Consider the following 47566-nt stretch of genomic DNA (forward strand, 5'->3'; position numbering starts at 1 on the left):
TCGAAAATGTTCCTCTGAATTGGTCAATTTAGAACCAGTTGATGAGCTCTCTTTGGAAAAAGCCGCCTAGCGCATAAACCGTGCCAGTGCTTTAAATTGTCAAAGAAATTTTTTTAGAAAACCCGAGCATATAAATTAGTCAAAAGCCAACAAGGTATAGCAGTGGATCAGTGGGTGCCATTTTTGCCACGTATGTTATCAGATGATCAGTTCATCTAACGATCAAAGTTCAGTTTCGCCCTACTTCCCACTGACTGTTGGCGAAACATATTATTGAAATCAGTCGAATGCCCTTTCCTCATCGTGATCCATTTGACCGCATGATTATTGCTAAAACAAGGTGGATGCTCCTCCTACTTTAACAGACGATCCCTATTTTGCTTCCTACGATATAGATCTTCTGTGGCAACCCAAATCACCGAAAGATAATTATTTCCATTCACTGTCGCATTGCTTTTTCTACCGGATTTGTCAAAGAGAAGAAAGTTGCGATTTGATTAAACGGTAGGAGGGAACCCAGCATGTCTAATTTTGCGTTTTTAGCCAAAGAATGGTCAGAACTGTTAGAAACAGCCCAGGAAGCGGAGAAGAACGTCTATTTGGCTCCAAGAACATGTTGTTTTTATTCACGGTTCACGTTGGAGAGGGCGGTCAAATGGCTCTACAAGCATGATCCCGACCTTCATCAACCTTATGATGATAACCTGTCTGCGCTCATCCATGAGCAAACCTTTAAAGACAACCTCAGACCTGACCTTTTCCCAAAAATCAAAACCATCCACAAGATTGGAAACCTTGCGGTTCATAGCTCACGACCTATTGGGCATAACGAGTCCGTCCATGTGTTAAGGGAGTTGCATCATTTCCTCTATTGGCTGTATCGTGACTATACAGGTGAGACCTCTCCAACCAATGTTATCTTTGATCAAGCGCTCCTGCCCCAAGCACAACCTGCTTCTGATCTCACCTTAAAACAACTCAAGGAACTGGACGAAAAGCGAAAGCAGCAAGAAGCGGAGATTGAGGCAAAAAAAGTGGAATTGTTGCTACAGGAAGCTCACAGAAAGGCGGAACTCCAGGAAAAAGAAGCTCTATTACAAAAAACAGAGGAAGAGAAAAAGTCTCTCCTGAAAAAATTGCTAGAATATGAGGAAAAGGAACGAAAACAACAAGTTGAGGAAAACAAGGCTCGTAATCAAACCCTTCCTGATCCACATGATTATAATGAAGCGGAAACCCGTAAGTATATTATTGATCTTTTGTTACAAGAGGCGGGTTGGAATCCAGGCCAGAAAGAGGTGCAGGAATACGAAGTCGAAGGGATGCCTTATGGAACCGGAAAAGGTTATGTCGATTATGTATTGTGGGGCGATAATGGACTGCCTTTAGCCGTTGTGGAAGCCAAAAAAACCACCAAAGACGCAACCGCCGGGAAACACCAGGCTAAACTCTATGCGGACTGTCTTGAAAAAATGAAGGGACAACGTCCTGTTATCTTTTATACAAATGGCTATGAAACCTACTTGTGGGACGACTTGAATTACCCTCCTCGTCTGGTGCAAGGGTTTTATAAAAAGGATGAATTAGGACGCTTGATCGAAGCCCGTCAAAATCGAAAAAGTCTATCCAAGGCTCCCATCAATAAAAATATATCCGGTCGTTATTACCAGGAAGCAGCTATCCGCTACATTACGGAGAGTTTTGAACATAAAAACCGGAAAGCCTTGCTGGTGATGGCAACAGGCACAGGCAAAACACGCACCGTCATTTCACTCATTGAGTTGTTACAAAAACAGGGATGGGTCAAAAACGTGCTCTTTTTAGCGGATCGCAACGCACTCCTCCATCAAGCCAAACAAGCTTTTGCGGAACACCTGCCTCATTCAACGGCAACCATCATTTCCTCTTCGGATACCCAGATCCCCAATCGGATTTGCCTATCGACCTATCAGACGATGATCCACCGAATTGATGAAGCCAAAATGGAAGGGAGCAAATTGTTCAGCCCCGGTCATTTTGAGCTTCTGGTGATTGACGAAGCTCATCGTTCTATTTATCGAAAATATAAAGCCATCTTTGATTATTTTGATTCCTTATTGGTGGGACTGACCGCAACCCCTAAAGACGAAGTGGACAGGAACACGTACTCGCTATTTGACCTGGAATCTGGAGTTCCGACTTATGCTTATGAGTCTGAACAAGCCTGGCAAGATGGCTTTCTGGTTCCCCCCAAAGCCTTCAGTGTTCCCTTGAAGTTTCATCGGGAGGGCATCAAATATGCTGAACTTTCGGAGGAAGAAAAAGAAGACTATGAAATGACCTTTGAGAATGAGGAAACGGGAGAACTCCCCGAATCCATTGATTCCTCCGCCCTGAATCAATGGTTGTTTAATGAAGATACCGTGGATAAGGTACTCAAACACCTGATGGAAAACGGTATCAAAGTGGAAGGCGGAGATCGCTTGGGAAAGACTGTGATTTTTGCAAAAAACCATAAACATGCGGAATTTATTCAGAAACGGTTTGACGCAAACTATCCTCACTTGATGGGACATTTCACCGCCGTAATTGACAACTACAACAGTTACGCTCAATCCTTGATTGATTCCTTCAAGGTTGAAAAAAGTCCAACGATTGCTGTCAGCGTGGACATGATGGATACGGGGATTGATGTGCCTGAAATTGTCAACCTGGTGTTTTTCAAGATGGTACGATCCAAAAGCAAGTTTACGCAGATGATTGGGCGAGGGACTCGTCTGTGTCATGATTTGTTTGGGTTGGGTGTCGATAAAACCCATTTTCTGATCTTTGATTATTGTGAGAACTTTGAATTCTTTCAACAAACCCCTGAAGGCGTCAAACCGTCCAAACAAGTCAGTTTATCCGATTCCATTTTTATCAAACGTTTAAAAATTGCCCACAAACTCAGCCAAGCGGAAGATCCTCAACAAAAGGAATTGCGAACCCAAATCCTGAATATTCTGCACCATGAAATCGCCCACATGAACAAACAAAACTGCATTGTGCGGCCAAAACTCAAGTTTGTGGAAAAATACGATAAACGGGAGACCTGGAATGAACTTACGGCTGAAGGAATTGCGGAAATTGAAGAGCATTTGATGGGGCTACCTTCTGAAATTCCAAATGAGGATTACTTCGCCAAACGATTTGATTCGCTGATTCTATCGTTGCAAATGAGCTTGCTCACAGGAGCAGGCAACTACTCTAAAAATCAAAGCAAGGTGGTGGAGATTGCGTCTCAACTGGAGGAAAAACGAAGCATTCCGATGGTCAATGTGCAGATGGAACTGATCCTTGAACTTCAAACGGACGACTTCTGGCAGGACATGACCCTTCCCATTTTGGAAGATGTTCGAACACGAATACGAAATCTGGCTCATTTCATCGACAAACAACATCAGAATCTTGTCTACACTGATTTTGAAGACACGATAGGGGACGTCAAAGAGATTGACACCGTTTATATAACAGCCAGTGAGCTTAAACAATATCGACTGAAAGTAGAATCATTCATACGAAAACAGGAGAATCATTTGGTGATTCAAAAGCTAAAGCGAAATCTCCCAATAACCTCCGTTGATCTTCAAATGCTCGAAACGCTCTTATTTTCGTCGGAAGTCGTCGGCAATAAAGAAACTTTTGACAAGGCTTTTGAATTGAACACTCCGTTAAGTGTGTTTATCCGCAGACTGATCGGTTTGGATCGGGAAGCGGCAAAACAGGAGTTTGCACGCTATTTGGATGAGCACTTTTTCAATGCCAGACAGATTGAGTTTATCAACAAGATCATCAATTATCTCACACAAAACGGAGTGATGGAAATTGACCTACTCTATCAATCTCCTTTCACCGACATGCATCATGAAAGTGTGGATGGTCTGTTTCCTGAAAAAGATGCCGACACCATCGTTAATATCATCAAACACATCAATGATAATGCTCGACTAGTGGCTTGAGTCAAAAGAGTCATTCAAACAAATAACTTGATTGGGAATGCAGCATCTCCAGTTTCACAACGTCAATTTGGTAAGCAGAACGGGGATAATTGGGGGATTTCTCGGTAAATCTTTGAATATCCCTCAGGAAGCACAGCAGAAATATGCTGATAAAAAAGCAACAGGATATTCATGAGACGAAGGACGAGTATGAGAAACTTTGATAATACCCACAAAATCTTGTCACAAATTAGTAACAGATTAGTAACATACTTCCGTATCCATACGTACTGGAACGGACGTAAAGCGGTTTGGAACCTGACACCCTGTCTGGGTTAATAATGGGTATAACTCACAGAAAACACTGAGATTCCTAGTGTTTTTCAACTTTAATGAATTGCTGTTTCGTCTCTTTGCCAAGGTTGAGGTCGCGGGTTCGAACCCCGTTTCTCGCTCCAAAAAATCAATGACTTACAAGATTTTTCCCTCCAAAATCAAAATCCGTTCCACTTTGAGAACCATTCAAACGATATTTGAACCATAAGAGAGAAATTCAGATCCATCAAAATTTTTTGGCAAAAATTTGTTTTTACTCGATATTTTCTCGCATCACCGGAACAATTCGACCGACTTGCTTTCTTTTTTTAACAATCCCTTCCAATACCCGTTCATCATGCAATGGATCATAATGAAGCCGATTCACCCGTTCGGAGTTGCCGATCAAGGTTCCCGATTCTTCATGCGAAAATCCATGTTCCCGTAATTTGGTGTTATGATAACGTCTCAAATCATGAAGCGTGATGTGTTGCGTACCTGATTCTTCCCGCAAATTCGTCCAGGCAGTTTTCACGCTGACAATACGAGAATATTCTTTCAGACGAAACTCGCACTGTTCACTATCCCGATTCAAGGGGCATTTACAGCACTTGACAACATGAGAGTCATTCGTGTTTTTTAACAGACATTTGTCGGATATACGAATGCGTAATTTGGGAAAAATGAAAGAAGAAACATGCGGTTGGAAGAAGAATGGGTGATTGACGAATGGTCTCCGATCCATTTGAGAAAAATCCTGGAAAGTTGGTATTTCAAGGACGGCGTTACGGAAGTTTCCGCCTTAAAAGTGTGGCAGGATAGTTGCCATTACCTGTATTTGCCAAGACTGATCAACGATCAGGAATAACGTGCCCCACGGGACGTAGGGCACGAGCAAACTTTTACAACTTATTCTTTTGCCGTTCCAATGCGGTCACGCGCACCTTTCAAGTGAGTAAAAACAGCGTTTACCGTTGGCAGGAAAACCTGAGCAAACTCTAGGATGTTTTGTTTCGGTACTCCCTTTGTCACAGTATTTTACAGCAAATAATCGAAGGGGATGAACTGTATACTAACAACGGCAGCAGAATCTCATTCCCGTGAAGGACTAAAACACAGTGTGACAGACGTTCTCAAAAGGGAACGCATCAATAATCATAAATCACATTCACATACCCTGTGTCTTCGCTGGTTTCAGCACCATCGTTGATATAGGCGATGGCTTTGACTGTGATTTTATACACCCCTTTTTCCGATAAACTGTAATAACAGCCAGTGGTGTTGGCGCACATTTGGTGGCCTTCAATCCGGATGATCACCTTGTCCGCACCAGTAGTGCCAGAAGCGTCTACCAGAAATTCCTGATTCACCGCCACTTTGGATGGTTCAATTTTCAATTTGGCATTCAACGCTGTTCGCTTGGGCGCATTGATACAAGTCAGATCAAGATCACCGCAGGTGTCACTTTCTGAACAGGCATTGATGGTTGCAATAAAAAAAATTCCAAACACTATGATCCATTTAGTTTTAGTCCCCGAAACTTTCATAATCTTCCTCCAATCAAAAAAATGATTCTTCCAAACTACTTGGATACATCCCCGGATAATTACGTTCTAACAATTTTTTTAATCTCTTGGAAATTTTAGCTCTGTTTGCTAAAGACGCTCTCAAAGCCCTCAACAATATTTTTTACTGCAAGGTCTTATGTCTGCTTCAGAAAAACATATTCTGGTTGTTGATGATGCAATCTCCATGAGAAAATTTATCATTAAAACCTTGATGCAGCAAGGGTACCGTGAATTCACGGAAGCCGAAGATGGGGTGCAGGCTCTTGATATTCTGACACAATCCGTTGGCGGTAAAAAAATTGATCTGGTTATTCTTGACTGGAGCATGCCAAGAATGAACGGGTTTGAATTGCTTGAGAAAATGAAAAACAATTCTCTTCTGCAAACCATTCCGGTTTTGATGGTCACCGCTGAATCGCTGTATGATCATGTCATTCAGGCACTCAGGGTCGGAGCGAAAAACTACATCATCAAACCGTTCACACCTGATCTGTTAATCGAAAAAGTCGAAAAAATACTCCGTTAATTCAATACTTCAAAACCGACCATCGTGATGTCATCATTGAAATAAATATCAGTCGCCTTGTCATCCACAATTGCCTGCATTGGTGAATAACCTGAATAATCATGGGCAAACTTAACAATCTTTTTTACAAGTTCTTCACAAGGCAATTGGCAGTTCTTTTTCAAAAAGTCAAAAAAACGCTCCTTCCCCATCTGATTTCCATTGCTGTCAGCTAATTCGATGATTCCATCCGTATAAAGCAGGACCTTGTCGCCTTGTTCAAGAGTGATGCTGTTTTCCACATAGGTGATCATGCTGTTGGGAAACAGTCCAACCATGGTTCCGCGTGTGGTGATGGGGAGCACTTCTTTCGTATGTTTTCGAATCACTACCGCTGGTGGATGACCAGCATTACAATAGGTCAGAATGCGGGTTCTTGTGTCATAAATTACATAGAACATGGTGGCAAATTTTCCCGATTCCAGTTTGTTTTCCAGGTAGCCATTGGTCATGGTTATCACGAGTGAGGGGGATAACCCGGATTTGATACTTTCATGAAAAATCGCTGAAACCATGAACGCGATCAAGGCGGCCGAAACACCATGACCTGTTACATCGGCGACCACCATCCCATAAACATCTTTTTCAAGTTCCATGATATTATAAAAATCTCCACCAATCTGGAGCATCGGGATGTATTTGGAAAAAAATTTGATGTCAGGATGGACAGGCAATGTGCCTGGCAGCAATATCCTCTGGGTATCTCTTGCCTGTTCCAGTTCTTCCACCATCTGTAATTGCTGGGATTTCAAGCTTTGAAAGGCTTCCTGAAAGGTTTGTTCCACAAACTGTCTTAATTCCATTTCCTTGAGCAACTCCTCATTCAGTTGCCTGGTGGTTGAAAGTGCCTCCTGAACTTCTTTGACCATCTGCAGATTTTTAATCACGGTCACGGTCATACGAGCCAACGTTTGGGCAAAATCCCAGTCTTCATCATGGAATTTAACCTTTCCAGGCATGCCTGAGAGATTCAGGACACCTACGACGGTTTGATGATCCATGAGGGGAACACAAATCAGTGTTTTGGGGAAATCATTCCCGTGCAGAATATATTCAGGATATTCCAGCGTGTTGGGCACAAAGATGATTTGTTTAGTCACAGCCGATTTGCCAATGACGCCTTCCCCCATCTTGAAACTTCGGGCATAAAACTGCTTTTGCGCATCATCCACGGAGTGTGCTTCATCGAACAGAAGCACACTGTCATCTTCTTTCTCTGAATAAAAGGTCACAAATTTTAAACAATCCTGCGAGAGGAGATACGCCGATCCCCAGTCGATATTGGTGCGTATCTGCAATATCCTCATGACATGTTTCAGAGCCTCTTCCTCATTCAAAATACCACTTAGAACTTCACCCGCGACATTGATTGTGGTCAGATCATCAATTTTGTGCCGTAACCCATTCTGAATGGCCTTCAAATGTTCAACAATCTCATTCATTTCGGAGGTCTGTGGACGCTGAATGGCTACCTGGATATTTCCAGCGGCGATCTGATCCATGTCATGGAGAATCCCTTGCAGGGCATTGTTGAGAACCGTTGACAGTTTCATCACGCCAAGCAGCAGGATTGTCCCTGTCAAAAGCAACAGACCTCCCATTTTCAACCAGATCATTGGTTCGTATTTCAACTGAGCAGGGACAACCCCGATCACGATCCCGATCACGCCCAGAATGGTGATAACGTAGAGGACAAATGCCCCGGCAATCAATAGGCTCTTCACGCTTTTATTCATGTGCTCCTTCAAGAAAATATTTGGCTATCAGGATTGATCTAACAAAAATCGTGCAAAGAGAAAATGCTTTGCCGCAAATATCATAAAAAAACTTGCATTTAAGTGGCTGGAACATACAAAACAGCATCCATAAAAATTGAACCATCAATGCTATTGCCGCAAGAATGACAAAATGACGTTAATACAAAAATGGATTTACGCTTTGAAACCAGCCAGTTGGCCCAAACTGCTGGTACCATGTCTGCTCGGTCAATCAATTGGCATCATGCATCTGGGACAACTCCATATTGCCCCCATGCTCCTCGGCCTGATTTATACAGTGTTCCTTACTGCTTTTATTGTGTTTATGAATGACTGGGCCGATCAGGATACCGATGCCATCAAGCGTTCACTGTTTCCAGACGGTTGCTCTCCCAAAACAATTCCAGACAAAATTCTTCCAGCATCCTCAGTGCTCAAGGCGGGAATCGCTATGGGGGTTCTGGCGGGAATTGTTTCCATCCTCGGAGGATTTCTGCTGGATAAACCGGAAACAGGCTGGTGGGGAATCCTGGGGATTTTAATTTTTTATTCCTATTCCTTCGGTCCGTTGAAACTAAATTATCGGGGAGGAGGCGAACTTCTTGAAATGCTGGGAACCGGTTTTGTGTTGCCGGCATTCAATACGTTTTTGTTATGTGGAGAAGCGTTTCCCCGTGAAAGTTTTTATATTCTGCCCGTTTTTGGATTGCTGTGTATGGGAAGCGCGATTGCCAGTGGTTTCAGTGATGAAGAAAGTGACAGAATGGGTGGAAAACGGACCATTGTGACTATGTGGGGTAACAGGTTGGCCAAAATCGTCATCCGACGGCTCGTCCAGCTCGCGATGGTTTGCGGTTTGTTGTTGGCGATGTGTCCCCAAGCTCCGGTTTCAGGGGTCCTGGAATTGATTTTTGTGCTGATCATGTTGCATTATGCCACAAAAATGCGGATGTGTGAGTTTGCCGTTGTCACCAATGCGTTTGCTGTTCAGGGACTCTATAAGACGCATCTGCACAAGCTGATCTGGTACAGCCATATATTTTTATCGCTCGTTTTTATGATGCACCCCAAGGCGTAAGGGGGGGCCGGTCGCTCGTGCAGCGTTAATCACCACATGATGGCCATGAAAATGTTAGACAATATCATTCAGTCTTTTCAAATTATTGAAACGTTTCTCAATTCCAGAATTCAGAATCCGCGGTCCCTGTCTCCTGAGCATGAACATGTCATGTCGTTCACTCAATTGGGACAACAGATGATTCATTTGTTTGGAAACTCCAGAGACTGTCTTGATTTGTTGAGCGAGGTGGGTCGTTCATTTTTGCATATTGTCGAAGCTCAATACACTCATTTTCCAGAAAATATTTTCTGGGACTTTGATTATTTTCTGGTGTGCCTGATTCGGGATGCGCTTGCTGAAAAAGAAAATAGCCTGCGTTATGTCAGGGAAATTGAAAAAAAAATGATCATGCTTCAGGAACTCTTTGGCATCCAGTCCCCCCTGAAATTTCGCTATGTACATGATTTCATGTATGGCTATGACTGGATCAAGTGGGTTCAGAAAGATGCTGAAAACAGGAAGGACCGAGGACCTTTTTCCTCAGAATTTCTGGATTATTTGATCATGCGAGGCCTGGAACTGCATCAAAACATTCATCAGAAAACGGATATGGATTACCAACCCCTGTCCCATGAAAGCGAATTCAGAAATGTGTTTTCTTTTTCCAGAGAACCTGATGTGGAAATCCGGTTGTTTTCACATCTTGCCAGACAGCATTTAATTCCTGTGGAAACCTGGAATGCGGAGGCCCGTCCCGATTGGAACAAGCCGTATTACGATCTCAGGGAGAAAAAAGCTGTGGAACTGGAATCAACTTAAAACGTAAGCGTTCAGCCGTCAGCTATCAGTTTTCAGAAATTCTCAAAGACTGGAAGCTTAACGATATCTGGTAATTCCAGTTGAAAGCCAACAATGGTGACATCATCCTTCCAGTCACCGTGTGGCAGAAAATTGTCTAAAGCGGCTTCCACAACCGACAGCAGTTCATTTATAGCCAAATGACTGTGAGCTCTCAACACGGAGAACAGTCGATCCATTCCGAACAAGCCTTCATTGGAATGACATTCTGTCACCCCATCGGTATAAATCAAAAATTTATCGCCGTTTCGGAGCTGATACACCTGTTCAGTGTAGGCTTCCACTTCTTCCTCCAGCACCCCTAACGGCATACTGATTTTCTGTGCGGGTAAAAACGGAGTTCCTGTATCCGCGGGAATGATGATCAATTCCGGATGCCCCGCATTGCAGAAGGTGAGTTCCCCTTCGGGTGTCATGCATAAATAAATTCCGGTAATAAACGTATGCGGCGGAATGCATGAGGCCAGACAGATGTTCAATTCATGCATGATTTGCGCGGGGCTTTTGAGAGATGAAAGATTGTTCAGGCCCATTTTGGTCATCATGGTGATCAGTGCCGCAGACATGCCGTGTCCCGTGGCATCGCCCAGAAACATTCGCAAATGTCCTTCCCGATTCAAATATCCGTCATAATAATCGCCTGAAACGGTATTGCAGGGAGAAAAAACAACGGCACCCTTGATCCTGCTGGAGTCTGGTGGAAAGCGCATGGTAAAATTTTGTATTTCAGACGCCAGATTCAGGTCCTGTAGCATATTCTGATTCAGATGTTCCAGTTCCAGGGAGGTGTTTTTTAAATTTTCATAGAGTCGTGCGTTGTTGATGGCCGTTTCGAGTTGATGGACATAACGTTCCACTGTCACCAGAATCGTTTCCTGCAGATCAAAGGGGTCTTGGGTGTTGTTGAAAAAGATGACGCCAATGGATTGGTTCTGAACCAGAAGGGGATAGAGCAGACTGGCTTTGATAGGATTGAAACTGTAAATTTTTTGATCGAGTGCAGAAAAATTCCTGGCGGATGTCGCTGTCACCGGTGAAAGACAGAAAGGCTTTTGCTGGAGGAACACATCGCTGATATAACTGACACCCTGCTGAAGTGGCACGGGAACGCGTTTGAGTGTTTTAGCTTTTTCCAGATCCATCAGCCCTTCATAAAACCGATAAAGGCTCAATTCTGTTTTTTCGGGGTTCACCAGGAATATTCCCACCTGATCAAACTGGAAAATTTCCGAAAGCACCTGTTTGACCATGGACATGACCTGATCCAGATCAAGGGTGGCATTTACGGTCTGTGCCACATGATTGAGATGGACCAGTTCACGGGTACGTTCCCGGATTGTTTTTTCCTGATTTTCAAGGGTCTGATGCAGTTGCAGGTTTTTTTCTTTCAGTGACAGGCCCAGTTCTTCCACTCTGACAAACGCCCGCGAAAACCGGATTGAAAGCACCACTGACTGTGAAAACAGAAACAGCAACAATCCCCAGGACGCAATGTATCCGCTATGGACCAGATAATTGTTATACAGAAGATCATTGAGGATGGTGAGACAAAACAGGAAAAATCCCCCCAGAAAAACCAGGGCGCCTTCACGTTTATGAGCTCCGGCAAGAATCAGAACATAAACCAGATACATCAGACTGACCAGCAGCAAAGGCTCCCACACGGTGTTTGCATAGGAATAAATTCGTGGTGGTGTCAGCAAGACCAGCAGGAAAAACGCACCGGAAATCCAGTTGATGGTTCGAAGAAAGACGCGGTTCCACTCTTCAGGATAAAGATGGTACACAAACAGGAAGATTGCCGGCAATGCCAGATACGCACTCAGAAACTCAACCTTGAGAATCCACGACCACCAGTTTTGAGGCATGACTGAATAGAAAAACTGTTCTCCCACCGTCAGGGTTCGTATCGCCAGCGACAAACAGAACAGACCGAAATACAGTGTGGTCCGATCCTTCTTTCTGAGAAAGAATAAACCGAAATGATAACAGGCCATGATCAGAATACTGCCAAACAAAAACCAATCCCAACGAACCATTTGTTTGTCGAGTTCCATGACTTGCGCTTGTTCTCCAAAAAAGATTTGGTGCCAGATTCCCCCCCGGCGATGATGGAAATTGGACACACGCATGGTGAGATGAATGGTGGAACCTGAGCGCGGAATACTCACCAGGTGGGGAACATAGGCCGGGATCGACTGTTCTGCGGAGGTTCCTACCAAACCATTTTTCGCGACCACGGTGCCATTGACTTCGAGTTGGTAGGCTGTTCCCACGCAACTGATTCGTAACGCAGGTTGACGCAGATTCTCAGGAAGCAGAATGTTGAGATGAAACGTCGCATAACCATCGCCCCCCGGTTTTTCTCCGGCAACCTCATAGCCATTCCAAATACCGGGTACCTGAATAACACCGGTCTTTGTTGACTCAACACCTGATTTCACTTCGTGTTCTGAAAGCAGTTTTTTCCAGTAAAAATCCCACTCGCCATTGAGGGAAAGCACTCCGGTTTTTGAGAAATCCCATGTGCTCAAATCCAGCACACCGTTGACCGCGCCCGGAGCTTCGACGCTCTCAGAACGACAAGCGAGTAACCCGAGGCAGAGCGGAAGGATTATCAAACTCAGAAAGATTTTTTTCATGGGCCGGGCAAAACGATCGAGTGTTGAATAATGATATTGTTAGGAACGGCAAAAAAATAAGTTGTAAAAGTTTGCTCGTGCCCCTACGTCCCGTGGGGCACGTTATCCACCAGGCGAAGCTCGGCTTCGCACCCACAGGAGGTGGGTCATGGAAGACTCAACTGAATCCATAGAGTTTGAAATCAGAAAAGACAATCAGATTCCCCGCAACGACAACATCATGAATGAAAATATTGATTCAACCAGACTTTTCCGGAGCCTTAAGGAAGGGAGGCCTTAGTCATCGTTTAGCCAGTGAGTGGCGAACCGGGAAGGACGATACCGGGAACGGTAGCCCCGGGTTACGTCCCAATGTCATCAACTTAAGCATTCTGAATGGTGCTGTGTTTCAATTCCCCCTTGATTCAAGTGGGTTGGGGGATGTAATTCTGAGCGTTAAATCCCCCATACCCCCTTTGAAAAGGAGGATTCCTCGGCGAAGAACGCCTTAAGTTGACGACATTGGCCTTTACCCGACAGAGTGCGGTACGAGCGCCGAGGGATCTTAATGCACTGAGTGAACATCAGACTAGAATGTTTTGAACATAAGACTTACCATGCTTCAAAATGACACCATTTAGAATTGAAAATTAAATAAGATCCGATCGGGATGACACAAAAAATGAATGACCCGACAGCCACCACCAGTCCTGCGTCACAGGACGAAAAGGATATTATGGGCAAACTCAATTACCTGGTTTTATTTCTGATGGGACTTATCCCCTTATGGCTGACTTCTGTGGCTTCAGCCTTTGGCAACCAGCCTCAACACCTTGTGGTGGGAAGCGAACTGGATTTTCCGCCCTATGCGTTGGTCAACGAAAAGGGGGAGGCCGATGGTTTTTCGGTAGATCTGATGAAAGCTGTGGCAAAGGTCATGAACCTGGAAGTGGAATTCAGGGTAGGCCCCTGGAATGTTATTCGTCAAGAGCTGGAAGATAACAAAATTGATGCTCTGCCCCTGGTTTCTGATACCCTCAAGCCCTACGTATCCTTTGAATTGTCTGCAACACATACCATAGCGTATGATGCTTTTTTTGCGCGCAAGGGTCACCCCGGTTGCACGTCGTTGGCCGATTTGCCCGGTAAGCGGATTCTGGTCAAGCAAGCGAATGTCGCCCATGAAGAATTGATCGCACGTGGTTTTGCCGCCCAGATTCTGGAGACAGCCACAATTGACGAGGCCCTGCAACGACTCTCACAAGGCGAGGGGGATTGTGCCTTGATGCCTCACCTGACAGGGTTGTTGACGCTTAAAAAATTAAAACTCAACAACCTGCAAACCTCCAGTCCACCCCTTTCTGAGTATCATCGTAATTTTTGCTTTGCGGTATCCCGTGGCAACAGCAGATTGCTCGAATTATTCAATCAGGGAATCGCAATCCTTCATGCCACGGGTCAATATGATGAAATTTATGAAAAATGGTTTGGTGCGCTGCTGTCTGAAGGTATTGACTGGAAGCGTTGGCTCGAATACGGGGCCAGTGTCATTTTTATCTTTACGCTATTGCTGACAGGCCTTCTGGTGTGGAACAGGGCCCTTCAACGCCAGGTGGCGGAAGAAATTAAAAAATACCGGTCATCTCAGGAAAACCTGAGGCAAAGTGAGCAACGGATCCATCATTTTTTTGAACAACCCCTGATGGGAATGGCAATCCTCACCCCTGACGCACGATGGTTGGCTGTCAATGACAGACTGTGTGAACTCCTGGGTTATTCGCGGGAGGAACTGCTGACGATGAAATGGTCCGCGCTGACTCATCCCGATGATCTGGTTGATGATCTGGAGCAATACAACCGGATTTTTTCAGGAGAAACAGAGGGCTTTTCCCTGGAAAAACGTTATCTGCGCAAAGACGGGCAGGTGATGTATGCGCTGATCTCGGTACAAGGTTCCAGAAACCCGGAGGGAACGGTCGAGTATTTCTATGCCATGGTTCAGGATATCACCATCCGCAAACAATACCTGAAAGCATTGCTGACCAATAATGAATTGCTGGAACGAGTGTTTGCGACAACCCATTTCTGTGTGGTCTATCTCGATACAAAATTCAACTTCATCCGTGTCAACAAGGCCTATGCTCAAGTCTGTGGATACCCCACAGAGTTTTTCTCCGGAAAAAACCTGTTTCAATTATATCCTGACGCGAAAAATGAAGCCATTTTTCAGGAGGTGATCACCACCGGGAACACTTTCACTATCCAGGCCAGATCATTCAGGTTTTCCGATCATCCTGAACGGGGAGCCACCTTTTGGGACTGGACCTTACATCCGCTTCTGGATGCCAAGGGTGACGTTGAAGCACTCCTGTTTGTGTTGCTGGATGTGACTGAGAGCACCCGCTTGAAAGAAAATCTGCTGGAAACCCGTGAACTGTTGAATGAAGTTCAAAAAATTTCAAAACTTGGTGGCTGGAAATATGACGTCAATACGCGTCGTCTGCTATGGACCGATGAGGTGTATGCCATTTATGGTGTCTCCCATGATTATGATCCCAACAATATTGCCAGGGATATCGGTTTTTTCCATCATGAAGATATGTTGACGATTGGACAGGCTTTTGAAAACGCTGTTCATGAAGGAATACCCTATGACCTGGAACTCCGCTTCATTCGGATGAATGGAGAGCACATCTGGGTGCGAACCATGGGCACCCCCATCCTGGAAAATAACCGTGTAGTCCGGGTGCTCGGCAATATCATGGATATTACAGATCGCAAAGAGACAGAATTACACCTGCTACGACAGGAAACAGAACTGAAAGAAGCACAACGCATTGCCCATGTAGGGAACTGGACTCTGGACACAAAAACCAATCATGTCTTCTGGTCGGAAGAATTGTATCACATGTTCGGTCTGGATCCGGCAGAGCCACCTCCTGATTACAACTATCACTCCCGGTTGTTTACCCCTGAAAGTTGGGAATGCCTGAACACACATTTGTCATTTACCCGGGAACGCGGGATTCCCTATGAGCTTGAACTTGAGATGGTCAGGAAGGATGGGTCCAAAGGCTGGATGCTTGCACGAGGGGAAGCCATCAACAACGAAAAAAGGGAAGTCATAGGCCTTCGTGGAATGGCACAGGACATCACTGAAAGAAAACGTATCGAGGCAAAACTGAAGGAAAGTGAAACACGATTCCGAACCATCGCTGAGTGGGCCAATGTGGGCTTTTCCCTGATCGTTGACCGACAACAGCGGTGGGTCAATCAAAAATGTGCGGAAATATTCCAGTATCCCAAAGAAGACTTGGAGAATCAGACCACGCGTAAACTGTATCCCTCTCAGGAAGCCTATGAACAGTTAGGAAAAGAGGCTTATCCAATCCTCGCTGGTGGTCAGGTCTATGAAACGGATCAACAGTTGCTCCGACGGGATGGAACAACCATCTGGGTACACTATAATGGCAAAGCGATTGACCCTGACGATATTTCGCAAGGCACGATCTGGGCGTTGGAAGACATCACGGAACGCAAACGCAATGAGGAGGCCCTGAAACAGGCTAAGCAAGTCGCCGAACAGGCCTTGCGTTCCAAAGCGGAGTTTCTGGCAAACATGAGTCATGAAATCCGCACGCCATTGAATGGTGTGATCGGCATGACCAGTTTGCTCATGACCACACCATTGGATGAGACACAACAGGACTATGCCAGAACAATTCAGTTGAGCAGTGATCATCTGCTGACCCTCATCAATAACATTCTGGATTTTTCCAAAATTGAATCCGGCAAAATGGCCCTGGAAAGCGAACCGTTTGAAATTCATGAACTGATTGAACAGACCATGAGGCTGATGGAAGGGAAAGCCCTTGAGAAAAATATTGAGTTGCGGAGCCATATTTCACAGGATGTTCCGCTGGTATTGAGAGGGGATGTCACACGAATCCGGCAGATCCTGATTAATCTTCTGGGCAATGCGTTGAAATTTACGCAAACAGGGAGCGTTGTTGTGTTTGTAGGCCTGAAGCGGTTATCGCTGCTGAAGGAACCCGGACTTGCCGGGGTTGAACTCCTGTTTAGTGTTCGCGACACCGGGATTGGAATTCCGGCTGATAAAATAGATAGATTGTTTCAGGAATTTTCACAAATTGACGCGTCCACAACTCGCAAATATGGTGGCTCTGGTCTGGGCCTCACCATTTCTAAAAGGCTGGTGGAACTGATGCAGGGGAAAATCACTGTGGAGAGTATTCCGGGCCATGGCTCGACATTTTCTTTTACGCTCTCCCTGATGGCATTGATCGATCAGTCACCCCTCAAAACGAACGAAGCCGGGTCTCCTCTGAACCAAAGTGTCATTGATTCCGAAATGGCTCAAAAACGTTCTTTACGGATTTTGCTGGCAGAAGATAATCCGGTGAACCAGAAAATGACCTTGCTGATGCTGGAAAAATTGGGCTATTCGTCGGATGTCGCGCTCAATGGCCTGGAAGTTCTGGAGTTGCTGAAGCAGAAAACCTATGATGTGATTTTCATGGATATTCAGATGCCGGACATGGATGGTCTGGAAGCAACCCGTCAGATTGTTGCGCAGTATTCCCCTCCAAACAGACCCTGGATTATTGCCATGACCGCCAATGCCCTGCCCGGAGACAGGGAAGTCTATTTGCAAGCCGGAATGGATGATTACCTCAGCAAGCCCATGACCCTTCAAAGCCTGATGAAAGCCTTGAATCAATATTCTGATCACAGAACTATTGAGCCGGAAGCTCCAACCGGGAAAGACAGTCCGGTTTCATCCGACACAGGCAACATTGAACCAGAAGAGTTGCTGGATTTTAACCTGTTGAATGAGCTACAAAGTGCAGTCGGACTCCACGTGTTTCAGCAAATGCGAACGTTGTTTGAACAGCAAATGACCGAGGCTCTCCCTGAATTTCAGCATTTCATCAACATCCAGGAACGTGCGCCACTCCGACGGATAGCTCACAAACTCAAGGGTTCGGCAATCTGTATTGGAGTCATTCAACTGAAAAATCTGCTGAATCAATTGCAATACCTTTCTGATTCTATAGATCCAGACCCTCTGCCTGAACTGTTGCGGCAACTTCAGCAAAGTTATGACCATACCATGCAGTTGTTGAAGGACTGGGAAAAAACGCTTTAGGAACGTTCAAAAAATAACTGTGATTTAAAACCATTTCCGCTAATTTTTAATAAAAAGCCCTTATGCCAGCCTCCTTACTCGTCAGTGCGCAATCCATTTCAAAATCTTTTGGTGTCCATTCATTGTTCTCCGACATTTCCCTCAGTTTTTTTGAGGAAGAACGCCTTGGTTTGATAGGTCCGAATGGCGCGGGAAAATCTACTTTGCTTAAAATCATGGCTGGTCTGGAAACTCCGGATTCAGGGTCGGTTTCATTGAAACGGGGAACACATCTGGTTTATCTGGCCCAGAAAGATCAGCTTGATGCTGAAAAAACCGTCGAACAAACGTTGCTGGATTCCATGCCGGCTGAACTTGGCGATGCCGAGCATTTCAGCCGTATCCGTGAAGTGACCCGGTTGATGGCGTTTGAGAAACTGGACCAAAAAGTGGGAACTCTGTCTGGAGGGTGGCGCAAGCGCCTTTCGATTGTCCAGGCCCTGATTCAAAAGCCGGATATTCTACTGATGGATGAACCCACCAACCATCTGGATCTACAGGGGATTCTGCAACTGGAAAGCCTGTTGAAGCAGGCACCTTTCGCCTTTGTGCTGGTCAGTCATGACCGTTATTTCCTGGAAAACACCACCAACCGTACCGTGGAACTCAATCGACAATTCCCTGGAGGATTTCTCAAAATTGATGGAAATTACAGCGAGTTTTTGCAAAATAAAGAGGACTTCCTCGCCGGACAACTGCAACAGGAATCGGTGCTGGCCAACAAGGTTCGACGTGAAATTGAATGGCTCCGCAGAGGCCCCAAAGCACGATCCACCAAAGCCCAATACCGGATTGACAGCGCGTATCAGTTACAAAATGAACTGGGCGAGGTCAAGGCCCGCAATGCCCAGAATAAATCCGCGCAGATTGATTTTGAAGCGACTCACCGCAAAACCAGACTATTGGTGGAAGCCACTGATCTTAAAATCGCACGGAGTGAAACAACATTGTGCGAACATCTGAATCTGCAACTCTCTCCAGGTAAATGTCTTGGAATTCTGGGACAGAATGGTAGCGGGAAAAGTTCACTGATTCATGCTCTGACCGGAGATTTAAAACCTGAACATGGAACCATCACCCGAGCCGAGGGCATCAGGATGGTGATTTTTGATCAGAAACGGGAACAACTCAATTATAACCAGACCCTGCGGCAAGCCCTTTCTCCAGCCGGAGACAGTGTCGTATTTCGGGATCGGTCCATCCATGTCGCATCCTGGGCAAAGCGTTTCCTGTTTTCCAGTGACCAGTTGGGCATGCCGGTAGCGGATCTTTCAGGAGGTGAGCAGGCACGGATCCTGATCGCCAATCTGATGCTGAAACCCGCTGATGTGCTGTTGCTGGACGAACCCACCAATGATCTGGATATTCCAACGCTGGAAGTTCTCGAAGAAAGTCTTGGCGAATTTCCCGGGGCCCTCGTGCTGATCACCCATGACAGGTTTCTCATCGACCGCCTCAGCGATCAACTGCTCTATCTGGATGGAAACGGACATGCGGAATATTTTGCGGATTATGACCAGTGGCTCCAGTCCTGGAACCGGCAACAGTCGCTTCAGAAAAACGCGGGGAAAGATCCACAAAAGAAACAGACCAAAAAACTGACGTTTGAAGAACAGAAGGAATTGGGAAGGATTGATAAAAAAATTGAAAAAGCCGAAGAAGCCGTGGCCGTGCTCCAACAGAAAATGCACGAATCTGAAATCACCAGCAATGTCCAGAAACTTTCCGAACTCTACGCCCAGCTTCAGGAGGCGGAAGACAAGGTTGCCCAACTTTATCAACGATGGGAAGAACTGGAAGCACTCAGCCAATGAACATCTGGCTATGAAGTACACGAAGAACACAAAGTAAAAAAGGGAATATGCACCAGTAAACTTGAAAATCATGGTTTTACTGAGGACTTCATTTATATAAAAACCTTTTTATTCGTGTTCTTAGCGTTCTTAGCGGCTCATTTTCAAAAGCCGTGAAGTTCCCTTTCACTCTGCTCAGGAGGCCTCATGCTCAAACCCGGAGTCCGCAACATCGCTTACGGTGCGTCTGACTTTGAACGCATCCGTACAGAAAACCGCTATTATGTGGATAAAACCCGTTTCATTCCGATGCTGGAAGAAAATTACTACCAGTTTTTGATCCGCCCGCGGCGGTTCGGGAAGTCGCTGTGGGTGTCCATTCTGGAGACGTATTACGACATCACCAAAAAAGACCGGTTCGAGAATTTTTTCAAGGGACTCTGGATCGGGGATCATCCCACGGAGGAACGGAATTCCTATCTGGTGCTGGCGCTCAATTTTTCAGGTGTGAGTTCGGATATCCGGGAAGTTCGTACCAGTTTTGAAGCGTATTGCCACATCAGGATTAGGGGCTTTTTGTATCGGTACCGTCAGTTTTTTACAGAACAGGAAATCCAGAAATGGAACAATCCCGCTTTGCCGGTGGCGACCTTGCTGTCCGACCTGTTTGAGACCTGCCTGCAACGTGAGTTGCCGTTGTATCTCCTCATTGATGAGTATGACAATTTCGCCAACACCATTCTTTCGACCGCGGGAACCGAAGCCTATCATGACCTGACGCACGGCGAGGGTTTTTTCCGGAATTTCTTCACGGTGCTCAAGGAAGGCACGAGTCACAGTGGTTCGGGGCTGAAGCGGCTGTTCATCACCGGGGTCTCGCCCGTGACAATGGATGATGTGACCAGCGGTTTCAACATCGGCAGTAACCTCAGTCTGTCGCCGTCCCTCAACGCAATGGTGGGATTCACCCGTGAAGAAGTTCTGGAGATGCTGGACTATTACCAGCGCGAAGGCGCATTTGTTCAGGACAGGGACGAAACCATGGACATTTTTGATGAATGGTATGACGGCTACCAGTTCGCGCCGGGACAGCGTGACAGTCTGTATAACACGGACATGGTCGTGTATTATATGCGGGATTGTATCCAGACCGGTCAACCGCCGTATGAACTGCTGGATCAGAACATCCGTATCGACTATGGCAAACTGCGGCATCTACTGCTGGTGAGCCGTCAGCTCAACGGCAATTTCGATCTGCTCAAAAATATCATGGATACCGGACAGGCGCTGAGTCCGATCCACACGAGTTTTCCGTTGGAGCACCTGACGATCCCTGACAACTTCATGTCCCTGCTGTATTTTTTCGGCCTGCTGACCATTGAGGCCGAGGAGATGGGAGATTTCCACCTGAAAATTCCCAACCGGACCATCGGGCTACTGATGTATGAATATCTGCGGGAAGCGTGGCGGGATGTGGGAACGTTTCGGGTGGAACTGTGGAAACTGCGGAGCCTGGTTCGGGACATGGCCTGGAAAGGCGACTGGGAACCGTTCTTTGATTTTCTGGCCGGGGCGGTGGCGGCGCAAACCAGTATTCGGGACTACATGAAAGGCGAAAAAGTGATTCAGGGTTTTTTGCTGGCCTATCTGCATCTGAATGATTTTCTGCTGAGTCACAGCGAACGGGAACTGGGCAAAGGCTACGCGGATCTGTTTCTGGAACCGTTTCTGCTCAAATACCCCGAAATGTCGTGGGGCTATCTCATCGAATTGAAATATATCAAACGCGACGAACTCACCGACACCCGGCTTGAGCAGGAAATCACGAAAGCCCAAACCCAGTTGCGGCAATATCTGGCGGATGACCGACTCAAACAATACCCCGCTCATGTGACCTTCACCGGCATCATCCTGGTCTATCACGGCTGGGAACTGGTGTATCGGGGAGCGGTCCAGTCAATGTCATCAACTTAAGCTCCCTCGCCCTGGAAGGGAGAGGGTTGGGGCAATGTCATCAACTTAAGCTCCCTCACCCTGGAAGGGAGAGGGTTGGGGCAATGTCATCAACTTAAGCTCCCTCGCCCTGGAAGGGAGAGGGTTGGGGTGAGGGTGAAACCTGGCAGAATCGCTCCCTTTTCCCCCTCACCTAACCTCTCCCCAAAGGGGCGAGGGACTGGTTTTTTCTTAAGTTGACGACATTGGCGGTCCAGTCGGTCCGGAGAATGGTTCGGGTTTCCACCCCCGGAACGTTCCTCCAACACCTCGGCAAAAAATTGCCAGTACAGACCTTCCATCACATAGTTGGGAATTTTGAATCGCAGACGGTTGCCCATGTCCTGATCGATGCTGATGAGTCCGAGATAAAACAGCAGGCTGATGAAATCCTGGGTGGTGAAGCGTTTGTCAAAACTGAACTGGGAAGTCAAAGAGGAATACAGACAGCCTTCCCGCATGAGCTGATCCAGCACCTCATGATTCCGCTGTCGGTCGCGTAAATCAAACAGTCTCCGGATCTTGCCGTAGTCACTGGCGATGTTGACGTCCAGCATCTCACGGGGATATTTGAGTTCGTGGGAATATTCATTGGCGAAATACAGCACCATGTCCGGATTGTAGAACCGGGGGCAGTCGGGTTCAAAGCGATAACCGTTATACCACTTGCGGGCATCGGCCATAACCGCCTCAATCCGGTCTTCCGTACAACCAACTCCCTGGAAAATCTCACGGGTTTCCTCTTCGGTAAAACCCATCATCGGATGGAAAATTTTGCTCAGACTCAGATGTTTGGCAATGTTGAATCCACTGGTCAGGCTGTCGAGAGTGACAGGGGAAACACCGGTGATGAACATCCGGTCGATAATTCCCCGGCCCGTGGCTTCCTTGATCGCCTCGTAAAATTTGCGCACAAATCCGTTTCCGCTCACCATGTCGGAAAAATGATCGAACTGGAAGCCCAGGATCTCATTGGCGAAATGGTCATATTCGTCAATCAGCAGATAGATCTTTTTGTCCTTATGCTGATCCAGAAACTGCTTCAGCAGTTGGGACGCCTCCAGATTGTCCGCGAAATCAAGCGGAGTCAGGCCATAGTCCTGCTCAAAATTCCGGAGTCCGCTCAGAACATTGAAGGCAAAACCCTGACGTGTGCTTTCCGGTGTGTCGGTGTGAATCCCGCTGAACTCAAACCTCAGGACATGGTAAGTTCCGGCTAGGGGTGTGGGCTGTTGCCCGATCCGGTATTTGCCGAACAATTCCCCGAACCGATGTTTGTGTTCCAGGCCGTAATAGTGATGCAGAATCGAAATCCACAGGCTCTTGCCAAAGCGTCGGGGACGCAGAAACACCAGATAGGCTTCCGGGAGATTTTCCAGTTTTTCCAGAAACGGAGTGCGGTCGATGAAATGATAATTTTCGTTCACCAGTTTGGGAAAATGGCTGATACCATAGGGAAGTCGGAGCATTCTGCCTTTCAGAAGAAAATCAGGAGCAAGCCAATGTCATCAACTTAATCATTCTGAATGATGCTGAGTATTAATTCCCCCTTGGTTTAAGGGGGATAGGGGGATGTGATTCTGCGTGTTAAATCCCCCATGCCCCCTTTGTAAAGGGGGATTATCCAGCGAAGAATTTCTTAAGTTGACGACATTGGGAGCAAACCCACCACGAGGTGGAAATAACGTGAGCGGGAATTTTGAAGCAACAGGACCTCCCACCCTGATTTATTCTGACAAGGACGCGCTACTTGAGCAAGCGATTTTTATGCTCGCGTTTTATTCAAAAAGGGACTTTCCGAATCCTTTCATAAAGAGAAGTGAATATGGATTCCCATGGAATTTCCGTCTGTCCGACCCTCACCGGATTCAAATCCACATACGCCATGCAGGTTATAACTCACCTTCATTTTATTCCTTGACAGGCCTCAATCCGTTTGTCACAAACCAGACATGGCGGGAATGATGTCAATTTCCGGTCATCTCATTAGTCCATATTTAGTGGGGCAGATAAGTCCGGAACCAATTATTGCCACAGAGCCACAAAGACACAGAGAATTTTTTAAAACATACTCTGTGACACTGTGACACTGTGGCTAAATTCTTTTGCCATTTTGCGCAGAATTTAACTTCCAAGATTCTAACCAGAATGGAAAACAATGGGGGAATCCATGAAAAAAGCGATCCGTTTACAAATGGTCATGATGGGGTGTATCGTTTCACTGTTGAGTGGCTGTGCCGAAGAAGAAAAAGCGACGGCCAGCATAAAAGTGGACCAGACACAGGTAGTTTCAGGAGAATCTCTGATCTTTGACGCACAAGACGCGATTTTTGATGAGATCGAATGGTATCAGGATGACCAGAAGATTCCAGATTGTCAGAACAGCGATCAATGCCAGATCACGTTCTACTACGACCAACTCACCGCCACAGAGGAAACCTCCTCCAACGGTCTGCAAAAACAGTCCAGTGTGAAAATCAAGGTCAAGAAGGCCAAAGCATCCGGGGATATTCCGCTATTAGGCGATTTGATGAATCCTTCACAAGATTCCTCGGATGAGGGCACCTTGACCCTCCTCGTCTCACCGGCAGAGGAATTATCCACGACCGTGGCAACGGACGAGACCACCAACAGTTCCGACAGTTCAAGTTCCAGCACGACAACCACCACGACAGCGGACACCACTACTTCTTCGTCAACCACGACAGCGGACACCACCGTTCCATCCAGTCAATCTGTTTCGATCAACAATGGAGCCTCATCAACGACGAACACCGCCGTTACCTTGACGTTGTCAGCGAAAGATAATGTGGGAGTGACAGGCTATTATGCTTCGGAAAGTTCAACTCCCACCCCATCCCAGTCTGTGGCAGGGTGGACTGCGGTGACCGCGACCGCCAATTATTCGGCTACAGTGAATTTTACGCTGAGCAGTGCCAGTGGCGTGGGAAGTTATACCCGCACAGTGTATGTGTGGTTCAAGGATGCGGCGGGAAATGTATCAACCTCAGCCAGTGCCACCATTCAACTGGTCATCGCGGAGACCACCGTTCCTGCCAGTCCCGCTATTGTCCTCAACAAGGTCGGTACAGGTTCCGGAGCCTATGGCACATCGTTCAGCACAATAGCTCTTTCTTTGTCTGCTACGGACAATGTGGGTGTCACCGCCTGGTACGCTTCAGAAACAGCGACAACCCCGGCGGCGACAGACGGGGCGTGGACCAGTGTGACGGCGGCAACCAGTTATTCCGGAACCGGCGGTTTTGTGCTGAGTGCAGGCAATGCCACCAAAACCGTTTATGCCTAGTTCAAGGACGCGGCGGGAAATATTTCTGCGTCAGCGAATGACACCATCGTGTATCAGACGGTCTCAGCGTTGACACTACCTGATACCGGACAAACGACTTCATACACCAGCACTTTCGGTGAAGACCATGATTACACACTCCGTGCACCGTCTTACACCAACAATGGCAGTACGATCACGGACAATATCACCGGACTGGTGTGGCAGAAGGAAGATGACAACAATATCTACCCCTGGGGCGGCGCGGTAACGTATTGTGATAATCTGACGCTGGGCAGTCAATCGGACTGGCGCTTGCCCACCCGCCGGGAACTGATGAGCATCGTGGATTATGGAGTGTTCAATCCAGGCATCAACAGTACGTATTTCCCGAACACGAATTCCTCGTCGTATTGGTCTTCGTCGTCGAACGCCAACAATTCGAGCGAAGCATGGCGCGTATACTTCGACTTCGGCAACGTGAGCTCCACCCTTAAGTTCTTTAGCTACAATGTCCGGTGCGTTCGTGGAGGGTGAGACGGTGATTTGGTAATTTGGTGATTTGTTCCACAGGCAGTGGAGTGGCGGGAACAAGGTTTGAGGAGTAGTCTCGTTGTTATGAGACAGGGGAATCCCGCCGTCAGGCTGGCTTTATTTTTTTGTCAGCGGAACGCCGGTAGCGTCGGGTTACGTCCCGACGTTTTGTGGAATGATCCCATGCCAGAGCGAACGCCGGTAGCGTCGGGTTACGTCCCGACGTTTTGTGGAATGATCTCCTGCCAGAGCGAACGCCGGTAGCGTCGGGTTACGTCCCGACGTTTTGTGGAATGGCAGTGGGACGTAACCCACTGCTACCGTTTTCGTTCTGACTGATTCATGTTACGTGTACAATACCAACTATGTGCGGTGCGTTGGTGGAGGAAAGTGATCCGGCTGGAACTCTATAAACAGAAAGCCCACCAGCAAGGGCTGAATTATATCGTCGTAGCGAAAGACGGTTATTATCTGAAGAATCTGAAAAAACGAACGGTCACGGAAATAGTCACCTTTATCACAACGGAGAAGCTATGAAAGCAATCATTCAAGGACTCATGTTATGCGGATGGATCTTCATTCAGGGCTGGAATGTTCACGCCGCCATCCCCTACACGGACAACGGGAACGGCACGGTGACTGACAGTTGGACTCAACTGGTGTGGCAAAAGGAAGATGATGACACCACCCGCACGTGGGAACAGGCGTTGACCTATTGTGAAGCACTGGTGCTGGGCGGACAGAACGACTGGCGCCTGCCCAACATCCGTGAACTGGAATCCCTTGTGGATGCCGCCACCTATTCCCCGGCAATCAACAGCACGTATTTCCCGAATACGAATTCCTCGAACTATTGGTCTTCGTCGTCGAATGCCAACTATTCGAGTGACGCGTGGATGGTGCTCTTCATCGGCGGCTCCGTGGGCTACGGCAATAAGTCCGGTACCTACTATGTCCGGTGCGTTCGTGGAGGATCGTGAGTCGGTGCTTTGGTGCTTGGGTGATTTGTTCCACAGGTCGAGGATGTGGGTTGTCGTGAGTGCGGGAGAGGGTCGGAATTCAGAGACAGGGAACCGCCCGTCAGGGCGGTCGAAATCTGACTGAACATGAAACATGTCGCTAAACTTTCGAGACAGGAAAAAATCCAGGGGCTTGATCTGATTTACGGCTACACCAAACCATTATTTTTGATTACTCCCTATGAAGTGAGTGAGTTATGAAACCGAATGAAATGCCAACGGCCTTAAAGGAGGTTTGCCCAGGCTTCCTTCAGACATTCCCTCACGGGTTTGCCCTTGCCATCGGCTAGAAGTTTATGACATACATCCTGTTAGGAAGAGGTTTGTTTTCTCGGTTTGCCGCCTGGTTTTCCGGCGGTTCCACACTATTTCTTCCATGAGAAATGGTGCCAGTGGCTACTCTTCAGGGGACTTTCACCCCATCGTACACAAGTAAATTGAAAGTATTTTTTGACCACCGCAATTTTTTCAAAAGATCTTGCAAAGTTGTTTGTTCATTACTTTTTCAAGGTTCAACAGAGTGGTCAAAAAAACTCTCATTCATGGCGTTGGACTTGTGGCCTTTGTAACCTTAAGAAGCCGTATAATAGTCTGAATTTTTAAATTTTGTTGAGACGATGAAACAAAAAGAGTTAATTCAACACGTGAAACAAGCTATTTTTGAAGTAGAACCTAATGCCGAAGTGATTCTGTATGGTTCACGTTCGCGTGGTGATTTTAACAATGATTCGGATTGGGATTTTCTAATTTTAGTAGACCGAGTGGTCTCTGATAAGCAGGTTGATTGTATCAGACATCGTCTATATGAAATCGAGTGGCAAGCGGGAGAAGTTATTTCCTCCATTATACGAAGTCGCCAAGAGTGGAATAGCCCCCTGTACCAAGTGATGCCCTTACATCAGCGTATTGAACAGGAAGGAATCAAAGTGTGACAGAATCCATTAAAGACTTGGTAAATTATCGTTTGACACGTTCTGAGGAGACTTTGGAAGAAGCTAGAATTTTAGCCAATGTCGGACACTGGAACGCCTGTGTTAATCGTCTCTACTATGCTTGTTTCTATGCGGTATCCGCTCTATTAATTCTGGATAATCTTTCTTGTTGTGGTCTAATAACTTTGGAGTATGCATATTCCCGATCCTCTGCTAAAGTGAAGAAAAAGGAGGTGGATTTTCTGGATTCCAGGGTTTTCGCCCGGAATGATACTGTGGAGTGATTGTCATGCCGGACTTGATCCGGCATCCAGGGGAGCCAAAACTAACGTTTTCTGTCTGGGATTGGTTTAATCACATAACTTACTGTAATTAGATCACTTGTTAAGTACAGACCCAAATTCACTCACGGGTATTGTGCTACGCCCGGAATGACAAAATTCCAGATTTCACCCATCCCGGGTATAAACCAACGAAATCCTGAAACCGGTCATTCAAAACCGACATCATCCTACAGAAAGGAACGACATGATAGAATCCATAGAATATCCTTTTCCCCTCGGCAAGGAATCAGAGTATCCTCTCGGCAGGGAAGTCTGGTACAGCCACATGGAGTATCATAACGAACATACAGGAATTCGGGGATATCCGTATTATCTGGTCACCCAACAGGAAGACTATTCCGCAACCAGGCAACCCATCATGTATTATTTGTGGAAACTGGAAATGCGGGAGCATGAGAAACGTATGTATCGAATCATAGAAACCAGTACCGATTCCAGTTGGATTTGTGACAAGGGAGTGGAACTGGAGCGAATTGTTAAAGAGGAATATCGCAAGGCGCATCCGCACTGGTACAGTGGATGGAGGTGAAGCAATTCCCGGCTGAATCTGAGAGGGACTTTCCAAAGCAGGTCATAAAGGGCAGTGAAGGCCGAATCAGATCAAGCCGGTCAGTGACAACACTTTGAAGGAAATGGCAGAAAGCGGGAGCACGAAGTCCACAGCGCCTTTCTGGATCGCGATTTTGGGCATACCAAACACCACGCAACTTTTTTCATCCTGCGCAATCGTCTGTGCGCCTGCCTGCTTCATTTCGAGCAATCCCTGAGCGCCATCATTTCCCATTCCGGTCATGATAATTCCCAACGCCTGTTTTCCAACGACAGAGGCCACTGAATGAAACAACACATCCACCGAGGGGCGATGTCTGTTGACAGGTTCGCCTTCATGCAACTCAACCATGAACAGTCCATTGCCCACGGTCTTGAGCACCATGTGTTGATCACCCGGAGCGAGAAGCACATGCCCGGATCGCAGTATGTCGCCAGTGACAGCTTCCTTGACAGACAGTGCTGTCTGATCATTGAGCATGGCGGCGAAGGATCGGGTAAATCCCGGTGGCATGTGCTGAACAATCACTATTGGCGGAATCCCGGGAGGAAGCGCTTTCAAAACTTCCATCAAGGCTTCAGTTCCGCCGGTGGAGGCACCGAAGGCGATTACCTGGTATGGAGTGGACGACCGGGAAACGGACATTTCCGTTTGTTTCCTGCTCACTGCTGACGCAGGTGTTTCCGGACGGGTTCGAACTGTTTTGACGGGAGGCGCGGTTTTGACAGCCTGTATGATTTCAGCAGACAATTCCTGAAGCTGGTGCCTCAAATCCGCTTTGGGTTTGGCAATGACAGACACCGCTCCCAGTTTGAGTGCCGCAACGGAGGCTGGCGCGTCTTTCTGGCCCAAGGTGCTCACCACCACCACCGGCAAGGGTTGGGTTTTCATCAATCGTTCCAGAAAAACCAGCCCATCCATTTCCTGCATTTTCAGTTCGAGGATCAATACCTGCGGATTCAACGTGCGGATCTTGTTCAACGCGATATGCGCGTCCGAGGCGGTTCCAACCACTTCAATGTCAGGATCTGATGCCAGGATCTGGCTCAAAACCTGCCTTGCCAGTGCTGAATCGTCAATGATCAGAACCTTGATGGTCACGAAAACTCCTGTGAGATCTTATGATTAAAAAAAATCGGATTTCTGAAAAATATTGTATTTCAACCGGATGAAGCCCTGAAGGCCTTGCAACGATTCTGAATGACCAAGGCATAAATAACCTCCGGGAGCCAGCATGTTCTGAAAACGTTGTGTCAGCATTCCCTGGGTTTCCTTGTTAAAATAAATCAGCACATTACGGCAGAAAATCAGATCAAACAGTGTTTTGACCGGATATTCAGGTGCCAGGAAATTAATGATGCGAAACTGAATCAGTGCCCTGAGACTGTCATCGACACGATAGACAATTTCGCCATGTCTTCGGCCTTTCTGAAAATATTTTTCCACATACAAGTTCGGGAGTTTCGACACATCGTCTTCAGTATAAAACCCTTCTTCGGCTTTTTGTAACGCAGAGGTGCTGACATCAGATGCCAGAATGCGAGTGTCCCATTCTTTCATTCGGCGAGATCCCAAATTTTCCAGGGTCAGCATCGCCAGTGTGTAAGCCTCTTCCCCAGTGGAACATCCCGCGCTCCAGATTCTTAATTTCCGTCCTGCTGGCGGATTCTCGATTATCGCGGGAAAAAAATCCTGTATCAAAAAATCAAATTGGTGATTTTCTCTGAAAAATTCAGTGGTATTGGTTGTCACCGCATTGATCATTTGCTGATATTCAGCAACGTTTTGCTTCAGATAGTCGATGTACTGGCTGAAACTCTGGAGACCGAGTGTCAATAATCTGCGCCGCAAGCGGGTATATGCCAGATCGACTTTTGTCGTATCCCACTGAATTCCAATCTGTTTAAAAACCAGGATGCGGAGTTGCTCAAATTCTTCGGCTGTCGGGCGTTTGATATCTTCAGGAAACAGAGCAGAATGGTGAGTCATCCCTTGCCTTGTAATGCGGGTTAGTCAGTGAAATCTTTAGTCAAAATCAGGCAGATCGTCTTCCGGCTTTTGTTTGCCCGCTTCCAAAGCTGTCAGCAACGGTCTTGAAACCTGGGCTGTTAACTGATTTTGTGTCAGGTCAGGATGTTCTTCGCTCACTCTGAAACCGCTGATAATGGCCATGAGTTCCCGTGCCTGATCGGCCATCACCTGACTGCTGGTGGTCGACTGTTCCACCAGTGACGCATTTTGCTGGGTGATCGAATCCATATCGACGACCGCACTGCGGATCTGCCTGATTCCTTCGGCCTGTTCTGTGGATGAAATGCTGATATTTTCCACCAGATCGGAAACCTCAGTCACGACATCAATGATCTGTCTCAGACTGGTTTCCATCTGTGCGGCAAGGTCTCTGAGCATGGTGTGGGACTGTGTCTGAAAATCATTGAGGGTATTTTCTGCGTTCTGACTCATTTCCTGAACAGACTGGTTAGCGTATTCCATGAGTTTGTTGCCATTGGCAATGAATTCCATGCTGTTTTCAATCAGTAATCCGATTTCTGACGCCGCTTTGGCGGAACGGTGCGCCAGTTTTCTCACTTCAGCCGCGACTACCGCAAAACCGCGTCCGTGTTCACCCGCACGGGCGGCTTCTACGGAGGCGTTCAACGCCAGTAAATTGGTTTGAAAGGCGATATCATTGATGACCGTCGTGATGGTGGAGATTTTTTTTGAACTGTTGGCAATATCCTTCATGGCCGCGACGGACTCGCCATTGATCATTTCCACGGTCTGAAAAAATTGTTGATTGCTCTGTTTCACCATTTCAAGAGTCTGGTTGCTTTGTTCAATGGTATTTCCGACTTGCCGGGTCAGTTGCTCTGATCCTGTCTGTGCGATCCGTTTGGCGTTTTTACTGATATCGTTCACATGAATCGCGTTATCCGCATTGCTTTGAATGGTGGAGGTCATTTCTTCGATCGCCGCGGCGGTTTCAGCCAGTGATGCGGCCTGTTTGTGTGTTCGCTGGGCAAAGTCCTCATTTCCTGCGGCAAGTTCCTGGGAAGAAAGAGAAATCTGGGTGGCGCTTTCCTTGACCTGGACAATCATTTTTGAAAAATTACTGATCATTTTTTTCATGGCTTTCAACAACCAGCCTGTTTCATCCGCGATTTGCCGTTCCAGTTTCTGCTGGTCACCCTCTGTAAGCACCAGATTGCCCTGGGCGATTTCATCCACAACATGCACCGCGATAGTGATGTTTCCTACAAGTTGCCGGGTCAACACATAAATCACACAGAAACTGATCAGGAACGCCAGCAGGGCAAACAGGACCAGGCCTTGAATAATATCCTTCACATGCTGATTCAGGAATTGGGATTTTTCTGATTTCTGATCCTGGATGGCCTGTGTCGAAAACGAAGTACCAAGGGCCCAGCCCCAAGGTTCAAAATGCCGGATATATCCCAGACGTTTCTGGTAGACATCCTTATTGTCGGGATCACTCCATTCAAAGGGCATGAATGTTTCCTTATAGCGTCCCAGAAGCAGGTTGATGGAGGGAAACAACGGTTTTTCCAAGGTTTCCTGATTGCCGGAAACCAGGATCTCACCTTTCCGGGAGCCTGAAGCAAAGCGGAGTTCGGCAAGATCCCCGGTTTTCCACTGAGCCATGTCGGGATGCACCAGCATGGTGGTTTTTTCAGGATGTTCGCCATCATACGTGTGAACCCAGAGGTAGCCGTCATGGTTTTTACCATATCTGAAATTAAGGAGCATGTGCAGTAGTTCCTGCTGAACCTGTGACTCTTCGGCTTCCACATAGGCACCTGTTCCCAAAACCCAGCCCCAGGGCTTAAACAACCGGACATAAGCGATTTTTGGCTGTTGTTCCATCAATCCTTCCGTGGTGGGGCGATACCAGTCATAGCCCACAAAGCCTTCGCCATTTCTTGCCACCTCACGGTTCATCTGAACCACAAACGGCACCTTATCTTCCTGCCCTGTGGCGAAAATCGTCTGCCCTTTACGTTCTCCGGAGGAATAGCGCAGGATCGAAATATCTGAGCCTTCCAGTTGTGTGGATACGGGGTGCATGAGCATCATGGGCACATCGATGTTTGCCTGATCAAAAGAATGGATCCAGATGTAATCGTCGCCTGTATTTCCAGTCCGGAAATTCCGGATTAATTCCACCATTTCCTGTTTGAGTTGTTTGACCGATTGCTCAGGTGTTTTGCTGTTTAAGGCCTGACGATAGCTCGACTCCAGCAAATTGAAAACCAGGTCCATTTTGAGTCTGAGACGTTTTTGAACGACCAGTACCAGATGTTCCTGATCATGCACATCATTATAAGTGTTCTGCACCGTAGCATACGCCAGTCCAACCACATCTTTCATCTGTTGCTGTTGAAGCACCAGGGCTTCATCAACCGCCAGGCGCGTTTGCTGTTCCGCACTGATTTTAGTCAGATGCACCACATAAATCCCGATAAACATCGTGGTGAATACAACGGCCATTACTCCGAGCATCATGATTTTGAAATGAAGACTGTTTCTCAGATTCAATATTTTATGGGTCCGGTGTTGTGACACGTTGCCTCCTGAAAAGATAAAATGCTGTGATGGATGAGATCATCCTGTTCTGCCTAAATTCTCTATTTTGAGAATGATAAAAATGGAAAAATTAAAGGGAAATCAATCCCAGTTCTTCTTCTGACATGATGCCTTCAATGTCGATGAGGATCATCAGGTTGTCCTTGATCTGTGCCATTCCCTGAAGAAACCGGACATCAATCGTTTCTGAAAAGGCTGGTGGCGGTTGAATGTTCGCTGACGACAGGAATGTCACATCTGAAACAGCATCAACGATAACGCCCATTAGTTTTTGCCCCACCTGGACCACAATAATGATGGTGTATTTGGTATAGGGCCGCTCGGGAAATCCAAATTTTTTTCCAAGATCAACCACAGGCACAATAACGCCTCTCAGATTGATCACACCACAGATGAAGGCCGGCACATTGGGAATTTGCGTGATTCGGGTGAAGTTGATGATTTCCATGACTTTGAGAATATCAATCCCATACGTTTCATTCATCAGGGAAAACACCAGCACCTGGGTGCCATCTTCACCATAATGCAGGTCCAGATCAATATCCTCGTAATTGTCCAGCAGATTCCACTGCGCCAGTTCTTCGTTGATGTCTGATGTCATAATTGAAATTATCCTGCTAAAGAAACAGATGATGCCGTAACAGATGGAGTCGATGACGGATTCCATGCCATTCGTATGACTCCCGGAACATCAATGATCAGGGAAACCTGCCCATCGCCCAAAATCGTTGCGCCGGCAATTCCCGGGACGCGCGCAAAATTCTCTTCAAGGTTTTTGATGACAATCTGCTGTTGATCAATCAGTTGATCCACCATCATGCAGATTTTCTGTCCATGATCCTGTACCACGACCAGCATTGCTGCTTCGGGGTTGTTGTATTTTGAGGGCAAATGGAACAGTTCACTCATCCGTACCAGTGGAATGTATTCACCTCGCACCTCAATGAGCAGATGTTTCTGCTGTACCGTTTTTATTTGTGACGGCAAGGGACGCAACGATTCAACAATGGCTATCAACGGGATGGCAAACAACATTTCACCAATGGAAACCAGCATGCCATCAGTAATGGCCAGAGTCAGTGGCAGTTTAATCCTGAAACAGGTTCCACGACCGGGCCAACTCTGAATTTCAAGACGCCCCCTGAGCCGTTCAATATCTTTTTGAACAGCGTCCATGCCGACACCTCTTCCTGAAACATCTGTCACATTTGTTGCAGTGCTGAAACCCGGCTTACAAATAATCGCGTAAATTTCTTCGTCCTGAAGTTTATCATTGGGGTTGATGATCCCCAGATCAAGAGCCTTTTTCAGGATTTTTTCCTGATTCAATCCCTGTCCATCGTCGCTCACCTCAATCCAGATATAGCCATCCCGGTGGCTTGCCTTCAGTGAGATGGTTCCTTCCGGCGGTTTACCACGAGACTGCCGAACTGCCGGGGCTTCGATGCCATGATCCATGGAATTCCGGACCAGATGTTTCAGGGAACCGCTGATTTGTTCGGTGATGGTCTTGTCAATTTCCGTGTGTTCTCCGTCCATCTTGAGGACAATGCGTTTGCCTGATTTGGCTGAAAAATCACGAATCAATCGCTGAAGCGGCTGAAAGACGTGAACGATGGGAACCATTCTCAGTAGCAGTACATGATCCTGCATTTCTCTGACATTCCGGTCATTATCGTCCAGAACCTGTAACAATTGATCCGCCATTTCCTGGTGCAACGGCTCAACCTGTTCATGAAATTGAAACAAGCGGGATTGATTGATCACAGATTCGCCCACCAGATTGATGAGTTTATCCAGTTTGGTGATGTCCACCCTTAAAAAGCGGGAGCTGTTTTTTTCGTCGTGCGTTGAATTTTTTTCTGGCAAAACTTTATGCTCTTTTGATTCTTTGGGGGGGATCTCCCCGGAGGCCTCAATATTTCGAGTTTTTCCGCTGGTGAGACTGCCAGTGGAACGTTCAATGACTTTCTGGTTGTCCGGTTCCACAGGAGTCCGGGATGCGGTCAAGACCACCGACTGTCCCTCCAGAATGAGTTTGATGGCGTCATCCATGGCTTCAGGCGCAATGGTGGTTTCAAGTTTCACATGCCACCAGAGATATAATAATTCAGGATTCAACTGCTCCAGCGAGGGAACTGCTGAAATATGAGGAATCACTGTCAACTCTCCCAAATCCGCCAGATCCCGAAAAACGACCAGAGGCTCCAATCCGTTGCGCAAACTATCCTGATTCAGTTTCAACTCAATCAACCATGAGTGTCCTGTGCCTCCAACCGCAGGGGTTTCGGGTGTCGGTTGTTTCTCAGCAAAAACCGGGCTTGAGGACGCTGTTTCCCTGTCGTTCAGCAAACAGGCCTGAACCTGACTTTGAAGCTCTTGAATTCTTGCGGGAACTGTTGGCGTTATACCCGTTTTTCTAAGGATATTGAAACCATCCAGCGCCTCCAGAAGCAAACCGATCAAGGTGGCGTCAACCGGAATTACAGCGGCCCGGACCTGTACCAGCAGATTTTCCAGCGCATGAGCGAATTCGGCCAGTCCGGTCCATCGGCACATACCCGCCCCACCCTTGATGGTATGCACACCCCGAAATATTTTATGAATCAAGGCCATGGGATCCTCTGTGGATTCCATGGCAAGAATATCCGCTTCAATCTGTTCCAGCAGATCGTCAAGCTCTTCATAAAATATTTGCAGAATTTCCTGGTCGTTCATGTATTGCTTTCCGGTTGGGTGATGAAAATTTCCGACATGCTCCATTCTCTTCAAAACAGAGAATTATTTGAATGTCAACTGAATGGCTCCATTCCAATCAGAATCGGGGGGATTCGTTTGATATTCGTCACAGCGTCTCCGCATCAAACCGGAGGGTACGTCCTCTGGCAGGAGGTTCATGCAGTTTTCAAATTTCATAGCCGCAGTCGACCAGTCACGCTGTTGAAACAACTCAATTCCTTCATGATAAATTGGCGCCATCCGCTGTTTTTTATCACGTAGAGGTTCCGGATCACTTTCAAAAATTTCATACATGGCAATTGCTTCCGTCTTTCCCTTGACGGTCACCAGATCCAGTTTCCGGTATGCCGGATGATAATCTGGAGGAAGTTTACTGATCACTGAATCAGACGTGATGATGGGGCAGCCATAATGTTTGGTCAGATTTTCCAGACGGGCGGCCACATTCACCGCATCACCAATGGCGGTGGAATCCATGCGTGTATCATTACCCAGTGTCCCGATCATGACCTGACCGACATGCAGGCCGATGCCGATGCGGATAGGCGGATAACTGTGGCGTTGGCGGTGAAGGTTATATTCCCGTAAGGATTCCTGCATGGCGATGGCAGACAGCAAGCTGTTGCGTACCTGTTCCTGCTGGTTTTTCTGGTCAAACAGGGCCATGATCGCGTCTCCCATAAATTTATCGACAAACCCGCCATTCCGTTCAATGCAGGGAAGCATGCGTGAAATATAGGAATTGAGAAAACGGAACACCTCCATGGGCTTCATGGCTTCAGACAGATTGGTGAAAGAACGGATATCGCTGAATAAAATAGTCAGGGTTTCGTGAACCACATCACTGAAGTCAAGCGAACCCACACCATTCTGGGCAATCCGCTGAAGAAACTGGCGGGGAACAAATTTTTCAAAAACCCGGCTCATCGCGGCAAAGGCTTCTGTTTCGGCAAGTTTGATTTTTGTGGTTTTGAGCTGTTGAAAAGCTTCCTGCTGGGCGGCAATTGCCTGATTGAGTTCAGCATTTTTTGACCTCAGCAATTCTTCTGTTTTTTTGATCCGTGCCAGTATCTTGATCCGTGCCAGCAATTCCTTTGGATCAAAAGGTTTCGGCAGATAGTCATCCGCTTGAAGTTCTTCCAGGCCTTTGACCAGTTCCTTCTGGTCGCTTTGTGCTGTCAAAAACAGCACTGGAATGTGCCGCCACAGTTCATCTGCTTTGAGAATACGTATGCTTTCATCCCCTGAAAGATGAGGCATGTTCCGGTCGAGCAGGATCACATCCGGAATATCCTCTCGTGAAATGGCACACAGCCACTTGAGTGCCTTAAATCCATTTTCCGCCTCATTGATTTTAAATGGAGTGCCGGAGTGTTCCAGGATTGTTTTCACAGTGGTTCTGACGGTTATGGAATCATCCACAATCAGGATTTTGACGCAATCATCCATGAAGCCCCTGTTCACCCAAAAAAGTATCCAGGCCCAACGCCTCCATAGCCAGGCGAAAGGCGTCGCTCATGGGCAGGACCAGGAGTTCTTTTCCCCTATTCCGTGCGGTGATTCTGGCAGACACCATGACTTGCAGAATTGCGGTGTCCACTTCATTGAGCATTGCGGTGTCCACAACGATACAATCGAGTTTGGACCCCAGCGCATGCCGCAATTCGGAGGCCAGCAGTGGGGCATCAGACAGTGTGGCTGTTCCTTCCATCACAAAACCGTCCGGGGTGGCATTCAATCGCATGATTTATTCTCAATAAGTTTTCTGAAGTTGTTTTCATGGCCTAACTTAACTTGTCAGTGACAAATCCCGTTCAGTTTGGCAAGCAGGAATTGAGAATGGCGACCCTCGACATTATTTCAGGAAATTCCTGCCGGACAAAAACAATCTCCCTCACCGCATCAATCCATTTTTTAAGCTTGATTATCGATATTGTCTTTTACAAGGAATAGACAGTAGCATTCATTTTTTATTATAATTTACACATCATGACAGGAGAGAGGCATGGTATCGTTGATCATTAAAATGGTGGTTTTTATCGGGATCGTGATTGGACTGGGGATCTGGATCGAGCCGCATGTGGCTGTTTCAGGATGGATCCGATATCTGGGATCGTTCGGTGCAACGATCCTGCTGTTTTATCTGTATGGAAAAATCAGTAGCATCTTTATCAAGCAGAAACCGGCATTTCATTCCAGTGAGGCTTCAGCAATCCCTGAGATTGAAGCCCCTTCACAGGCCGAAACCGAAACCACCATGGTTGAGTCTGTTGAAGCTGGCGACACCCCACCGCAACCGCCTAAAAAAACCAGGATGCCCACAATTTATTACATCACGCCACTCCCAACCGATATTGCGGAACAGATTCTGATCGCGCTGGATCACATTCGTCAGAATCCGCGTGAAAAGATCAACACGGATGAATTGCTGGATGCCATCATGGATGTGACCGAGAGTTCCGTGGGCGAAATCGTGATCATGATCACAGACCTGATCCATGCCAGCAACATTGCCCGTAAATTGTTGAGTTCAGGAATTGGAACCATTTTGAGCATCACCCGTAAAACCGGCAAAAAAGTATTCAAGGATCTTTCCCATGAGCAATTGATGCTGATTGTTCGCTGGGCGGAAGACATTCTTAAAGTCGCAGACATGGATTTTGACGCGGTTCTGCCCATCAAACTCAATGCCAGCTATATGTCGGCCATGCCGCTGGATCGTCAGTTGTCCAATAAATCCATTGAACTGCTGCAGGCGATTCTGGAAAATCCGATTGAGGGGTATTATTCAAAAGTAACGGTGGATGTGGCCATGCGGATCGTTGAGGAAGTGTGCCAGTTTTACGTGATAAAGCCGACTGAAATGATGGGTGTTGGCGCCTTTGCCAGAAAGATCATTGACTTCGCGATTGGCATCAGTCTCAAGGTTTCACGACCGGCACTTGAAAAAATCTTTGATAGCATGGCCAAAGATGACATGCTGGTGGCCGCCAACGCTTACAAAAATCTGATCCGCCCGCTTGAAGTGGAGATCAACGCGGAAGATGATGAACGGGTCATGGCTGATTTTGTCGCACCGTCCGTGGATGAGGCCCCTGCAAAAGATGGCGCCGTAGCAACCGATTCGTCACGTTCAGTGGTCATTGCGGAAAACAGTGTCATTGGTATTAAAAATGATCAAATGCTGGATACGTTTGTGGATATCACCAAAGCTTTTGTCATGCATTACCTGAATGCCGGACTGGGCATGGTTCAGGCTGGCGGACTTGTCGATGGACTGGTACGGCAGGCGGCTAACACCAGCATTGAAATCATGCGCCGAACCATCAAACGTCTGCTGTCAGTTCGTGAAATCACCCAGGAACAATTGGCGGACATGATTGCCTGGGGTGAAAAAGTGTTACGGCCAAACAGCTCGGATTTTGTGAGGGCGTTGCCTTATTCCAAAGAACAGGCACAACAGATTTTTGATTTGGTCAATGCCATTCGCAATGATCCGAAACCCGGAAAACACACGGATGAAATCATCAATTTATCCGTCATGCTGACCAGGGTTTCAGCCACTTTTTACATCAATGACCCGATGAAAAAAAATAAAATCACACCCATTGGCCAGGGGATTGTCAATATGGGGGTTGGGGCATCCATTCAATTGTTACGCACAACCGGCCGCATGATTGTCAATAAAATGGACAAGGATAATCTACTTCTGGTCGCGGATCGTGCAGAAAACTTTTTTCAACCACTGCAACCCCGGTGAGTGGTGCTGAACAAAACAAATTGGATCAAGAGGCCCGGATAAAAAATCGGAATTTATTGGGTGGATGTAGAGACGGGTTTCAAACCCGTCTCTATGGTGGGCAGAATCATTCTCCGGTGAGTGGCGGGATATAATGAAACAAGGCCTTGTCGTTTGGTGGTAAAACCGTTACAGCTACGTATGTCGTCAATCTTGAACTAATTCCAACCTCAAAGAGCAATATGCTGGCATTCGACACTCACCACTATATCAAAAGCCTCATGGCGGTCGGCGTTTCCATGGAACAGGCCGAGGTCCAGGCCGATACCCTCAAAACCATCCTGATGCATGACGCGGTCACCAAACCTGATCTGGAACTGGCCAAAACCGAACTCCAGCGCGACATTAAAGAACTCGACGCCAGGATCGAAACCACCAGGCTCGAACTCCAACATGACCTCAAGGAACTGGAACTGAGGCTCTCTTCTGAAACCCACCTCCTCAAATGGATGACAGGCCTCATGCTCGGTGGTGTCATTGCGCTGATCGTCAGAACTTTTTTTCCGTTTTGAGGAATCTTTTCAAAATTTGGCGCCTTTCAAATCACGTTTGACAGTTTATCATAGCAAAAGATTCAGGTATGCATGAACCCATGAGGAATCATAAATCTGGAAAAATATGACAAAATTTATCAAGGAAACCCTGCCCCTCCATCATACCGCGTCTGGATGCCGGTATGACCTGGATGTATGGCGTTATTCTCCACCCCGGGCGACCCGGACTGTTTATCTTCAGGGGGGGATCCACGGCATTGAAATCACTGGAATCCCGGTGCTTTATGAATTCATGGAAGTGATAGAACAGCATCAACTTCCCGACCGGTTTATTTGTGTGCCACAGGCGAACCCGATGGGGCTGGACAGCCAGATGATGGCGGTGCAAACCGGTTACAACAATCTGCACACCAATCCACAAAATTGTCTGAACTGGAACCGCATCACCAACCTGGGTGAGCATGCCGGGATTGAAGGCTACTGGATTCAGCAGCTTCTGCGTCTGGCCGAGGAAGCGGAGGTGGTTCTTGATCTGCACACGGCAGGTGCCGAAGCGTTGCCGCATGTGTATAGCCATGCCAGCCAGATTGCCACTGTGACCGGCTTGGGAATTCCGCACATTCTGTCCTGGACCGGTATTTCTACCAGTTTTTCAGATACCTGTTTCCAGAGAGGAAAGACAGCCACCACTTTTGAACTGTCTGCCAGCCGGAAAGTGGAAATGTCATGGGTGAGCCGCAGTGTGGATTATCTGAAACGTTATTTTGGTTTGTTGCCTCCTATTGAGGGTTCCCGCATCTGGATTGTTGAGAAACAATATAAAAGTCTCTATTCCCCGTTTCATGGTGTTTTATGCTGGCTTCGTGAAACAGGAGACGAAATTTGTCAGGGCGAGCCACTGGCTTTTGTGTATTCACGGGACGGAAAACAAACATTGATTTCTCCGTACAACGGTGTGTTGTTGATCAAATACCCGATCCATGCGCCTTATGAACGTCAGGAGGTTGCCAAAATACTGGTTGCGGAATGAATTAAGATTTTTCTGAAACACGATATTTATTTCAGATTTTGAACGTTCCTTAATGTTTCCAGTGATGGTGTGAAAAACATGGCACCAGTGACAGGTGTAGTGTAATTCATCAGATGATCGGTCAAGCCATCGCCACTGGTTCCAAACATGTTGGACAACATTTTATCGACAATGGTGAGATCTTTGGTGTAGGCCAGAAAAAACAGGCCTTTCTCTCCGGAAAGAGAATAATAAGGCAAACTGTGCCGGACAATTTGCAATTCGTCTCCTTCTTCCTCAATAACCACACGACTGATATGCGAAGTTGGTGGTTTCACATCCTCAGCAAGTTCCACAGAATCCGGTTTGGTGCGACCAATGATATTTTCCTGTTCGCCTTGTGAGAGCTTGTTCCAGGATGTCATTTTATGAACAAAGCGTTGTGAAAATACATAACTTCCCCCGGCAAATTCCGGATCCTCCTCACCAATCAATGCGGCTTCCGCACGTTCATCGCCTTGGGGATTTTCGGTTCCATCAATAAAACCGGTCAGATCCCGTGAATCCAGATATTGTTTTGCCTGCACGTCTTCAACAACCGAGACCTGACTTCCCAGTTGTTCGAGGAGCGGTTGCAGAAGTTCATAATTCAAATCCGGACGGCTTGAATGAACATGAAACAGAATGTCTCCTCCAGTAGCGGGTATCTGTTGCTGACTGCCGGATATTGTCTGGAATGTTTTTAATTGTAACGGACGTTTTTGCGGCGAAATCAAATTCCAGAAAGTTGCGCCAAAACTAATGGTTCCGCATAAATTCGCGGAGGTGTCCATTTGGCTGATCGCGGTCAACAGTTCAGGAAACTTTGAACAGATCCTGAATACCTGTTGAGCCTGTGTCTGTGGGTTTTGCACATTCAAAACCACAAAGAGTCCATGTTTTCCTGCTTCGGGAGTAATACCAGTTTGAGGAGTCATTGTTTCTCCTTATTTTCGAAGTTCATAAAAGTTGTGTGAATCCATCTGAATGATGGCCTGTTTCTTCGCATACAATAAATTATGTTTTCAAACAAGGTGTCTTTTCAACGAATCAGAATTAACACCATTTCATACGAAGGAGTGATGATGAATACGCAGACAAACGCTTTCTCCGGCAGTCCATGTTTCTCGTGAATGAACACGGCAATGAGCACTTGCGCCTCCTGCTGTTTTTAACCAGAGCCACTGCTGACTGCCGTGAAATTCAACCTTCTCAATCAATACCGTGCCTGAAAGGGCGTCAGAACATTTTTCAACCGTAATATCCTCGGGACGTATCATGATTTGTTTTCCGCTTTCCCGATACTCAAAAACATGATCCGGGAAAAACGCTTGAAATTCCACATCGGAAAAGAAATTGGCATCTCCCACAAATGCGGCCGCCCAGGCTGAGACAGGAGCATGGTATATCTCCGCAGGAAGTCCTTCCTGAATGATGGCGCCCTGATGGAGCAACAGCATTCTATCCGCAAAAGAAAACGCCTCGATCTGATCATGCGTCACCAGAATGGCGCTCAACCCCTTGCGTTTCAGAATGTCACGCACTTCTGCGCGCAATTTGACGCGCAATTGGTAATCAAGGCTACTGAACGGTTCATCCATCAGCAATAATGCCGGTTCCGGAGCCAAAGCCCTCGCAATGGCGACACGCTGTTGCTCACCGCCTGAAAGTTCATGCGGCATTTTGGCGCCATAGCCCTCAAGATTAACCAGTTCAAGCATTTCATCAACAATCCTGGAAGTGAACTTGCCGCGGGCAATTCCAAACGCGATATTCTCCGCAACAGATAAATGAGGAAACAGCGCGATATCCTGAAACACCATCCCCACTTTTCGTTTTTCAGGCGGAATGTTCATGCCTGAATCAAATACAGCCTTTCCATGCAGTCTGATGTTTCCTTTATCAGGGGACTGTAATCCGGCTATCATCCTGAGGAGCGTTGATTTGCCGCATCCGGAAGGTCCCAGAAGGACCATCAGTTCATGCTGATACAGCCCGAAACTGATGTCGTTCACAGCAGACATCCCGTTAAAATGTTTGCTCAATCCATTGCATTGGAGAAGTAACTCAGACGTCGTATTCATGATAAATCTCCATCTTTTTCAGGTTTTGTGCGTCCAGATCGAATCAGTAGCCATACAGGAATGATCGCAATCATGACGATTGTCAGCGCTGGCAGGGCGGCATCTGCCCAATAGGATTCCTTGGTCAATTGCCAAATTCTGGTGGCGAGTGTGTCCTGACCAAAACTTCTGAGAATGAGGGTGGCAGGCAGTTCTTTCATGACATCTACAAAGATTATGATGAATCCTGTGAGGAGTCCGCCTTCGATCATGGGTAAATGGATTTTCCGCAGAATGCTGATTCTGGACGCACCCAGTGTTTTGGCCGCCATATCCATAGAGGGCAAAACCCTGACAAGACTCGAATCTACCGCACTGAAGCCCACAGAAAGGAAACGCACCACGTAAGCAAAGAGCATTCCCACGATAGTGCCTGTAAATATAAGGCCCACAGGCTGATGCCAAAGCTGTTCGCTCCAGTCATTCAATGTGCGGTCCAGCCAGCCCAGTGGAATCAAGACTCCCACAGCGATGACGGTGCCCGGCAAGGCATAACCCATACTGGAAAAACGGATCATGCCTGTGATCATTTTGAAGGGAAAAAGCCGCTTTCCATAAGCCAGAAGAATCGCCACGGCCAAAGTGATCATTGCGGCCAGACCTGCCAGTTTAAGCGTATTGAACAGCGCATCCAGATAACGATGATCGAATTTTTCATCGATTCCGGATGTAACCCAGAACAGAAGAATTCCAACCGGATAGAAAAAACTCATGGTAAGAACAAGCATGGGGTACCCTGCCGCAATCAAGGCTTTCACTCCTGAAAGCGGTTTTGGCATCAAAGGTTTCCGTTTCCCATGCAGTTGGAAATATTCTGCTTTTCCACGGGTTTTTCTTTCAATCCAGAACAAGGCCAGCGTACAAAGCAACAGCATTCCAGCCAGTTGTATGCCGGCATGACGGTCGTACATGCCATACCACATTTCATAAATCGCAGTAGTGAAGGTGTCATAGGAAAAAGTTCCGACTGTTCCAAAATCCGCCAGACATTCCATCAGTGCCAGAGCCATGCCCGCAGTGATGGAAGGACGTGCCAGGGGGAGCGCAAGGCGGGTAAATAGCTGACGGTGGCTGGTTCCCAGTAAACGCGCGGCGTTGAGTAATTCCTGATTCTGTTCGCGGAAAGCGGCACGGGCGGCAAGATACACATAGGGATACAACACCAGCGACATGACCATCGCGACCCAGAAAAAGGAATGGACATCTGGAATCCAGCTATCTTTGCCGAACCACGAACGGATCATTGTTGGAAATACCCCAAAATAATCCCATTGGGACACCACCACAAACGCGAGCACATATCCCGGCATGGCCAGCGGCAACAGCAACAGTCCTTCCAGCCATTTTCTGCCCGGAAAGGAATACATGACGACCAACCACGCCAGGCTGGTGCCAAGGATAAAGGTTCCCACACCTACAGCGGCCGCAAGCCTCACGGTATTCCAGATCAATTCTGGAAGGCGGGTTTCCCAGAGATATTTCCAGATCTCCCATCTCGGTTGAAAGAGTGTGAACGCGATTCCAACAAGAGGAATTGAAACAAGACCTGCCGTCATTATAATTCCGGCAAACCATAGGTAGCCTTGGTGTTTGATTTTCAAATCCGATGCTCCTTCTGAAGGATTATTATGAGAGCTTGTTACCACGATTTAAGCCGGAATTTCTCCCTTGGGTTTGAAATGAAATTCCCCTAATCCTTTAAACCAGGGGGCGTTGGTGCCCAATGTCATCAACTTAAGCCTTCTGAATGGTGCTGAGTATTAATTCCCCCTTGGTTTAAGAGGGATAGGGGGATGTAATTCTGAGTGTTAAATCCCCCATACCCCCTTTGTAAAGGGAGATTATCCAGCGAAGAATTTCTAAGTTGACGACATTGAGTTGGTGCCGGTACCGTCAGAGAGCGTAACTTAACAGCCTTGACGATACCCTGCCGGGATTATTTATATCCTGCTCGTGTCATGAGCTGGACAGCCTGTGCCTGATATTCTCCAGCCGCCGAGATGTTGACGGAATCCTGCCTGAACTGACTTCCCCACCATTGCGACAGTCTCGGACTTGCGGAGACGTTCTGATTGGCGGGATACTCCAAATTATCATCAGCAAACAGATTCTGGGCTTCTGCCGAGGAGAGAAACTCGATCAATTTAATGGCATCCGCCCTGTTTTTGGCGTATTTCGTGATTCCGGCTCCGGAAATATTGACATGAGTGCCTGTGGTCTGCTGATTGGCCCAGAACAATCCGACCGGGAACTCCGGATTGGCCAACAGCTCATTGCCAAGATAATAGGTATTGACGAGGCCTACATCACATTGTCCCGCGGCAATTGCCTTGAGAACATCTGAATCTTTTGCATGGATCACCGGTTGGTTGGCCATCCAGCCTTCAACAGTCTGTCGAGCGAAATCCTCTCCCTTTGATTTGATCATCGTTGCGACCATTGATTTGTTGTATACTTTTTTGGACGTTCTCAGACACAGTTTGTTTTTCCAGCGGGGATTTCCCAAATCCTCATACGTGGATAGCAAGGAGGGATTGACACGTTCCTTGCTGTAAACAATGGTTCTTGCACGCAAGGTCAATCCGAACCAGAATCCCTCCGGATCACGCAAATGTGGCGGAATCTGACTGAAGATCGTCCAGGATTCCACGCTTTGAAGAACCCCTTCTTTTTTGGCAAGCCACAAATTACCGGCATCTACGGTGAGAAGCACATCCGCGGATGTCTGTTTTCCCTCTGCTTTCAGACGTTCTATCAATTCCGCTTCATCAGCGGTTAAATATTTCACTTCAATCCCGGTTTTCCGTGTGAACGCGTCAAACGCTGGTTTGATCATTTTTTCAATCCGTGCGGAATACACATGAACTGTTTGCCCCATGACACCTGAAGCGGTTCCTCCTATACCGATCAGTACTATACTGATCCACCATATTATTTTTTTCATGTTTTCTCCATAAATAGAATTATCATTCTTGAGACTAAGAGAAAAATTAGTCTATGCGAATAATTATAAATTTCAATACTTAAAAAAATTAATGCGTAGCATGGGTCTGATTTTCTGCGACTTGCTGCATGGGTCCTTTGGTAATTGCCGTGGTAACGCATCGTGTCATTTCGAACGAGGAGAGAAATTTTTAATACATTCTGTTTTTAAGAGCCCTCACATTCGTTCAGGATGACACCGTTTACAGTCCTTTCGCTTATTTTTAGGACCCATTATGAATTTGATTTTGAATCGTCAAGAAGGAGCGGTCTTTGGTTCGTTATGAACCAGGTAAACGTCCTGTGGGATTTGTAGTAGTTTGAGAACAAGGCACTGAATATCTGAAAGAGCCTCGACGAGAACAACGCTTTGGTGTTTCTCAGTGTCTTCGATCAAAAGATGTAGTGATTGAAAAACGGCTAATAAGCGTTCCGCAGAAGGTCGCGCGGTTTTCATTTTTGGATTTCCGGGAACCAATCCTGATAGTTCTTGTTTGTTTACCGCTAATTCTCGGCGCGCGACAAATTCCAGAAGCGTCAAAGCTTGCAAAGCCAGAGTTAACAGAAACATCAATCCGCGAATGCGCGTCTCAATCCGCAGGAAAAGCGGTAGGGCAGGTAAACTGCCTTTTTTCCAGTGTTGTATATCGTGTTCTACCTCCCATTGATCACGATAATAGCTGATGGCCTGATTCAAGGAGAGTTCTTTGACTGGAGCATTAACGACGTAGATCCGCCATCCGGCCAGGAGCATCGCTTTATCAATAGCTTTCTGGTTTCTTGTGAAATTGAAGCGGAATTGAGAATGAATTTCATGCCGTGACGGCGTATTGGGCCCGGGGCGTCCCGCGCAGAGATATTTTATGGTTTCAACACGCTCTTCGGTGATATTCCATTGGATGTACTCAGAAACGCGAAAGCGTTGCAAAATAGTGTCAATTTTACCCTTGAGTTTTTCTGGATCGTCAAAAATTTTCGTTTGTAGACGACCCAATTCTTCCGCAGTTTTTTGCAGACGTTTTTCCAAACTTTCGCGCTGTCCGTTCGCATGAGCGGGACTTTGGATGACCAACCATCGCTCTTGCCATGAGAACGGATCTTCCGAGGAAAAACTCATGGTTCGAGAAAACTCAAAACCTTTAGCGACGCAACGAGTTGTTCCATCACGGTAAGTATGCCAAAGCAGTTCCAAAAAACAATGTTGAGGATCGAGAACTGTTTGGGTGAGGATCTCAGGAACTTCGCCGGTCATAGGCAGCGGAAAGAGGTAACGTCCGCCTTCCCTGGCAATCGTGGCGCGGGTCTCTATGGCCGCCCCTTTGCTATCAGCAACATAAAGAAAAGCCGGATGACCAATAGCCGCGGTCATTTGACGCCAGGCTGGAATATAGAGCGGATCGTCCGCGTTATGACCCGC

General features: G+C 47.0%; 35 protein-coding genes. 18 read left to right on the forward strand and 17 right to left on the reverse strand.

The window, feature by feature from the left end:
* The first annotated feature begins 521 nt into the window (after window positions 1-521).
* Window positions 522-3977, forward strand: coding sequence for a DEAD/DEAH box helicase family protein (locus HQM11_18260; GenBank protein MBF0352983.1), 3456 nt, complete (start codon window positions 522-524; stop codon window positions 3975-3977).
* 568 nt (window positions 3978-4545) lie between these two features.
* On the opposite strand, the gene HQM11_18265 is transcribed toward HQM11_18260, so the two are convergent.
* Window positions 4546-4866, reverse strand: a complete 321-nt coding sequence (locus HQM11_18265) for a hypothetical protein (GenBank protein ID MBF0352984.1) — start codon at window positions 4864-4866, stop codon at window positions 4546-4548.
* A 102-nt stretch (window positions 4867-4968) separates the two neighbouring features.
* Here HQM11_18265 and HQM11_18270 point away from each other — a divergent pair, with 102 nt between their 5' ends.
* Window positions 4969-5139, forward strand: a complete 171-nt coding sequence (locus HQM11_18270; protein MBF0352985.1) for a hypothetical protein — start codon at window positions 4969-4971, stop codon at window positions 5137-5139.
* A gap of 280 nt (window positions 5140-5419) precedes the next feature.
* Here the strand turns inward: HQM11_18270 and HQM11_18275 are convergent, their stop codons facing one another.
* Complete coding sequence (locus tag HQM11_18275; protein MBF0352986.1) at window positions 5420-5818, reverse strand: hypothetical protein; 399 nt, start codon at window positions 5816-5818, stop codon at window positions 5420-5422.
* A gap of 157 nt (window positions 5819-5975) precedes the next feature.
* On the opposite strand from HQM11_18275, the gene HQM11_18280 reads away from it, so the two are divergent.
* Entirely contained in the window at window positions 5976-6365 is a 390-nt protein-coding gene (locus HQM11_18280; protein MBF0352987.1) for a response regulator, read from the forward strand.
* Here the strand turns inward: HQM11_18280 and HQM11_18285 are convergent.
* On the reverse strand, window positions 6362-8140 hold the full coding sequence (locus HQM11_18285; protein MBF0352988.1) for a SpoIIE family protein phosphatase: 1779 nt from the start codon (window positions 8138-8140) through the stop codon (window positions 6362-6364). The genes HQM11_18280 and HQM11_18285 overlap by 4 nt on opposite strands.
* Before the next feature lie 172 nt (window positions 8141-8312).
* Here HQM11_18285 and HQM11_18290 point away from each other — a divergent pair, with 172 nt between their 5' ends.
* Both HQM11_18290 and HQM11_18295 read left to right on the forward strand, forming a co-directional pair.
* Entirely contained in the window at window positions 8313-9239 is a 927-nt protein-coding gene (locus tag HQM11_18290) for a prenyltransferase (GenBank protein ID MBF0352989.1), read from the forward strand.
* 45 nt (window positions 9240-9284) lie between these two features.
* A complete protein-coding gene (locus HQM11_18295) occupies window positions 9285-10040 on the forward strand; it encodes a hypothetical protein (protein ID MBF0352990.1) in 756 nt (251 codons plus the stop codon).
* A 32-nt stretch (window positions 10041-10072) separates the two neighbouring features.
* Here the strand turns inward: HQM11_18295 and HQM11_18300 are convergent, their stop codons facing one another.
* Complete coding sequence (locus tag HQM11_18300; protein MBF0352991.1) at window positions 10073-12721, reverse strand: SpoIIE family protein phosphatase; 2649 nt, start codon at window positions 12719-12721, stop codon at window positions 10073-10075.
* 649 nt (window positions 12722-13370) lie between these two features.
* Here HQM11_18300 and HQM11_18305 point away from each other — a divergent pair.
* The 3 genes from HQM11_18305 to HQM11_18315 all read left to right on the forward strand — a co-directional run bounded on the left by HQM11_18305 (window position 13371) and on the right by HQM11_18315 (window position 21676).
* Window positions 13371-17870, forward strand: a complete 4500-nt coding sequence (locus HQM11_18305) for a PAS domain S-box protein (GenBank protein ID MBF0352992.1) — start codon at window positions 13371-13373, stop codon at window positions 17868-17870.
* 62 nt (window positions 17871-17932) lie between these two features.
* Complete coding sequence (locus HQM11_18310; protein MBF0352993.1) at window positions 17933-19723, forward strand: ABC-F family ATP-binding cassette domain-containing protein; 1791 nt, start codon at window positions 17933-17935, stop codon at window positions 19721-19723.
* Between the two features lie 186 nt (window positions 19724-19909).
* A complete protein-coding gene (locus tag HQM11_18315) occupies window positions 19910-21676 on the forward strand; it encodes an AAA family ATPase (GenBank protein ID MBF0352994.1) in 1767 nt (588 codons plus the stop codon).
* A gap of 89 nt (window positions 21677-21765) precedes the next feature.
* Here the strand turns inward: HQM11_18315 and HQM11_18320 are convergent, their stop codons facing one another.
* Complete coding sequence (locus tag HQM11_18320; protein MBF0352995.1) at window positions 21766-23163, reverse strand: AAA family ATPase; 1398 nt, start codon at window positions 23161-23163, stop codon at window positions 21766-21768.
* A 701-nt stretch (window positions 23164-23864) separates the two neighbouring features.
* On the opposite strand from HQM11_18320, the gene HQM11_18325 reads away from it, so the two are divergent.
* The 7 genes from HQM11_18325 (at window position 23865) to HQM11_18355 (ending at window position 28338) form a co-directional block, all read left to right on the forward strand.
* A complete protein-coding gene (locus tag HQM11_18325) occupies window positions 23865-25001 on the forward strand; it encodes a hypothetical protein (protein ID MBF0352996.1) in 1137 nt (378 codons plus the stop codon).
* 48 nt (window positions 25002-25049) lie between these two features.
* The gene (locus HQM11_18330) at window positions 25050-25517 is read left to right on the forward strand and encodes a DUF1566 domain-containing protein (GenBank protein MBF0352997.1); all 468 of its coding nucleotides are present in this window, start codon (window positions 25050-25052) and stop codon (window positions 25515-25517) included.
* Window positions 25518-25856: 339 nt separating this feature from the next.
* The gene (locus HQM11_18335; protein MBF0352998.1) at window positions 25857-26051 is read left to right on the forward strand and encodes a hypothetical protein; all 195 of its coding nucleotides are present in this window, start codon (window positions 25857-25859) and stop codon (window positions 26049-26051) included.
* Window positions 26048-26494 (forward strand): DUF1566 domain-containing protein, encoded by a 447-nt coding sequence (locus HQM11_18340; protein ID MBF0352999.1) that lies wholly within the window; start codon window positions 26048-26050, stop codon window positions 26492-26494. Before HQM11_18335 ends, HQM11_18340 begins: the two co-directional genes overlap by 4 nt.
* A gap of 656 nt (window positions 26495-27150) precedes the next feature.
* Window positions 27151-27465: a nucleotidyltransferase domain-containing protein gene (locus tag HQM11_18345; GenBank protein ID MBF0353000.1), complete on the forward strand. Its 315-nt coding sequence runs from the start codon at window positions 27151-27153 to the stop codon at window positions 27463-27465.
* Entirely contained in the window at window positions 27462-27749 is a 288-nt protein-coding gene (locus tag HQM11_18350; GenBank protein ID MBF0353001.1) for a HEPN domain-containing protein, read from the forward strand. The genes HQM11_18345 and HQM11_18350 overlap by 4 nt, the downstream gene beginning before the upstream one ends.
* A 244-nt stretch (window positions 27750-27993) precedes the next feature.
* On the forward strand, window positions 27994-28338 hold the full coding sequence (locus tag HQM11_18355) for a hypothetical protein (protein MBF0353002.1): 345 nt from the start codon (window positions 27994-27996) through the stop codon (window positions 28336-28338).
* Window positions 28339-28404: 66 nt separating this feature from the next.
* On the opposite strand, the gene HQM11_18360 is transcribed toward HQM11_18355, so the two are convergent.
* The 7 genes from HQM11_18360 to HQM11_18390 all read right to left on the reverse strand — a co-directional run bounded on the left by HQM11_18360 (window position 28405) and on the right by HQM11_18390 (window position 37447).
* The gene (locus HQM11_18360) at window positions 28405-29460 is read right to left on the reverse strand and encodes a chemotaxis response regulator protein-glutamate methylesterase (GenBank protein ID MBF0353003.1); all 1056 of its coding nucleotides are present in this window, start codon (window positions 29458-29460) and stop codon (window positions 28405-28407) included.
* Between the two features lie 24 nt (window positions 29461-29484).
* Window positions 29485-30348: a chemotaxis protein CheR gene (locus HQM11_18365; GenBank protein MBF0353004.1), complete on the reverse strand. Its 864-nt coding sequence runs from the start codon at window positions 30346-30348 to the stop codon at window positions 29485-29487.
* A gap of 36 nt (window positions 30349-30384) precedes the next feature.
* A complete protein-coding gene (locus HQM11_18370) occupies window positions 30385-32943 on the reverse strand; it encodes a methyl-accepting chemotaxis protein (protein MBF0353005.1) in 2559 nt (852 codons plus the stop codon).
* A 91-nt stretch (window positions 32944-33034) separates the two neighbouring features.
* Window positions 33035-33565 carry a purine-binding chemotaxis protein CheW gene (locus tag HQM11_18375; GenBank protein MBF0353006.1) on the reverse strand — a complete coding sequence of 177 codons (531 nt, stop codon included), beginning with the start codon at window positions 33563-33565 and terminating at the stop codon, window positions 33035-33037.
* 8 nt (window positions 33566-33573) lie between these two features.
* On the reverse strand, window positions 33574-35682 hold the full coding sequence (locus HQM11_18380) for a chemotaxis protein CheA (GenBank protein MBF0353007.1): 2109 nt from the start codon (window positions 35680-35682) through the stop codon (window positions 33574-33576).
* Between the two features lie 63 nt (window positions 35683-35745).
* Window positions 35746-37152, reverse strand: a complete 1407-nt coding sequence (locus HQM11_18385) for a response regulator (GenBank protein MBF0353008.1) — start codon at window positions 37150-37152, stop codon at window positions 35746-35748.
* Complete coding sequence (locus HQM11_18390; GenBank protein ID MBF0353009.1) at window positions 37145-37447, reverse strand: STAS domain-containing protein; 303 nt, start codon at window positions 37445-37447, stop codon at window positions 37145-37147. The genes HQM11_18385 and HQM11_18390 overlap by 8 nt, the downstream gene beginning before the upstream one ends.
* 261 nt (window positions 37448-37708) lie before the next feature.
* Between HQM11_18390 and HQM11_18395 the strand changes: the two genes are divergently transcribed.
* From HQM11_18395 to HQM11_18405, 3 genes are all read left to right on the forward strand, one after another.
* Complete coding sequence (locus tag HQM11_18395) at window positions 37709-39463, forward strand: hypothetical protein (protein MBF0353010.1); 1755 nt, start codon at window positions 37709-37711, stop codon at window positions 39461-39463.
* 221 nt (window positions 39464-39684) lie between these two features.
* Window positions 39685-40014: a hypothetical protein gene (locus HQM11_18400; GenBank protein ID MBF0353011.1), complete on the forward strand. Its 330-nt coding sequence runs from the start codon at window positions 39685-39687 to the stop codon at window positions 40012-40014.
* A 106-nt stretch (window positions 40015-40120) separates the two neighbouring features.
* A complete protein-coding gene (locus tag HQM11_18405) occupies window positions 40121-41026 on the forward strand; it encodes a succinylglutamate desuccinylase/aspartoacylase family protein (protein MBF0353012.1) in 906 nt (301 codons plus the stop codon).
* A 26-nt stretch (window positions 41027-41052) separates the two neighbouring features.
* On the opposite strand, the gene HQM11_18410 is transcribed toward HQM11_18405, so the two are convergent.
* The 5 genes from HQM11_18410 to HQM11_18430 all read right to left on the reverse strand — a co-directional run.
* Complete coding sequence (locus tag HQM11_18410) at window positions 41053-41982, reverse strand: Dyp-type peroxidase (protein ID MBF0353013.1); 930 nt, start codon at window positions 41980-41982, stop codon at window positions 41053-41055.
* Between the two features lie 129 nt (window positions 41983-42111).
* Window positions 42112-43128 carry an ABC transporter ATP-binding protein gene (locus tag HQM11_18415; protein ID MBF0353014.1) on the reverse strand — a complete coding sequence of 339 codons (1017 nt, stop codon included), beginning with the start codon at window positions 43126-43128 and terminating at the stop codon, window positions 42112-42114.
* Window positions 43125-44768, reverse strand: a complete 1644-nt coding sequence (locus HQM11_18420) for an iron ABC transporter permease (protein MBF0353015.1) — start codon at window positions 44766-44768, stop codon at window positions 43125-43127. The genes HQM11_18415 and HQM11_18420 overlap by 4 nt, the downstream gene beginning before the upstream one ends.
* Window positions 44769-45103: 335 nt before the next feature.
* A complete protein-coding gene (locus tag HQM11_18425; GenBank protein ID MBF0353016.1) occupies window positions 45104-46111 on the reverse strand; it encodes an extracellular solute-binding protein in 1008 nt (335 codons plus the stop codon).
* Window positions 46112-46405: 294 nt separating this feature from the next.
* Window positions 46406-47566, reverse strand: a 1161-nt coding sequence (locus HQM11_18430; GenBank protein ID MBF0353017.1) for a transposase, incomplete at its 5' end; no start/stop codon positions are given.

The organism is SAR324 cluster bacterium (assembly GCA_015232315.1).
Classification (GTDB): domain Bacteria; phylum SAR324; class SAR324; order SAR324; family NAC60-12; genus JADFZZ01.

What these genes read in the sequence shown, in the direction of transcription:
- HQM11_18260 (MBF0352983.1), top strand. Translation starts at nt 522, where the DNA reads ATGTCTAATTTTGCGTTTTTAGCCAAAGAATGGTCAGAACTGTTAGAA.
- HQM11_18400 (MBF0353011.1), top strand. Translation starts at nt 39,685, where the DNA reads ATGCTGGCATTCGACACTCACCACTATATCAAAAGCCTCATGGCGGTC.
- HQM11_18390 (MBF0353009.1), bottom strand. Translation starts at nt 37,447, where the DNA reads ATGCGATTGAATGCCACCCCGGACGGTTTTGTGATGGAAGGAACAGCC.
- HQM11_18310 (MBF0352993.1), top strand. Translation starts at nt 17,933, where the DNA reads ATGCCAGCCTCCTTACTCGTCAGTGCGCAATCCATTTCAAAATCTTTT.
- HQM11_18290 (MBF0352989.1), top strand. Translation starts at nt 8,313, where the DNA reads ATGACGTTAATACAAAAATGGATTTACGCTTTGAAACCAGCCAGTTGG.
- HQM11_18365 (MBF0353004.1), bottom strand. Translation starts at nt 30,348, where the DNA reads ATGACTCACCATTCTGCTCTGTTTCCTGAAGATATCAAACGCCCGACA.
- HQM11_18315 (MBF0352994.1), top strand. Translation starts at nt 19,910, where the DNA reads ATGCTCAAACCCGGAGTCCGCAACATCGCTTACGGTGCGTCTGACTTT.
- HQM11_18320 (MBF0352995.1), bottom strand. Translation starts at nt 23,163, where the DNA reads ATGCTCCGACTTCCCTATGGTATCAGCCATTTTCCCAAACTGGTGAAC.
- HQM11_18380 (MBF0353007.1), bottom strand. Translation starts at nt 35,682, where the DNA reads ATGAACGACCAGGAAATTCTGCAAATATTTTATGAAGAGCTTGACGAT.
- HQM11_18305 (MBF0352992.1), top strand. Translation starts at nt 13,371, where the DNA reads ATGACACAAAAAATGAATGACCCGACAGCCACCACCAGTCCTGCGTCA.
- HQM11_18410 (MBF0353013.1), bottom strand. Translation starts at nt 41,982, where the DNA reads ATGACTCCTCAAACTGGTATTACTCCCGAAGCAGGAAAACATGGACTC.
- HQM11_18300 (MBF0352991.1), bottom strand. Translation starts at nt 12,721, where the DNA reads ATGAAAAAAATCTTTCTGAGTTTGATAATCCTTCCGCTCTGCCTCGGG.
- HQM11_18325 (MBF0352996.1), top strand. Translation starts at nt 23,865, where the DNA reads ATGAAAAAAGCGATCCGTTTACAAATGGTCATGATGGGGTGTATCGTT.
- HQM11_18295 (MBF0352990.1), top strand. Translation starts at nt 9,285, where the DNA reads ATGAAAATGTTAGACAATATCATTCAGTCTTTTCAAATTATTGAAACG.
- HQM11_18280 (MBF0352987.1), top strand. Translation starts at nt 5,976, where the DNA reads ATGTCTGCTTCAGAAAAACATATTCTGGTTGTTGATGATGCAATCTCC.
- HQM11_18425 (MBF0353016.1), bottom strand. Translation starts at nt 46,111, where the DNA reads ATGAAAAAAATAATATGGTGGATCAGTATAGTACTGATCGGTATAGGA.
- HQM11_18385 (MBF0353008.1), bottom strand. Translation starts at nt 37,152, where the DNA reads ATGGATGATTGCGTCAAAATCCTGATTGTGGATGATTCCATAACCGTC.
- HQM11_18335 (MBF0352998.1), top strand. Translation starts at nt 25,857, where the DNA reads ATGTTACGTGTACAATACCAACTATGTGCGGTGCGTTGGTGGAGGAAA.
- HQM11_18405 (MBF0353012.1), top strand. Translation starts at nt 40,121, where the DNA reads ATGACAAAATTTATCAAGGAAACCCTGCCCCTCCATCATACCGCGTCT.
- HQM11_18355 (MBF0353002.1), top strand. Translation starts at nt 27,994, where the DNA reads ATGATAGAATCCATAGAATATCCTTTTCCCCTCGGCAAGGAATCAGAG.
- HQM11_18275 (MBF0352986.1), bottom strand. Translation starts at nt 5,818, where the DNA reads ATGAAAGTTTCGGGGACTAAAACTAAATGGATCATAGTGTTTGGAATT.
- HQM11_18375 (MBF0353006.1), bottom strand. Translation starts at nt 33,565, where the DNA reads ATGACATCAGACATCAACGAAGAACTGGCGCAGTGGAATCTGCTGGAC.
- HQM11_18340 (MBF0352999.1), top strand. Translation starts at nt 26,048, where the DNA reads ATGAAAGCAATCATTCAAGGACTCATGTTATGCGGATGGATCTTCATT.
- HQM11_18285 (MBF0352988.1), bottom strand. Translation starts at nt 8,140, where the DNA reads ATGAATAAAAGCGTGAAGAGCCTATTGATTGCCGGGGCATTTGTCCTC.
- HQM11_18395 (MBF0353010.1), top strand. Translation starts at nt 37,709, where the DNA reads ATGGTATCGTTGATCATTAAAATGGTGGTTTTTATCGGGATCGTGATT.
- HQM11_18270 (MBF0352985.1), top strand. Translation starts at nt 4,969, where the DNA reads ATGCGGTTGGAAGAAGAATGGGTGATTGACGAATGGTCTCCGATCCAT.
- HQM11_18345 (MBF0353000.1), top strand. Translation starts at nt 27,151, where the DNA reads ATGAAACAAAAAGAGTTAATTCAACACGTGAAACAAGCTATTTTTGAA.
- HQM11_18415 (MBF0353014.1), bottom strand. Translation starts at nt 43,128, where the DNA reads ATGAATACGACGTCTGAGTTACTTCTCCAATGCAATGGATTGAGCAAA.